This is a genomic window from uncultured Sphingomonas sp. (genome assembly GCF_964237335.1).
Lineage (GTDB): Bacteria > Pseudomonadota > Alphaproteobacteria > Sphingomonadales > Sphingomonadaceae > Sphingomonas.
On the sequence record NZ_CAXSHM010000017.1, the window covers coordinates 1 to 53,534 of the forward strand.

Genomic DNA, 53,534 nt, shown 5'->3' on the forward strand with positions numbered 1-53,534 from the left:
TCAGATACTCGCGCCCACCGCAACCCTCTCCCGCCAACCCCGTGAGCAGTTACGCTTCCGGCCGCGCGCTGGCGGGCCGTGGGGCTTGTCGTCGTGCTGGTCCTTGGCCTGTTCAACAACCTTGTCCATAGCCGCGACGCCTGGACGTCGGTGGTGCCGCAGGGGCTCATCATCTCGCTCGTCACCGTGCTGGTGCTGATCCCGACGCTGTGGCTCGGCCGCACGCTCACCTACCTTCATCGCGTGGGAGTCGCCTGATGCGCACCGTTCTTGTTGTCGGCGCCACGCTGATCGCCGGCGTGACGCTCGCCGGGTGTTCGAACAGCGACTCCTTCGATCGCGGCACGCAGTTTGGCTCGGACCCGGCCTTGCCCGCTCCGCATCAATATCTTCTTCCGCCGATGCACGTCGCCAAGGCGGTCGGCTGGTCGAACGGTGCGACGCCGACGGTGCCGGCGGGTTTCACGATCAAGCCGCTGGCAACGGGGCTGAAGCATCCGCGCCAGATCTACATCCTGCCCAACGGCGACGAGCTGGTGGTCGAGTCGACCGGACCTGGCCTGGAGCCGATCGAGCGTCCCAAGGACCTCGTGATGGGCTGGGTCCAGGGTTACGCGGGCGCGAGCGCGAAGGGCGGCAACCGCATCACGCTATTGCGGGACACCAACGGTGACGGTGTGCCGGACGTGCGGACCGTGTTCATCGATCACCTGGTCTCGCCGTTCGGCGTCGCGTTGGTCGGCAACGACCTGTATGTCGCCGACACCGACGCGGTGCTGAGGTTCCCGTACCAGAGCGGCGAAACCCAGATCACTGCCCCCGGCGTCAAGCTGCTCGATCTGCCGGGCGGCCCGATCGATCATCATTGGACCAAGAGCATGGTCGCGAGCCCGGACGGCAAGCTGCTGTACGTTGGCGTCGGGTCGAACAGCAACATCACCGAAAACGGCGCCGCGGCGGAGCGAGGGCGCGCCGCGGTGTGGGAGATCGATCGCGAGACCGGCCGCTACCGCATCTTCGCGAGCGGCATCCGCAATCCGACCGGCCTCGGTTTCGAGCCTCGGACGAAGCAATTGTGGGCGGTCGCCAACGAGCGTGACGAGCTCGGGCCGGACCTCGTCCCCGATTACCTCACGTCGGTGAAGGACGGGGCCTTCTATGGCTGGCCGTACAGCTATTACGGCCAGCACGTCGATCCGCGCATCCGTCCGCAGCGGCCGGATCTGGTCGCCAAGGCGATCCCGCCCGATTACGCTCTAAGCAGTCATGTCGCAGTGTTGGGCGTCGCTTTCTCGCAGTCGCAATTATTGCCTGGTCATGCCGCCGGTGCATTCCTCGGGGAGCATGGCAGTTGGGACCGCAATCAGTACAATGGGTATCAGGTGGTATATTTGCCGTTCAGAATGGCCGCCCGGTCGGCAAGCCGCAACCGTTCGTCACCGGCTTCATCGACGCCAAGGGTCAGGCGCAGGGCCGCCCGGTGGGCGTGGCGATCGACAAGGCAGGCGCGTTGCTGGTAGCGGACGACCTGGGCGACACGGTGTGGCGCGTTACGCCGGCGACCCGCACCGCGAGCGCGACGGGACGCCCTAGCGGCGGCTAGTCATCCGGCCGTAATAGCGTCAGCCGGGCCTTGCCGTGCTGGCGCTCGGCATCGACGGTAAAGCCCGCGACGACCACCGGCTCGTCGCGGGCCGTCTCGACCGAGACCCAGCTCGCCGGGGAGACCCAGCCGAGCCGCAGGAGACGATCGAGCGCCACGGCGCCGGCGCCGGTTCCATAGGGCGGATCGAGCAGCATCAGGTCGACGGGCCGCGTGGCGGGCGGCAACGCCATCACTGACTGGGCGCGCACGTCCCCGGTGGCACCCAGGGTCTTGAGATTGGCCCGCAACGCGTCGAGCGCCGCGCCGTCCTGCTCGACGAACAGGCAGGACGCCGCGCCGCGCGATAGCGCCTCCAGCCCCAGCGCGCCCGACCCGGCGAACAGGTCTGCCACGGCCAGCCCCTCGAACGAGCCGACCCGGCTGACAAGCATCGAGAACAGCGCCTCGCGGACGCGGTCCACCGTGGGCCGCGTCGCGTCACCCTTGGGCGTGACGATCTTACGTCCGCGCCACTGCCCGGCGATGATCCGCATAGCCTAGGAGCGCGTCCGCGGCGGACGCGGCGGAGCGCCGCGCGGGGGCTTGGCGGGGCGCGAGCCGGACGGGACGGGACGGCTAGGTGCTGGCCGGCCCGGTGAAGCAGGGCGCGTCGGGCGAGGGTGCTCCGCCGGCTCGCGCGTCTCGCGGAACTGCCGGGCGCGCGCAGCCCTGGCCGGCTTGGCGACGGATGCGGGGGCCGCGTCGGCCCGCTGGGACCTTGCCGAACGAGCGCCGCCACGACCGCCGGCTGGTCCTGCGGCGGCGGAGTTCGCCCGGCGGATGGTTGGTGGTTGGGCGTCGCGCGCCGGTTGCGGGGCGGAGACCTCTTCTCGCGGGGACCTTGTCGCGACCCTTGGCGGTCGGGAGGCGGAGCTTCGGGCCGGCCGTTCGTCGGGCCTTCGCTGACCGGCCGCGTTCGTCGGTCGATCGGCCCGGGCCGGCGCGCGGGCAGGTGCGGCGCGGCCGGCAACCGGTCGCCCGCGTGCCGCATCGTCGCGTACCGGCCGTGGCGTTCGACCGGTGGCCATTGGCGTGAACGTAGCCGTCACCGGATCCGCGCCCGCTCCCCGCTGGCGAGCGGGTTGCGGCAGATCGAGGCGGGTCGGGTTCTTGCGGAACGAGGCGATGTCGTGGCCGCGCACCTCGGCGACGGCACCGGGCATCAGGTCTCCCAGCACGAACGGGCCATAGCGCGTGCGGATCAGGCGGCTGACCCGCAGGCCCAGATAGTCCAGCACCCGGCGCACCTCGCGGTTCTTGCCCTCGGTCAGCACCATCTCGATCCAGACGTTCGCGCCCGTGCGCCGCTCCAGATTGGCGTCGATCGAGCCGTAGCGGATGCCCTCGATCTCCACGCCCTCGATCAGCGCCTCCAGCATCTGCTGCGTCACTTCGCCATAGGCACGAGCGCGGTAGGCGCGCTGGACGCCGGTGGCGGGCAGCTCCAATTGGCGCTTCAGCCCGCCGTCGGTCGTCATCAGCAACAGCCCCTCGGTGCCGAGGTCGAGCCGCCCCACCGGCACTACGCGCGGCAGTCCGGCCGGCAACCGGTCGTAGATGGTCGGCCGACCGCCCGGATCCCGCTCCGTTACCAGCAGCCCCGCTGGCTTGTGGTACAGGAACAGGCGTGCGGCGGCTGGTGCCTCCACGGGCTGGTCGTCGACGGTGACGCCGTCGAGCGAGGCGAGGATGGTGGCGGGCGTCGTCACGACCGAGCCGTTCAACGCCACGCGCCCCTCCGCGATCATCCGCTCGATCTCGCGGCGCGAGGCGACACCGGCACGCGCGAGGAGCTTGGCGATGCGCTGATCGCCATCACTTCGAACGACGGGATCGGAGGTGGTGGGGGTGCGGGGCGGCGACATGCCGCGTCCATAGCTCCTTTCGACGAAGCGGCCGCAAATAAATGCGCCCGATGCAGCCGGCGCGCGTTATCGCCGCAAGCGTAACGACACCGCGGTCGCGCGGTCTTGGTCGAGGTATCGGGTCTGGTGGCATGGTTCGGGCGTAAGAAGCGGCGGATTACTCGATTACTCGTCGTTGAGGACGAGCCGCTGGTCGCGTTCGACGCGGAGCATCTTCTGGAAGAAGCAGGCTACGTGGTGATCGGCACCGTCGACGGGGTCGCGGCGGCGGTCCGGCTGATCGGCGACGGCTCGTCGATTGATCTGGTGCTGGCGGATGTGAACCTTGCCGACGGCAACGGCCTGGAGGTCGCGCGGGCTGCTCAGGCAGTCGACGTGCCAGTGATGTTTGTGACCGGCCAGCGTCCCGCCGACGCAATGTCGGTCGCGATCGGTTGCCTCGCGAAACCCTATGCGCAGCGCGACCTGCTCGCCGCGATCGAGGCGGTGGACGCGACGCTCGACGGGCGGACGCCCAAGCGTGTGCCTGCCGGATTTTCGTTGTTCGCATGAAGCAGGCCGTCCCACGTTCCGGCTAGGCAGGGACCGGTGATCCGCTAAGCTGGCCCCATGGTCGCGGGGCGGGGATGATGGTGGTTGCTTCTCGGCCGCGTGGCTTCGGCCTGTTCGCGGCGGCATTGCGGACCCGGACATCGGCGTTGATGGTCGCGTTCGGCCTGTCGTCGGGTCTGCCCTTTTCGCTGCTGATCGGCACGCTGACCGCCTGGCTCGGGGAGGCGAAGGTCAACCTCGCCACGGTGGGCGTGCTTGCGTTCGCGGGGCTTGCCTATGCGTTCAAGTTCCTGTGGTCGCCGCTGGTCGATCGCGTGGCGCTGCCGCTCGTCGGCCGGCTCGGACGACGCAAGGGCTGGATCGTCGCCTGCCAGGTGTTGCTGATCGCCTGCCTCGCCGCGCTCGCCGCGACCGATCCAGCAACTCAGATCGGGCGGTTCGCCCTGCTGGCGGTGCTCGGCGCGCTCGCGTCGGCGACACAGGATGTGGCGATCGACGGCTGGCGGATCGACGTCGCGGACGAGGTTACGCCGGTCGAGTTGCTGTCGGCATTCTATCAGCTCGGCTACCGCACTGCTGCCATCATCGGGGGAGCCTTCGCCCTCTTCCTGGCCGCACGCATGTCCTGGCCGGCGGTATATCTGCTGATGGCCGGCATCATGGGAGTCCTTCTCGTGATCGGTTTGGCGGCGCCCGAGCGGCGTATACCCGCGGCGGATCGATCGGCAGGCCTCCTTGCGGGCGAGATCGCGCCCGGCTTGCGCCTCACGGCGCTGGCCGTCGTCGGCGGCTGTTGGCTCGGCGCGCTGGTCGCCATCGGCTGGTTCATGACGGCGATGCTGACGCCGGTATCGCCCGGCGCCAAGGCACCCTCGGCCGCGGACTTCCTCCGCTACGAGGGGCCGTGGATCGTGGTTGCGACCGTCCTGGTTCCGCTCGCGGTCGCGGCGGCGACCAATCGGCTCCGTGGTCGCGGCAAGATGGCGGAGCGACTGCCGCGGACCGGCCCGTCCCTGGCTGCCGACCATCTGTACGGCGCCCTCGTCTCACCGCTCGCGGAACTCTCCGGCCGGCTCGGCTGGGGCGTGGTGGTGGTGATCGGGCTGATCCTCACCTACGCGTTGTGCTACAATGTGTGGGCGTCGTTCGCTTACCCCTTCTACCTCGACTATCTCCATTATTCGAAGGACGAGGTCGCGTTCGCGTCCAAGATCTTCGGGATCGTCATGTCGATCCTGGGCGTGGCGGTGGGCGGCTATCTGTTCCTGCGGCTCGGTCGGTTCCCGACGCTGCTGCTCGGCGCGACGCTGCCGATCATGGGCAATTTCCTCTACGCCGATCTGGCGGAGGGTGGCGCGCACATAGACGCGGCCGCGCACCTCCTTCGCCTAAACCTGCTCGCGGGCGCGTTCGGTCAGGACGCGCGGATGACGCGACTGCTGATGACGATCTGTTACGAAAACATCTCGACCGGACTCGCCGGTGCGGCGTTCACGGCCTTCGTATCCGGTATCGTCTCCAAGCGGTTCGCCGCCGTGCAATATGCGCTGCTGTCGTCGCTCACCTTCCTCATCGGCTCGCTGGGCAAGAGCGTGGCGGGCGAGGCGATCGACGCGCATGGGTATGCGACCGTCTTCCGCTGGGTCGCGGTGGCGGGGCTGCCAGCGATCGTGCTGGTGCTGGTCGAATGGTGGCGGGCGTCGCGAGCCGGCCCCGCCGAGGAGCCTGGCCATACGGCCGAACTCGCTTAGCAGGTCGGAGGCGCTGGAAGGTCACTCGGGCGCTTCGATCGCCAACGATTCCGATGACGATCAGTCCGGATACTCATCGTTGAGCCGGAGCACTTCGCCGGCAAGGTAAAGCGAGCCGAGCACCAGCACCCGGGACCGAACCGCGGTGACGGGGCCGCTCGCGAGGATATCGAAGGCCGCCGGCACATCCGTCGCCACGCCGGTGACCGGAATGCCGAGCGAGCGGGCAAGCGTCGCGAGTTCGGCCGGCGCATGATGCTCGTGCCCGTCGATTGGCACGGCGGTCAGGCTGGCGGCGAGCGCCGCGAGCGGGGTCAGGAGCGCGTGCGCGTCCTTGTTGGCGAGCATGCCGAGCACGAGGTGGATCGGGCGACCGTCGGGCAGCGATCCGATTGATGCGGCCACCGCGTCCGCCGCTGCGGCATTGTGGCCGCCATCGAGCCACAGTTCGCAGCCGCTGGGCAACCGGTCGACCAGCGGACCTGTGCCGAGCCGCTGCATCCGCGCCGGCCAGCGCGTGTCGGTTGCCGCCGACGCGAGCGCTGCATCGGGCACGTCGATCCTGTCCTGCGCGCGCAACATTGCGGCGGCGAGCGCCAGATTGCCCGGCTGATGCGGCCCGGCGAGTGACGGTAAAGGTAGGGTCACCAGACCGGCGGCATCCTCGACATGCAGCGCGACGTCGACCCGGAACCGCCACGCGGTGTCCAGCGCCAGCACCGGCGCGCCAGCCTCCGACGCCACGGCCGCGACGCGGTCGGCCACAAACGGGGTGTAGCGCATCGTGACCAGCGGCACGCCCGGCTTGGCGATGCCCGCCTTCTCGCCCGCGATCGCCTCCGCCGTGTCGCCGAGGAACGCCTGGTGATCGATGCCGAGCTGCGCGATGCCGCAGACAACCGGCGCGACGACGTTGGTCGCATCCAGCCGTCCGCCAAGCCCCACCTCCACCACGCAGGCATCCGCCGGCGTGCGCGCGAAGGCGAGGAAGGCGGCGGCGGTGGTGACCTCGAAGAAGCTCGCGCCGAGGCCGCCCGCATGATCGAGAACTTCCGCCAGCAGAGCGGTGAGCGCCTCGTCCCCGATCAGCCGCCCGGCGAGGCGGATGCGCTCGTTGAAGCGGACGAGGTGCGGCGACGTATAGACATGGACGCGATGCCCCGCCGCCTCCAGCGCGGTGCGCAGGAAGGCGCAGGTCGATCCCTTGCCGTTGGTACCGGCGACGTGGAACACCGGCGGCATCGCCCGATGCGGGTCGCCCAGCCGCGCCAGCAGCAGCGTGATCCGGTCCAGTCCCAGGATGTCGACGCCGGGGGAGAGGCGCCCGAGACGATCGAGCTGCGCCTGGACGCCGGGATCATCCGACCGCGCGAAATCCGCCATCAGGCCCGCCGCGCGATCACGCCGCCTTCCCGTCGCGCGACAGATAGCCGATTACCGTCGCGAGCCGATCGCGCAGATCGCGGCGATGGACGACCATGTCGATCAGGCCGTGCTCGAGATAATATTCGCTGGTCTGGAAATCGTCGGGCAGCTTCTCGCGGATCGTGCTCTCGATCACGCGCCGGCCGGTAAAGGCGAGCGTCGCTTTGGGCTCGGCGATCTGCACGTCGCCCAGCATCGCATAGGCGGCCATGACGCCGCCCGACGTGGGGTCGGTCAGCACGACGATATAGGGCAGCCTCGCGTCGTGCAGCATCTGGATCGCCACCGTGCTGCGCGGCATCTGCATCAGCGACAGGATGCCCTCCTGCATCCTGGCGCCGCCGGACGCTGTGAAGATGATGTACGGGCATTGCTCGCGGATCGCGTTCTCGACGCCGCGCACGAACGCCTCGCCGACCGCCTGGCCCATCGATCCGCCCATGAAAGCGAAATCCTGCACGCCGATCACGACCGGGTGGCCGCCGATCCGCCCGCGCGCGGTCACGAGTGCGTCGGGCTCGTCGGTTTCGGTGCGGGCGGCCTTCAGCCGGTCGGTATAGCGCTTGGTGTCGCGGAAGCGGAGCGGGTCCTCGGGGACCTTGGGCGCGGGTATCTCCTCGCGGCTGCCCTCGTCGAACAGATAGTCGAAGCGGAGCGCGGGCCCGATGCGGCCGTGATGGTCGCAGTTCGGGCAGACGTGGAGGTTCTCCTCCCACTCCTTCACGAACACCATCTGCCCGCACGACTTGCACTTGTGCCACAGCGTGTCGGCCGTTTCCTTCTTCGCCGCGAAGGGGAGCGCGTTGCGGACGTTGCTGAGCCAGCTCACGTAAGGGTCTCCAGGCTAGGCTGCCGCGCGGCGACCACGGCCGCCTTCAGCGAGGCGATGTAGTCGCGCACCGGGCCGGGCGCAGCGACGCCATGTTTCGCCACCAGTTCCACCACCGCCGAGCCGACGACGACGCCGTCCGCCACGCGCGCCACGGCCGCGGCCTGGTCGGGGGTCCGGATGCCGAAGCCGACCGCGACCGGCAGGTCGGTCGCCGCCTTCAGCCGTGCGACGGCCGCGTCGATCGATCCGGCGGCGGCTTGCTGCAATCCGGTGATACCCGCGACCGAGACGTAGTAGAGGAATCCGGACGCGCCATCGAGCACGGCCGGCAGCCGGGCGGCGTCGGTAGTGGGGGTGGCAAGGCGGATCGGGTCGATGCCGGCGGCGCGAAGATGCGGGCCGAGCGCGTCGTCTTCCTCGGGCGGAATATCGACGCAGATTACGCCGTCGACTCCGGCGTCGGCTGCCGCCTGCGCGAACCACTCGGGCCCGCGACGGAGCATCGGGTTGGCATAGCCCATCAGCACCAGCGGGACGTCCGGGTGGCACTGACGGAAGCCGCGCGCGATCGCCATGATGTCGGCCGTGCGGGTGCCCGCCGCCAGCGAGCGGATGTTCGCCGCCTGGATCGCCGGCCCGTCCGCCATCGGATCGGTGAACGGCATGCCGAGCTCGATCACGTCCGCGCCACCTTCGACGAGTGCGTCGAGGATCGCAGGGGTGGCGGCGGGGGAGGGGTCTCCGGCGGTGACGAAGGCGATGAGAGCGGGTGAGCCGGTGGTGAAGGCGGCGGAAAGGCGAGTCATTCGATCGATTCCGCGCCGCCCGTCATCCCAGCGAACGCTGGGATCGCATCGTTTCGAAGAACGCGCTTTATCGGCGAGAGACCCCAGCGTTCGCTGGGGTGACGGCAAACAATGCGAGCCGTCACATCGCCGCTCCCAGCGCCGCCGCCACCGTAAATATGTCCTTGTCTCCCCGCCCGCACAGGTTCGCCAGGATGACCTGATCCTCCCGCATCGTGCGCGCGATCCGCGTCACGGCGGCGATGGCGTGGGCGGGTTCCAACGCGGGGATGATGCCCTCCGTCCGGCACAGCAATTGGAACGCGTCGAGCGCCTCCACGTCCGTCGCGCTCTCGTACCGCACGCGGCCGATGTCGCGCAGCCAGGCGTGCTCGGGGCCGATGCCGGGATAGTCGAGCCCGGCGGAGATCGAATGCCCCTCCGCGATCTGCCCGTCGTCATCCTGCAGCAGGTACGTCTTGTTGCCGTGCAGCACGCCGGGAAAGCCGCCCGCCAGGCTCGCGGCGTGCTCGCTACCCTCCAGGCCACGACCGGCCGCCTCGACGCCGACCATCGCCACGTCCGCATCGTCGAGGAACGGATGGAACAGCCCGATCGCATTCGATCCGCCGCCGATCGCCGCGCACAGCAGGTCGGGCAGGCGCCCGGTGCGCGCCAGCATCTGCGCGCGCGCCTCGGTGCCGATCACGCTCTGGAAGTCGCGCACCATCTCAGGGTACGGATGCGGGCCAGCCGCGGTGCCGATGATGTAGAAAGTGTCGTGGACGTTCGCGACCCAGTCGCGCAGCCCCTCGTTCATCGCGTCGGACAGCGTCTTGGCGCCGCTTTCGACCGGGCGCACCTCCGCGCCGAGCAGCTTCATGCGGAACACGTTGGGATGCTGCCGCTCGACGTCCTTGGCGCCCATGTAGATGACGCAGGGCAGGCCGAAGCGCGCGCAGACGGTGGCGGTGGCGACGCCGTGCTGGCCCGCGCCCGTCTCGGCGATGATCCGCGTCTTGCCCATGCGGATCGCGAGCAGGATCTGGCCGATGCAGTTGTTGATCTTGTGCGCGCCGGTATGGTTGAGCTCGTCGCGCTTGAACCAGACCTGCGCGCCCATGCCGTCGGGAGCGGAGGCACGAAGCGCCGCCGACAGCCGCTCGGCGTGGTAGAGCGGGCTTGGGCGGCCGACGTAATGCTCCAGCAGATCGTCGAACTCCGCCCGGAACGCCGGATCCGCCTTCGCCGCGCGATAGGCGTCGTCGAGCTGGAGGATCAGCGGCATCAGCGTCTCTGCGACATAGCGGCCGCCGAATTGGCCGAAATGTCCGCGGTCGTCGGGTTGCGTGCGAAAGCTGTTGGGCGCGTTCATCGCGGCCTAATGCCGTTCGTGTCGAGCGAAGTCGAGACACGCGTTGCCCGCCTGCCGCATAGACGTCTCCCGACTACGCGCGATCTGAGCGGACAGCTCGCAGAAAAGCAGTGATCCGGCTCGCGTCCTTGACGCCTGGCGCGCTCTCGACGCCGGACGACACGTCCACCAGCCGCGCGCCCGTCCGCCCGATCGCCTCGGCGACATTCCCAGCGTCGAGTCCGCCCGACAGCGCCCAAGGCATCGCATGCGCGAAGCCGTCGAGCAGCGACCAGTCGAAGCGCAACCCCATGCCGCCCGGCAGCGCCGCGCCGTCGGGCGTCTTGGCGTCGTACAGCAACCGATCCGCCGCGCCCCGGAACGCGACCGCCGCGTCGAGGTCCGCGCGCGTCCGCACCGCCACCGCCGCCCAGGTCTCCGCGCCCGTCCGCGTGCGGATCGCCGCGGCGCGGGCAGGCGTCACGCGGTGGAGCTGGACCGCGTCGAGCCGGGCCGCGGCCATCGCCTCGTCGATCAGCGCGTCGTCCGGATCGACGAACACGCCCACGCGGGCGATCGTCGCCGGCACGCGCGCGGCGAGCCACGCCGCCTCGGCTACGCCGACGTTGCGGGGCGAGGGCGCGAAGAACACGAAGCCTACGTGGCTCGCGTTGCCCGCGGTGGCGGCGTCAAGCGTGTCGGGTGTCGACAGGCCGCAGATCTTGGCGGTGGCGGGCATGAGATTCCTTTAGACCGCGTGAGCGATCAGGCTATGCCGTTTGTCGACAGCGCAACGATCGATCTGATGACCGGATCATATTCGATCCCGAAGAACACCGGAAAGCCGTCACACACGCCGAACCCGTCACGATACGACCGGGGTGCGAAATCGATGTACAGCAGCCGGCGCTTCGCCCGAACGATGCCGAAATAGTTGCGTGACCAGCGTGATTGCCAGTTCGACTCACCAAATTGCGCCGCTGATACAAGGGAGTCGGGATCGTGATGGATGCGCCAGGCTCGCAAGGTGTTCGGCAGCGATCGTTCGGCCCGCTCGATATCGCGCCATGTAGGTTGCCACTCACCCTCGATCGGAGCCGGGACCGCCCGAGAGCATAATTTGATGTGGGAAAAGCTGCCGGTCGGCCAAATCGTCGCCCCATGGGACGTGGTGACCCGCGTCGCTGCCGGGACGAACGCCAGTATGGACGCCAGCCAGATCATGGCCGGCAGCCTCACAACGTCGCGCCGATCGCGCGCGCCGCCTGATCGGGATCGTCCGCTCCGGTGATCGGTCGCCCGATCACCAGCACCGACGCGCCCGCGTCTCGCGCCGCCCGCGGCGTCACCACCCGCTTCTGGTCCCCCGCCGCGCCGTCCGCGGGACGGAGGCCCGGGACGACGAGGAAGCCCTTGGGCCACGCCCGATGCACCGCCGCGATCTCCGTCCCCGCGCACACGATCCCATCGAGCCCGGCCGTCCGGGCGAGATCGGCGAGGCGCATCACCTGATCGTGCGCGCTGCCGCCGACGCCCGTGTCGACTAGGTCGGCGGCGTCGAGGCTCGTCAGCATCGTCACGGCCACGACCCTGGTGGCGACCGGCGCGGCGGCCTTCGCGTCCTCGAGCATCGCCCGGCCGCCGGCGGCGTGGACGGTCAGGATCGACGGCGCGAGGAGCCCGAGCGCCTGGATCGCCTTGGCGACCGTGTTGGGAATGTCGTGCAGCTTCAGGTCGAGGAAGATCGGCAGTCCCAGCGTCGCCATCTCCCGAACGCCCGCCGGGCCATGCGCGGCGAAGAACTCCAACCCCAGCTTGATCCCGCCGACATGCGCGCGCACCCGGGCAGCAACATCGTGGGCACGCGCAAGGTCGGGCGTGTCGAGGGCGACGTAGATCGGGCTCGTCACAGCAACGCGTCGGGTCCGGTCGCGCTGTCGGCGTCGGCGGACACCGGCGGCACCGCGATCACCGGCGGGGGTGGGACCGCGACCGAAGCCTGCGCGACGATCGCATGGGGCTGCGCCACCACCACCGGCGCGACGGGCAGCGCGCGCAGGTCCGCCAACTGGCGTTCCACCGCCGCCAACCGCTGCCGCAAGCGCCAGCGATGGACGTGCTGGACGATCAGCGTCGGCAGCAACCCGACGAGGAAGACGATCAGCAGCAGCAGCGGCAGGTTCGTCTCCGCGATCATCCCGCCCCACAGACGGATCGGCACCGAGATCCAGTTGCCCAGCGTGAACACCGCCGCGAGGAACGCCAGCAGGCACCAGAACAGGATCTTCAGGAATTGCATCGTCCCGCTCGCTCCTGCCGACAGGCGAGGATGCTACCGCGATGGCGACGCTTTGACCAGACGCCCGGCGCCCATGCCCGTCAGACCCTACACAGGTCAGGCAAGCTCCAGCGTCGCCCAGATCGGCAGGTGGTCCGACGCCCGCCGCGCGGTCGCCGAGGAGTGGACGCCGCCGTCGACGATGCGCCAGGCCGGGGACGCCATGATGCGGTCCAGACGCGCGATCGGCCGACGCGCGTGGAAGCTCGGCCCGGTCGGCGCGAAGCGATAGTCGCGCGCGAAATCGCGCAGGCAGCCCGACGCGACGCTCCATTCGTTGAGGTCGCCCATCAGCACCGTCGGCAAGGAATGCGAACAGGTCGCGATATGGGAGATGATCGCGCGCGCCTGCTTGCGTCTCCAGAGCCCCGACAGGTCGAGGTGCATGCCGACGACCCGCAGCGGCTGGCCGTCAATATCGACGTCCACCATCGCCGCGCCGCGCGGCTCGAGCGCGGGCAGGTGCATCGCCTCGCAGTCCAGGACGGTGGCCGCCCGCCGCACCAGGAGCGCATTGCCGTGCCAGCCCATGCTGGCGGAACGATGCCCGACGGGGGCCGCCTTCCACAGGCCCTGCTCTTCGAGCAGGTGCGGATCGATCACCTGCGCCCGCTCGCCGAACCGTCGATCCGCCTCCTGAAGCGCGACGACGTCCGCATCGATTTCGGCCAAGACATCCAGGATGCGAGTGGGGTTACGGCGTCGATCGCTGCCGATGCCCTTGTGGATGTTGTAGCTGGCGACCTTGATCATGCGGGCGCAGAACGTCGCTTCCACCGTAATGGTGCCGTAACGATGCCCCAAAGTCGTACATCCTCGTCCAGATCGACGTCACAGCCGCTTGACGACGCTTGCGGCGGTGCAGCATTAAGGGACGGAGTTCATGGCGCGGGTGTCATCACCATGTTTGGTTGGTACGTCTTTGCTGTCCCTACCATCATGCTGTTCGCGTATGCGCGTCATCGCTTCGTCGGACATCGGCGAACGGTGCGGCATCGGACACGCCGGGCCCGTAACATCCAGTACCAGAGGTTCTGGGATCAGATCATGCGCCGGCCCCGTGCCAAGCGGCGGACGTTCAGGAAGCGGGAGCCCTGATCGGCGGACGGGGCGGCGGAGGAGTGGTGCCGGTTGCAGGAATCGAACCCGCGACCTTCGGTTTACAAAACCGCTGCTCTACCAGCTGAGCTAAACCGGCCTGCCGTGAGCCATGCGTCAGGGAACGCCGAAGGTCCAGCCCTCGGTCGTCGCGACGTCGTCCAGGCCCTCAGGCGACCATAGCGCGGCGTTGCCAGCCTGCGCCCGCAGCCACGCCGCCGACAGGATCGCATCGGTGGCGTGATCCGTTATCGGACCGACATGCCCGGAGGCTGCGCAGCCGAGCGCCCGGAGCGCGGCGTCGAGGCTCGCCGCGTCGCGCATCTTGGCGCGGCCGGGTGGCCGGCCCGAGCCGAGTGCCGCGATCGTCGTGTAGATCTCCACGATCACGGCGCGGCTCGTCGGTACCGGGTCGAACGGCCAGACCGCGATGCGTCCGGCGAGTGCGTGGAGCACCCGCATGCCCGTCAGGCTCGACTTGCCGACCTGCGCCGGGCCGACGAGGTTGAAGCAGCTGGACGGCGACAATCCCGGCCGCTCGCGCTGGCGCTCCTCGCACCGCCGCAACCGCCCACGTCCCGTAAAGGACAGGCGGCCGAGGTGGCGGAAATGATGCCGCAGCTCGTCATGATCGACGACGGCGCTCACGCCGAAATGCGGCTCGCCCGCCGCCAGCTCGTCGACGACCGCCCATAGCGCCTTGGCGTCACGCGGTGAGCGAGCCCAAGCCGGGAAGAACGCCCCGGCGTCTTCGAAGGGCAGGGACGGCGACAGGTCGAGCCCGATCAAGGCGGCGCTTCCCGATGCGGCCAGCGCGGTCAGCCAGTCGAACACCTCGTCGCGCGACCAGGCTCGGCCGGGTGGCGCCACCAGCGTCGGCGAGTCGTCACCCGCGCCGCACTCGGCAACGGCGATGCCGGGCTGCCATCGGCCGCGCGCGCCGGACCAGTCGATCGCGATGAACCGATCGAACCGCGTGCTCACGTCTTAGACGATTGCGCTAGTTCCTCGCGCCGCCGCTCCCACGTCGCCAGCCGCTCCGAGAGCCGCGCCTCGAACCCGCGCTCCGTAGGCTGGTAGAAACGCTGCGGCGCCAAGCCCTTCGGCCAGTAGTCCGCGCCCGAGAAGGCGTCGGGCGCGTCGTGGTCATAAGCATAGCCGCGGCCGTAGCCGAGGTCGCGCATCAACCCGCTCGGCGCGTTCAGTATCGCATCGGGCGGCTGGAGAGAGCCCGTCTCGCGCGCGCTGATCCAGGCGGCCTTTTGCGCCTTGTAGGCGGCGTTCGATTTAGGCGCGGTCGCGAGATACAGACACGCCTGCGCGATCGCCAGCTCGCCTTCCGGGCTGCCGAGGAAATCGTACGCGTCCTTGGCGGCGAGGCACTGGACCAGCGCCTGGGGGTCGGCGAGGCCGATGTCCTCCGACGCGGCGCGGACGAGGCGGCGCAACAGGAACAGCGGCTCCTCGCCCGCCGTCAGCATCCGCGCGAGATAGTAGAGCGCCGCCTGCGGGTCCGATCCCCGGATCGCCTTGTGCAGCGCGGAGATCAGATTGTAGTGCCCGTCGCGGTCCTTGTCGTAGACCGCAACGCGGCGCTGGAGAAAGCCCGACAGGCCGGCGGGGTCGAGCGGGGCGGGCAGGTCGACGGCGAACAGCGTCTCCGCCTGGTTGAGCAGGAAGCGCCCGTCGCCGTCCGCACTGGCGAGCAACGCGTCTCGCGCCTCGGGCGTGAGCGGCAGCGGCCGCTCCATCGCCGCCTCCGCGCGCGCGATCAACTGGTCGAGCGCCGCGCGGTCGAGGCGGTGGAGCACCAGCACCTGCGCGCGGCTGAGCAGCGCGGCGTTGATCTCGAAGCTGGGGTTCTCGGTCGTGGCGCCGACCAGCGTGACGGTCCCGTCCTCGACGAACGGCAGGAAGCCGTCCTGCTGCGCGCGGTTGAAGCGGTGGATCTCGTCCACGAACAGCAAGGTGCGCTTGCCGGCCCCATTTTCCTTGAGGCGGGCATGGTCGCGCGCCTCGGCAAACACGCGTTTGAGGTCCGCGACGCCCGAGAACACGGCCGAGATCGCGGCGAAGCGTAGGTGCACGGAGGCAGCGAGCAGTCGCGCGATCGTCGTCTTGCCGGTGCCGGGCGGCCCCCACAGGATCATCGACGACAGCCTTCCGGCCGCCACCATCCGCCCGATCGCGCCGTCCACGCCGGTCAGATGCTCCTGCCCCACCACCTCGGCGAGCGTGCGAGGGCGAAGCCGATCGGCGAGCGGCGCGTCCGCTGGCGTGGTCGGCTCGGGCGCGGGGGGCGGGTCGAAGGCGGCGAAGAGGTCGGCCATGTAATGAAGATAGGATGTTCCGAACCGTTGCGTCACCCTATCCGGGCAGAGGGCGCAATGCTCACCCTTCGTCACCCCGGACTTGTTCCGAGGTTCAACTCGCGGCTCGCGTGTCGCTCGCCGGAGGAAGACGATCTCGTGCCGAAAGCCGGAGCTTGGAACAAGTCCGGGGGCTGACATAAGAAATATTAGCAAGATATATCTCAATCAGCCTTGACGTAAAATCATCACGATATATCTTCGCTGCATCATGGAAGAAGGAGATCAATGATGTGGCACGGGATGCATGGGCACCGGCATGGCCGGAATTGCGGATCGCGCGGTGGTTCGAGTTGGGGTGCAGGACCCTGGGGCGGCCGGGGCGGCTTCGATTGGGATATGGGCGGAGGCGAGCGTGAGCGGGGCGGCCGCGGCGGCCGCGGGCGGGTCTTCGACGGTGGCGAGTTGCGGCTGGTGCTGCTCAAGCTGATCGCCGACGAGCCGGCTCACGGCTATGACCTGATCCGCCAGATCGAGAAACTGACGGGCGGGGCTTATGCGCCCAGTCCCGGGGTCGTCTACCCGACGCTGACGCTGCTCGATGAGATGGGGCTGATAGCCGCGCAAGCGTCCGACGACAGCAAGAAGCGTTTTGCGGCGACCGACGAGGGGCGGCGGCATCTGGAAGAAAACCGGCCGCAGGTCGACGCGCTGATCGCTCGGCTCGTCGAGATGGGTGAAGCGCGCGAACAGCATGGCGCTTCTCCCGTCTGGCGCGCGGTGCGCAACCTTGGTGTCGCGATCCGAAACCGGCAGGCGCGCGGCGGCTTCACTGATGACACGCCGCACGACATTGCGGCGCTGATCGATGAGCTCGCCCAAAAGATCGAGCGGTTGCGGTGAGCGCGCCCGCCATGCCTTCCGTCTCCGTCGCACGGGTGCCGACCCGATCGGCCAGCCGCTATCTGCAACAGCTCGCCAAGCATTGGAGCCACAGGATGACGGTGGCATCCGATGCCGAGGAGGGGACGATCGATTTCCCCAACGGCGCCCGGCTGGAGATGCGCGCCGAAGGCGACACGCTCGACGTGCTGCTGCGGGTGCCGGAAGGCGAGGACATGGGTCGGATGCGTGAGGTCGTCTCGAGCCACCTTGACCGGTTCGCGTTCCGCGAGGCGCCGCTCAGCTTCGACTGGCGGGTGCCCGAGCCGCGAGGGGACGCGCCCGCATGACGCCGAGATAGGCCCGCAGCACCGCCTCGCTCGCGCCCTCCCAGCTCCAGCCGGCGGCGCGGGCGTGGCCGGCCGCACTCATCGACTGCGCGAGCGCCGGGTCGGCGACGATCCGCCCGATCGCATCGGCATAGGCCGGGATGTCGCGGGGCTCCGCGAGGAAGCCGGTGACGCCGTGCTGCACCAGATCGATCGCGCCGGTCGCGCGCGCGGCGACGACGGGGACGCCCGCCGCCATCGCCTCCGACGTCACCTGCCCCCAGGTCTCGGTGACGCTGGGGTTGAACAGCATGTCCATCGACGCGACCGCACGGCCGAGATCGTCGCCGCGCTGAAAGCCCGCGAACGCCGCCTGCGGCACGCGCCCCGCGAACCAGTCGCGCGCGGGTCCTTCGCCGACGATCAGGACGCGGTGCGCGATCCCGCGCCGGCGAAGCTCGGTCACGACGTCGGCGAAAACGTCCAGTCCCTTTTCGAGCACCAGCCGGCCGAGGAAGCCGATCGCCACCTCGTCGTCGCCAATGCCCAGCGATCGGCGCCAGTCGAGGCTGCGCGCTTCGGGCGAGAACCGCCGATGGTCCACCCCGCGCGGCCATTGCGACGTCGGAGTCGTCACGCCCCAGCCGCGGATCACCTCCGCCGTCGACGCCGTCGGGGTCAGCACGCGGTCCGCGCGGTTGTAGAAGCGCTTCAGGATCGCCCGGACGCCCGGCTCGACGAAGCCGACGCCGTAATAGCGGAAATACGTCTCGAACCGGGTATGGAGCGACGCGACGACCGGTATGTCCCGCCTGCGCGCCCAGGTGATTGCGCGATGGCCCAGGAACTCGGGCGCGGACACGTGGACCAGATTGGGCGCAAAGGCTTTGAGGTCGCGCCGCGTGGTCCATGGCAGGCCGCGTCCGAGCTTGTATTCCTCCCGACCGCCCGGGAAGGCGAAGGCGGGGACCTTAACCAGGTCGCCGGTCGGGGGAAAGGCGGGCGTCTCGGTCGTCGGCGAATAGACGCGTACCGTGGCGCCGCGCGCCATCAGATGCCCGACGAGCAGGTTGAGCGCCTGGTTCGCACCATCGCGGATATAGTTGTAATTGCCGCTGAAGAGGGCGACGCGAAGGTCGGGCGGCTGCATGTCGGCTGGGGCGATAGCCGGGCAGTGATCGTAACGCCACCGTCGCCGCTCGCGGGCGACCGGCGCGGGATTGTCGTTCCCGTCCTGTTCCGGTAAACGCGGGCGATGGCAAAGAACCAGAAGCGCTTCGTCTGTCAGGCCTGCGGCTCGGTCAGCTCGCGGTGGGCGGGGCAGTGCGGCGACTGTTCCGAATGGAACACGATGGTGGAGGAGGCAGGGGCGACGATCACCCCGTTCAGGGCGAAGCACGACCTGCAGGGCGGTGGTCGCGCGGTGACCTTGGTGTCGCTGGATGCCGAGGTCGCGCTGCCCGACCGGATGGCGACCGGCATCGTCGAGTTCGATCGCGCGCTCGGCGGCGGGTTCGTCGAGGCGTCGGCGACGCTGATCGGTGGCGATCCCGGGATCGGGAAGTCGACGCTCCTGCTCCAGGCCGCGGCGCGGATGGCTGTCGCTGGTCGCTATGTCGCCTATGTGTCCGGCGAGGAAGCCGCCGATCAGGTTCGGTTGCGCGCGCGACGGCTGGGGCTGGGCGACGCACCGGTCCGGCTCGCCAGCGCGACGTCGGTGCGCGATATCCTGACGACGCTGTCCGCCGGGCCGCCGCCCGCGTTGCTGGTGATCGACTCGATCCAGACAATGCACTCGGACCTGATCGAGGGTGCGCCCGGCACAGTCAGCCAGGTGCGCGCGTCGTCGCAGGAGCTGATCCGCTTCGCCAAGGAACGCGGCACAGCGCTGGTGCTGGTCGGCCACGTCACCAAGGACGGCAGCATCGCCGGGCCCCGCGTGCTGGAGCACATGGTCGACACGGTCCTGTCGTTCGAGGGCGAGCGCAGCCACCAGTACCGTATCCTGCGCGCGATCAAGAACCGCTTCGGCGGCACGGACGAGATCGGCGTCTTCGCGATGGTGGAGGAGGGGTTGACGGAGGTGTCCAACCCTTCCGCGCTGTTCCTGACCCAGCGCAGCGAGGGGGTGACGGGCACGACGGTGTTCCCGGCGCTGGAGGGCACGCGCCCGGTGCTGGTCGAGGTGCAGGCGCTGACCGTCCGACTGGCTTCCGGCGCGACGCCCAGGCGCGCGGTGGTCGGCTGGGATGCCGGGCGGCTGGCGATGATCCTGGCGGTACTGGAGGCACGCTGCGGGCTCTCCTTCTCGTCGGCGGAAGTCTATCTCAACATCGCCGGTGGGTATCGCGTGCAGGATCCCGCCGCCGACATGGCGGTCGCCGCGGCGCTGGTGTCGGCGATGAGCGAGCGGCCGGTGCCCGCCGACGCGGTCGCGTTCGGCGAGGTGGCGCTGTCGGGCGAGGTGCGCCCGGTCGCGCACGGGCCGCTGCGGCTGAAGGAGGCGGCCAAGCTCGGCTTCGAGCGCGCGCTGGTGCCCGCCTCGATGACCGGCGACAGAAGCGGGCTCCGGCTCAATGGCTTTGCGACGTTGCAGCGGCTCGTCGATCACCTGCTCGGGCGGGGCTGAGGGGCGGCGGGAGTCAGGCGCCGGCTCGACAGGCCGGGCGCCTCCGGCCTAAGCGGGCGTGATGGGTCTGACCGCGCTCGATATACTGGTGCTCGTCGGTGTCGCCGGCGCGGCCGTGCTGGGCGCGGCGCGTGGGTTCGTGACGGAGGTGCTGTCGCTGTTCGCCTGGGTCGCGGTGGTGTTCGCGATGACGTTCTTCCACGCCCCGCTCACCGCCGCACTGGTCCGGTCGGTGGGCACCGCGTCGGGCGCGGCGGTGCTGGCGTTCGCGCTGATCGTCGGCGTCACCTATTTTGGCGGGCGGCTGGTCGCGACCGCGCTCGGGCGGCGGACGCGCAACTCGGTGCTCGGACCCGTCGACCGTGCGCTCGGCTTCGGTTTCGGTGCGCTCAAGGGGCTCATCCTCGCGAGCCTCGCCTTCCTGCCGCTGCTGATGCTGGTCGACATCCGCGACGGCGGGCCGACCGGCCGGCCCGACTGGATGGTCCGATCGCGGACCTATCCGCTGCTCAGCGCGACGAGCGCCAGCATGGCCGACATGATCGACCGCCGCCGCCACGGTCGGCCGATGTTCGACCGGTCGGGCGACAACGCGACCGCTACCGGTTCGGCGAGGGACCATCATGAGCGCTGACACTGTGTACAACAACGAGATCCTGCGGCTCGCCGCATCGATCCCGCGCCACGAGCGGCTGGTCGACCCTATGGGCACCGCCGAGCGCCGGTCGCCGATCTGCGGCAGCCGGGTGACCGTCGACGTCAACCTCGACGCGGACGGACGGGTAAACGAGATGGGCCTGCTCGTCCGCGCCTGCGCGCTCGGCCAGGCGTCGTCCGCATTGCTTGCGGCCGAGGTGCTGGGCCGTACGCCCGCAGACCTCGCGATCGCGCGTGATGCGATGACGGCGTGGCTCGCCGCGGGCGAGGGCTCGCCGCCCGACTGGCCGGGCCTCGCCGCGCTGTCGCCGGCGCTCGGCTATACCGCGCGCCATGCCTCGATCAGGCTGGCGTTCGAGGCGGCGGCGGAGGCGGCGGAGAAGGCCGCGCTGGCCCGGACGGACCCGGCGTGACGGAGCGTCGGCGCTGATGGCGGGCGCCGGGCCGGGGTCGTTGCTGCGCGACGGGGTCGTGATGCTCGGCTTCGCGCTGGCGTTCGTGCTGCTGTTCCGGCGGCTGGGGCTGGGCGCGACGCTGGGCTATCTTGTCGCGGGCGCGGTCGTCGGGCCCGAGATGCTGCACCTCGTCGGCGACGCCGAAGGCAAGATGGGTTTCGCGCAGCTCGGCATCACGCTGCTACTCTTCCTCGTCGGCCTGGAGCTGAACCCCACCCGCCTGTGGCAGCTCAAGTCCGACATCTTCGGATTCGGCTTGGCGCAGGTGATCGCGTGCGGTGTGGCAATCGCGGCGGTCGTGTGGCTGATCGCCGGCTTCTCGCCGTCCGCCGCGCTGGCGCTGGGGTTGCCGCTGGCGCTCTCGTCCACCGCGCAGGTGCTGCCGATGCTGCAGTCGGCCGGTCGCCTGAGGACCCCGTTCGGGGAGCGCGCCTTCTCGATCCTGCTGCTGCAGGACCTCTCGATCGTGCCGCTCATCACCATCGTCGCCGCGCTCAGCCGCGCGCCGGCGGACCCGCACGCGCCGCCCGCGTGGCTGATGGTCGTCTACACGGTCGCCGCCGTTGCCGGACTGGTGATCGTGGGCCGCTATGGCCTGCGCCCGCTCTTCCGGGTGATCGGCGGCATGGGCGAGCGCGAGATGTTCGTCTTCGCCGGGCTGTTCACCGTCATCGCCAGCGCCGCGGTCATGGAAGCGCTCGGGCTGTCGACGGCGCTGGGGGCATTCGTGGCGGGGGTAATGCTCGCCGACTCGCCGTATCGACACGAGTTGGAGGCGGACGTCGAGCCGTTCCGCTCGATCCTGCTGGGGCTGTTCTTCCTCGCGATCGGCATGACGCTGGACCTCCACGCCATCGGCGAGCGGCCCTTCTTCGTGGTGGGCATGGCGTTGGCGCTGATCGCGACCAAGGCGGCGATTATCTTCCTGCTCGGCCTCGCGTTCCGGATGAACTGGCGTGGCGCCCTGGCGCTGGGCCTGCTGCTCAGTCAGGGCGGCGAGTTCGGATTCGTGCTGTTCGCGCAGGCGCAGGACGCGCTGCTGATCGCGCCGGAAGCGGCCAGCCTGTTCGGCGCGATCGTGACGTTGTCGATGGCGACGACGCCGTTCCTGATGATGGCGACCCGCCGGTTCCGCGCGGAGACGAAGACGCGCGGCACGCGGGAAGCGCCGCACGCCGACGGCGCGAGCGCGCTGGTGATCGGTTACGGCCGGTTCGGACAGACAGTGGCGCAGATGCTGCTGGCGCAGGGCGTCACCGTTACGCTGATCGACCAGGATACGGAGATGATCGACGTCGCGGGCAGCTTCGGCGCCAAAGTCTATTACGGCGACGGCACCCGGCTGGACCTGTTGCGACAGGCCGGCGGGGCAGACGCGCAGTTGATCCTGTTCTGCATCGACGGCGACGTGATCGATGCCAACATCCTGCACGGCGTCAATGCAGCCTTTCCCGAGGCGAGCGTGTTCGTGCGCGCCTATGATCGTCGCAGCCTCATGAAGATGGACGGCGCGCGGATCGCCGGCACGATGCGCGAGGTTTTCGAATCGGCGGTCTGCATGGCGCGGCTGGCGATGGTGGACATCGGCGTAGACGGCGCGGAGATCGACCGTACCGAACATGAGTACCGCCACGGTGACGGCGAACGGCTGCGCGCGCAGATGGCGAGTGGAGACCTGCGCGCCGGGATTGATCGCATGGTGGTCGAACCGTTCCAGACGCCGCCGGACGAGGCGCACGCGTGAAGGGTCGTCCGTTGCATGAACGGCTGGGGTTCGCGGCGGCGGGCATCGCGGCGGCGTTCCGGCGTGAGCACAGCTTTCGCGTCCATGTCGGGCTCGCGTCGGCGGCGCTGGTCGTGTTGCTCGTCGTCCGCCCTCCGGCGGTCTGGTGGGCGTTGTTCGGCATCGTCGCGGCGCTTGTCACCGCGCTCGAACTCGTCAACGCGGCGCTCGAAGCGCTGATCGATCTGCTCCATCCCGAGATCCATCCCGAGATCAAGGCGGTGAAGGACATGCTGTCGGGCGCGGTGATGCTCGCCGGTGCCGCCGCTTTGGCCGTCGCACTGGCCTTCCTGATCGCCTATGCGCCGGTCTGGTGGGCAGGATGGCACGGAGTGCGGGCATGAACTGGTTGCTGGTCGTCGCGGCGCTTTCGGGCGCCTTGGCGGTAGGGGCGGGGGCGTTCGGCGCGCACGGCGCGCATGGCGAGGCGGCGGAATGGCTGAAGACGGGCGGGCATTATCAACTCATCCATGCCGTCGCCGCTCTCGTCGCGATGCGGCTGGACGCGCGCGGGGCGGGGTGGCTGTTCGTCGCCGGCGGGGCGCTGTTCGCCGGCACCCTCTACCTGATGGCGCTGGGGGCGCCACGCTGGTTCGGCGCGATCACGCCGTTAGGTGGCGCCCTGCTGATCGCTGGTTGGCTGTGGCTGGCCTGGATCGGGACGCGGGGATGACGCCCGATCACCGATTCTTCCGGCACGCGTCCGAGCAATAGATGACCTGATCCCAGTCCCGCGCCCACTTCTTGCGCCAGGTGAACGGGCGTTGGCAGGCGGGGCAGATTTTGGTCGGCAAATTGGCCTTCTTCACGCCGTTGGGCATCAGCGCGGCTGACGATCGAGGAACGCCGCCACGTCTTCAAGATCGACGTCCCGGTCGAGATACGTCTCGCCGATCCTGCGCGCGAGCAGGAAGGGTATCCGGCCGCCGCTGCCCTTCTTGTCGTGGCGCATATGCTCGATCAGTTGCTGCGACGACGCCTTCACCTTGGCGGCGGCCAGTCCGTCGGGCAGGCCGCTCGCCCGCCAATGCGCCTTCAGCCGCGCCGGGTCCTGCCCGAGACACAGGCCACGCTCGACCGAATAGTCGAACGCCAGCGCACATCCCGCCGCCACCGCCTCGCCATGGAGAAGGCTACCGTCAAAGCCCGCCGCGGCTTCTAGCGCGTGGCCGAACGTGTGACCGAGGTTCAGCAGCGCGCGTCGCCCGGTCGTCTCATGCTCGTCCTCGGCCACGATCCGCGCCTTGGCGGCCACAGAGTGGGCGATGGCCTGCTCGCGCGCGTCCGGGTCCCCGGCCAGCAGCGCGGCGCCGTTCGCCTCGCACCATTGGAAGAAGGCAAAGTCGTCGATCAGGCCGTATTTCACGACCTCGGCGTAGCCCGCGCGCAGCTCGCGGGCGGGCAGCGTGTCCAGCACGTCGGGATCGATCAGCACCAGCGCCGGCTGGTGGAACGCGCCGATCAGGTTCTTGCCCGCGCGCGTGTTGATCGCCGTCTTGCCACCGACCGAGCTGTCGACCTGCGCCAGCAGCGTCGTGGGGATCTGGACCAGCCGGCAACCGCGTTTCAGGATCGCGCTCGCGAACCCGACCAAGTCGCCGACGACCCCGCCGCCCAGCGCGATCACGGGATCGCTCCGCTCGATCTCGAACGCCAGCAGCCGGTCGCAGACATGTTCGAGCTGGCCCCAGCTCTTCGCCGCCTCGCCGGCCGGGACGGTGATCGCCTGCCAGCCAAGGCCGGCGGCGTCGAGCGAGGCCGTGAGCGTCGCCAGGTGCTGGCCGATCGTCTCGTCCGCCACGATTGCCACTGCGCGGCGCGGCGCGAACGGAGCGATGTGGTCGCCGGCGCGGGCGAGCAGGCCGGCCTCGATCAGCACGTCGTAGCTGCGATCGCCCAGCGACATGGGGACGACCTTCATCGCCCGATCGCCTTCAGGATCGCGCCGACGGTGGCGTCGTGCGGCGCGCGGTGGCTGGCGACGTGGATCGGTGCCTGCGCATAGATCGGGTTGCGCGCCGCCGCGAGGTCCGCCAGCACCTGGAGCGGATCGCGCCCGCGCAGCAGCGGCCGGGTGTCGCGCCGCCGTACCCGATCGGCGAGGACCGTGGGATCGGCGTGCAGCCATATCGCTACCGCCTGATCGAGGATCAGCGAGCGGGTGTCACCATCCAGGAATGCGCCGCCGCCGGTCGCGATCACCTTTGGCAATCCATCGATCAGGCGCCGGATGACCCGACGCTCCCCGTCGCGGAAATAGGGTTCGCCAAATTGCGTGAAGATGTCCGTCACGGTCATGCCGGCCGCCGTCTCGATCTCGCTGTCGGCGTCCGCGAAGGGCAGGCCCAGCCGGACGGCGAGCCGGCGACCGACGGTGGATTTGCCTACGCCCATCAGCCCGATCAGCACGATCGGCTTCCCGGTCCACAAGGGTTTGAGCGCGTGGCTTGGCAACATGGTCCCGCCGGCTATACAGCGCCGACGGGCGGGGGCAAAAGGCCGCACTCGCCCGCGTGTCGAGGTTTTCCATGTCCCGTTCCCTCACATTGTTGATCGTCGCCTTGATCGTCATCGTCGGCGGCCTGGTGCTGCTCGCCGGCCGCGCGCGCGAGAAGCCGGTCGTGCGGGTCGAAAAGGCGGTCAGTCTTGCCAATCTCGCGGGCTAGGCTTCTGGCCGGCGCTGCCGGCCTGGTGATTGTCGCTGCCGCTATAGGGTTGGCGGCCGCCGGAGCGCAGGAAAGACCGGAGTCCATCCTGCCGCCGGGATTCGGCGAGCCGGCGCAGCCGAGCCCGACGCCAACGGCATCCTCGACGCCGCGGACAGGCTCTCTGGGCGCGACCGTTCAGCCGTTGCCGGCGACGCCGGCCACCGGTCTGCCTGGCGATCCCGCCGGCCCTGCGCTGTCACCCACGCCGACCCCAACCGCCGACCCCGAGACGGTCGCTCAATATGCGTTGCCTGACTTCGCGCGTCGGCCGCTATCGCTGGTCGGCGCTTCTGGGCCGGTGCAGGGCGGCGTGCAGGCGGATGCGTTCGGCGATGCCGATGGGCGCTGGATCGAGGCGCTGATGCGCGGGCTGAACGGCCCGATCGCGTCGCGATGGATGGCGATCACGTTGCGGCGCGCGCTGGTGTCGCCGCTCGATACGCCCGCGAACGTCAACGGTGCGGACTTCGCCGCCGAGCGCGCCTGGCTGCTGCTCCGCATGGGGGAGGCGGTCGCGGCGCGTGCCGTGGTGCAGGGCGTCGACGACGACAATTATACGCCCAAGCTCTATCAGGTCGCGATGCAGGTGGCGCTGGCCACCGGCGACCCGGCGGCGCTCTGCCCGCTGGTCGACACAGCTGCGCAGCGCGATCCCGAACGGGCGTGGAAGCTGGCCAAGCCCATCTGCGTGTCGCTGTCCGGCACGCCGGCGGCGGCGCTTCCGCTGCTGGCCGCCGCGCGCCGCCAGCATGTCGCGAATGGCATCGACTATCAGCTCGCGCAGAAGGTCGTCGGTGCTGGCGGCCAAGGTCGGCAGGCGGTGACGATCGAGTGGGACTTGGTGAGCCAGCTTACCGCCTGGCGTTACGGTTTGGCGACCGCGACCGGGGTCGCGATCCCAGACACGCTCTATGCGACCGCGGGGCCGCAGGTCGCCGGCTGGCGGGCGCTTTCGCCCAGCATCCCCGCGTCGAGCCGGGCGGCGCCTGCCGATATCGCCGCGACCACGGGCGTCTTGTCGAGTGCCGCCCTCGTCGACCTCTATGCCTCGCTCAACGAGGCGCAGGACGAGGCGGCGGGCGCTTCCGAGATCTCGGACGACCTGCGGGCTTCGTACGAGGATCCGACGCCGGAGGCGCGGCGCGCGGCACTCGGGCGGTTGTGGGGCGCGGTAGGTACAAGCACGGCCTATGCCCGCCTGATCCTGACCGCGCAGGCCGCCGCTCGAGTGATGCCGGGGAAGACCGAGCCTGACGCCGACCGGCTGATCGCCTCGATGCTCAGCGCCGGGCTCGATCGCACGGCGGGTCGCTGGCGAGATCATGTCGCGGAGGGAAGCGACGCCTGGGCGATGCTGATGCTCGCCGATCCCGACACGGCCGGGTCGGTTTCCTATGGCGTCTTGAGCCGCTATTCCGGCACTGGCGACGCAGCGCTGAAGCAGCGGCTGTTGTTCGCCGGCCTCGCGGGACTTGGCCGGCTGAACCCGGACGATGTCGAACGCGGCGCGAAGACCCTGGAGGTACGGATCGGGGCGGAGAACAGCTGGACCCGCGCGCTCGATCGCGCGGTTCGCCGGGGGCAGCCCGGCATGGTGGTCCTCCTGGCGGCGATCGGGATGCAGTCGCCGGCCTGGCGCGGCGTGCCGCCCGAGGCATTGTATCGCATCGTCGACGCACTGCGTGCCGCCGGCCTCGACGGCGAGGCCCGGATGATCGCGGCCGAGGCCATCGCCCGCGCGTGAGCCACAGTCGAGTTCTCGACGATCGGGCGCTGGTGGAGCGTTTCCTCGAGATGATGGCGGCCGAAGCGGGCGCGGCGCGCAACACGCTGGCGGCGTACCGCAGCGACCTGACGCTTGCCTCCGCAGCGCTCGACGGCGGTTTAGCGGAGGCGGACGCGGGCGCCCTCGGCCGGCTGTCGACGGAGTGGCAGGGGCTATCCAAGGCGACGGTCGCGCGGAAGGCGGCCGCCACGCGGCGGTTCTTCGCGTTCCTTCATGAGGAAGGTCACCGCGCCGACGATCCGGGCGGCGCGCTGCCGCGCCCGGGTGCGCATCGAGGGTTGCCGCGCACGCTGGACCACGACGAGGTCGCCCGGCTGTTCGCGGGCATCGCCGCGCGGTTGGCGCGGGACCCGCCGGATCCCCGCGACCGGCGACTCGCCGCCCTGCTCGAGTTGCTCTACGGCTCTGGGCTTCGCGCGACCGAATTGGTGTCGCTGCCCCGCAACGCGGTGGCGCCCGATCGCCCGTACATGATCGTCCGTGGCAAGGGAGGGCGCGAGCGGCTGGTGCCGCTGTCGGACCGCTCGCGCGCCGCGGTTACGGCGTGGCGAAACCATGTTCCCGCCGCAAGCTCGTTCCTGTTCCCCTCCGGTACCACCTATCTGTCGCGTGTGCGCCTGTTCCAACTGGTCCGGACGCTCGCCGCGGAAGTCGGCATCCCGCCCGAGCGGATCAGTCCGCACGTGCTGCGGCACGCGTTCGCGACCCATTTGCTGGAAGGCGGAGCGGACTTGCGTGCGCTGCAGTCGATGCTCGGTCATGCCGACATCGCCACCACCGAGATCTACACGCATGTGGAGACCTCTCGGCTGGTGGACCTGGTGACGACCCGGCACCCTCTCTCGGATCGCGCTCCGGTTCCCGCTATCGTTGACCGGGACCCTGGAGCGCCTTAATCCGCGCCATCTCGCGTGCATCCTGCACGGCGCTAGAACGATGGCGGGCGACGACCGGCCCTGCCCGGACGGGACCAGATCATTCCATGCCGACCTTTCTGGAGTTCGAGAAACCGATCGCCGAACTGCAGGGCCGGATCGACGACCTGCGCGATAGTGCCGCTGATGGCGAGGTCGACATCAAGCCGGAGATGCGCAAGCTACAAGCGAAGTCCGACAAATTGCTGCGCGACACCTTCGCGAAGCTGACGCCGTGGCAGAAGACGCAGGTCGCCCGCCACCCGGAGCGGCCGCACTTCCACGACTATGTCGACGGGCTGTTCGAAGAGTTCCTGCCGCTTGCCGGCGATCGCGCCTTCGCGGACGATCAGGCCATCCTGGGCGGTTTTGCCCGGTTCCGTGGTCGGCGCGTGATGGTGCTGGGGCATGAGAAGGGCGCGGATACCGCGAGCAGGCTGCGGCACAACTTCGGCATGGGCAAGCCGGAGGGCTATCGCAAGGCGATCCGGCTGATGCAATTAGCCGACCGATTCGGGCTGCCGGTCGTGACGCTGGTCGATACCTCCGGCGCCTTCCCCGGCGTGCAGGCCGAGGAGCGCGGCCAGGCGGAGGCGATCGCCCGCTCGACGGCGGCGGCATTGGCGCTCGGCGTCCCGATGGTCGCGGCGGTGGTGGGGGAAGGCGGCTCGGGCGGAGCGGTCGCGCTGGCGGCCGGAAACCGCGTGCTGATGTTCGAGCACGCCGTATATTCGGTCATTAGCCCGGAAGGGTGCGCGTCCATCCTGTGGCGAACCGCCGACAAGGCGCCGGAGGCGGCCGAAGCGATGAAGGTCACGGCGCAGGACCTCAAGACCCTCGGCGTGATCGATGCGATCATCCCTGAACCGTTGGGCGGCGCGCATCGTGGTCCGGCCGAGGCGATCGCCAGTCTGGCCGACGCGCTCGCCTCCGCGCTGCTGGACCTGTCCGACCAATCCTCCGAGCAACTGCGGCTCGGTCGCCGGGACAAGTTCCTGGCGATGGGCCGAACGGAAACCCGGTCAGCCTGAAACGAGAAGGGCGGCGGACCTGAAGTCCACCGCCCCTCCAGACTAGCTGGCAGCCAGATCAGCTGACCTTCATGTTCGTCGTGACGTTACCGAACGTCTTGCTCAGCTGGTTGCCCAGGCCCTGCATGGCGGCAATGGCGGCCACGGCGATCAGTGCGGCGATGAGGCCGTATTCGATGGCGGTCGCGCCCTTGCTGTTCTTGATGAACTTGCGAATCGTCTGCATTGTGGTCTCCAATGTTCGAAGCTTCATAACACCCGGCTGAGCCGGTTCCCCCGGAGCAGCACCGTCGTAACTAGTGAGGGCAGGTTGACAAACGTTTAAGCCCGCCTGAGTAATTTCACATGGACGCGGGGTCATTGCGCGTTGGTTACTTTGGTGTTGATGTTATTCCACATCGAGCTTGTGACATTTCCGACGTCGGTCAGCGCACCGATCATCGCCAAGACGATCAACGCGAGAATGAAGCCATATTCGACTGCGGTTGCACCACGCCGGTCGCGCAACAGCCTGTCGACCGGCACACGATAGGATCGGCGGGCGGCTGACTTGTCGCAGGTCGGGGGCGCGTCCATCGTGGAAGACTACGATAACGAAGGTTAAGCTATGACAAAGGGCCTGCCGTTTCTCGTCGTCGCCGCCGCCCTTGTCGACGCAAGCGGTCGTGTGCTGGTGCAACAACGGGACGCTGGTCGCCTGGCAGGTCTTTGGGAGTTCCCGGGCGGCAAGGTCGAAGCGGGTGAGACGCCCGAGGCCGCGCTGGTACGCGAATTGCGCGAGGAGCTCGACATCAAAGTCGGCGACGACGCGATGCACCCGATGCTCTTCACTTCGGCACCGCTGGACGAGCGCCACCTTGTGTTGCTGCTCTACACCGTCCGACGCTGGTCGGGCGAGCCGCGCCCCTTGTCCGCTTCCGCACTTGCTTGGCATCGTCCGTCCGAGCTGGCGGACCTTCCGATGCCCGCTCCAGACCGGCCGCTGGTCGACGCGCTAATCGCGGCGACGCCAGAACGCTAGTGCGCCGGCTGCCGCCAACAGGATGAGGCCCTGGCGGCCCTTGCCGCGCCGACGAAGGCGCGCCAGTCCGACCGTCGCGAGCGCCGTCGTGGCCGGCCCGACCTTGCCGACCCGGACCACGCGGACGAGATGCGCTCCCGCTCGTGCGGTCGCATAGTCCGCCGTTGCCGATCCGTCCGACAGCGCGGGGACGGCCTGCCCCTGAGCCGGAAGCGCCTTCTGCCCGGCGTCCGCGACATGGTCGGCGACGAACGCGCCGCGCCGGCCGAGCTCGAGCGAGCGACCCGTGGTCGTGTCATGGTCCGTCTGATGCTCCAGTTCGGCGTTGAGTTCGGCTCCGAATAGAAGCACATAGCTCGACAGATAGAGCCAGGTCAGCATCACGACGATTGCGCCGAGGGATCCATAAGTCGCGTTGTAGTTGCCGAAGTTGGTGACGTAGATGCCGAACAGGAACGTCAGCGTGATCCACAAGACGCTGGCGAACAGCGATCCCGGCGTCAGCCATACCCAGCGTGCCTGCGCGCGGGACGGGCCGTAACGGTACAGGGCGCCGATCGTTACCGCGCCGACCGACGCGAGTATCAGGTATGAGAGGATCTTTCCGGCGACCAGTCCAACCCCTGAGGCGTTCGGGATCAGCGCCTCCAGCTTGGCCATCGAGGTGATCGCGAGTCCGGTGAATACCGCCAGAACCACCGCCGCCACGGTGATGAGCAACGCCAGTGCGTTGAGCCAGATGATCCCGCGCTTCTCCGTCTCCTGATAGGCGATGTTGAGCGCCGTGATGACCGAGGCGGCGCCGTTCCGCGCGCTGAACAGCGCCAGCATCAACGCGACCAGGAGCCCCAGGCCCTTCTTGCTGTTGGGCGTGTCCACCATCTGCAACAGCTGGTCGCCGATCAGCTTCGCCGCTTCCGCCGGCATGACCGCGAGCATCGAGTGGAAGTTAGCAACCACCGTCGCCTTGTCCGCCACCAGTCCATAAGTGAGCACGGTGGCCGCAAGCAGCGGCACGATCGCAAGGAAGCCGTAGAAGCCGACCCCCGCCGCGACGAGGCCGATGTTGTCCTTGCCGGACTCGTTCCACACGCGGACGAACACCTGTTTCCATCCGCTTAGCGGGATCGCCCAAGGCGTTGTTGCGTGTCGGCCGGTATTGTCCATACGTGGGCGAGCTCCTGGTTCGTTTTTCCGACAACAACCGGCCTAACCGGGAGTTGCGCGGGATGGATGGATGAGGCCGCGTCACCGCCGCCTGCTCGTAAGTCGCGGCGCTGCACGCCAGCCTTGTCTATGAAATCTCGTTGCCGCGCCGGATAGGGCGAGGGATACCAGAGCTCTGCTCCGGGCACGATCGTCACCGATCGACGGCCTAGATAAAGGATGGTCAGCGACACGTCACGGCCTCCGCTGCCTCGCGCGTCGCCGCACGCCAGCGCGCGCCGGTCATCGCCCAGCCGAACTCGTCGTACAAGACGGCCTCTCCCGGCGGCGGTTGCGTGAAATCGTAGCGCGGCGCGGCGCGCCAGCGCTCCACCGTCGGGCGCCACGACCCGAACACGGAGGCCTGGCTGGCGTGCGCCCGCAACGCGCGCTCGATGCGCTCCCGGTCGCCATCGTTCAACGAGCGGACATGCTCCGGGCAACGTGCGTCGGGCACGAAGCGTGCGAACACGCGCGACCTATCGAAGCGGGCGTAACAGGCGAACTCGACCACCGGCACGCCGAGTCGGTCGGCGGCGAGACGTACGGCCAGCGCGACGGCGTCATGATCGGGGTGACCTCCTTCATATGGGTGGGTCAGGAACGCCATGACATCGGGGCAGTTCTCGATCAATCGGCTTGCGATGTCGGCGACGCAGGTGGTGGCGCCTTGGTCAGGCACCTCGTATCGTTGAAGGCTTAGCGATCCTTCGAGCGCTGCAATAGCCGTTTGCAGTTCTTCCGCCCGCGTGGCGGCATAGTCCGCCCGCGTGGCGAAGCCGAGCCGTCTTGCATCGGCCATGTCTTCGGGCGCGCCGTCGGTGACGAGCACCAGCGTCGCCGACCGCAGTCGCCCCAGCGCGGCGCCCGCCCACAACGTCTCGTCGTCGGGATGCGCAACGACCAGTGCGACCGGTTCCTCGATCGGCCGGCCGGATGCGAGCAGCCGCGCCCAGTCGTCGGCGCTCCTCACGCCGCCGGTCCGGCAAGCAGCGCGATGGCGGAACGGTATCCCCCGAGCGTCCCCACATCCACGTAGCTGTCGCCGGCACGAATCCCCAGCGCGCCGTTGCCGCGCGCGAGCCATGCGTTGACGAGCGTGCCGAAATATTCGTCCTCGCGTCCGGGCTCCCGCCATATCGCCGCGAGCTCGTGCAGAACCCGACCCGGCATCTTGAAGGCGCCCCATATCCAATTTGTCTGCGGGGCAGGGGCCTTCACCTCGATCGCCTGCACCCGTCCATCCGCATCGATGACGACAGCGTCGAACAGCTCCGGGCGCTCGACCGGGAACAGCAGGAAGGACAACCGGTCGTCCGGCAGGTGCCGCAACGCGTCCGCCGGGAACCAGATGGTGTCGGGCAGCCCGACCAGCACCGGCTCGTCCCGCCCAACCACCGCGCAGGCGCGAAAGATCGCATCGCACAGCCCGGCGGGCTGGGGCTGGACGACGAACGCCGTCTCGACCTGTCCTATACCGCCGCCGAAATAGCGCACGATGTCGGATTTAGTGGGCGAGATCACGAAGCAGATGCGGGTCGCGCCACCTGCCACCATTCGCTCTACCAGATACTCGCTCACCGCTTTGGGCCGTTCACTGCCGTCCGCCTCGATCCGGCTGCCGACGGGCAGGAGTTCCTTGGAAAAGGCGAGCGGCTGGATCCGTGTGCCGTTGCCGGCGGCCGGGATGATGCCCCACATCAGGCATCGACCGATCGCGACGCGGACGAGGTGACGCCCTCGATCAGGCGCACGAGCTCCGCCGCGCGCGCTGCCGAGCTGTGCTGCGCCAGCACCCGGTCGCGAGCGCGGGCCGCGATCCGGGCCACCTCGTCCCGATCCATCGTTAGCGCCGACAGAACGTCCGCCCGATCCCTCGCGATCAGTATACCCTCGCCGGGCGTGAAGAACGCGTCGAGCCCGTCCCACCAGTCCGAGACGATCGCGGTGCCGCATGCCGCCGCTTCGAACAGCCGCCCCGACGGGCACCAGCCCATCGCGGCCATGTCCGTCCGAGTGACGTTGAGCGTCAGCCGCGACGAGGCGAAGAACGCCGGGTGGTCGGGGGGCGCGACATGATCCATGAACCAGATGTTCGGCCGCCAGGGGAACTCAGCCGGATAGCGCGAGCCGCCCAGCACGAACCGCGCGTCGGGCATCGCCGCGGCGGGCGCGACGAACAGCTCGGCCAGCGCGGGCTGGCGATCGGCGGCGTAGGTGCCGAGATACGACAGGTCGCCCGCGAACAGTCTGTCGGCGACCACCGGCCGGTGAGCATCAGGATCGACATGGCCGTACAGCGGCGCCGTGGCGCGGGCGCCGAGCTGCTGTTCGAGCGCGGCGAGGGCAGGGCCACCGGTATAGCTCAAGACAAGATCAAAACCACCGAGTCCCTCGGGCGGCAGGTAATCAATGATCTCGCCGGCCGCGAGCCGCGCCAGCGTCACCGGCGTGTCGAGATCGTAGAACAACCGGAGCGCTTGGCTGTCCTGCTCGGCAAGGCGCGTGGCGGCCACCGCATCGGGGCAATAGGAGGTGACGATCACCACGTCCGCATCGAGCAGCCGACGTCGCTCGGTAAGTACCTGTTGCCAGTCGGTGTAGAGGAACAGATCTCCACCTGGCAGCTGTGTCACGTCGCGGTGTTCGGCGTACCAGGGAACGTCGCGCTCGACGAACGTAACGGCATGACCTTGAGCGGCGAGCGCGCGTGTAAGGCCGCGCCACAAGGTGGCATGGCCGTTTCCCCACGAGGAGCTGACGGTCAGCCCGAAGATCGTGATCCGCAATCGCGCTCGCCGAAACAGGGGAAGGGTGGAGGCCCGAGCCGGAATCGAACCGGCGTGCAAGGATTTGCAGTCCTCTGCGTAACCACTCCGCCATCGGGCCACGGCGCGGCTGATGATCGGTTTTGCCTTGGTGGTCAACCATCGACCCTCGGTCGCCGGCTCGATGGCTCAACCCTGGCGATCGTTTACGAGGAATGAACCAAGTGAATGATATTGCGTTCTCATGACAGCCACCACCAAGGTTGGATGAACGCGCCGTAGAGCGCCTGCTGGAGAGGTCCGACGATGCCGCGTTCCCTTGCGCCGAGCGTTTCGTTTCCCAAGCTGTTGACGCCCATCGGCGGCATGATCGCGTCGATCTTCGTGGGCAGTACCTTGTGGGGAGGGCTTCTTATCGGGATGCACGCAGCCGGCATGTTCTGATCGACCCGCTTGCATGATCCGAGCGCAGCTATACAACCGAAGCATAAGTGTGTTGCTTCGGTAAGACAGCTGTGCGAACGGGGGCTATGAACGGATCGATCGAAAGCGCGGGCGTCGGCACCGCGGCCTATTTTTTTACCATGCGGCAGGCGATGGTGACGAGCCAGTTGCGCACGACAGCCGTTGACGATGCCCGCCTTGTCGCGGCGATGGCGACGGTCGAGCGGGAGCGGTTCGTGCCGTCGGCCTCTCGGGACTTGGCCTATCGCGATACTGCCATTCCGCTCGGGCGCGGGCGAGCGCTGAACCTGCCGATGGCGACCGGCAGGCTCCTCAACGAAGCGTATCTGCGGCCGGAAGATCACGTTCTTTTGATCGGGGCCGCCACCGGCTATTCGGCTGCCATCCTTGCGCTCCTGGTACGGAACGTGATCGCCGTCGAAGCTGACGCTACGCTGGCGCAGATGGCTCGGACGGCACTCGCGACGACGGCGGATGTCCAGGTCGTCGAGGGCGCGCTCGCCGCCGGCCATCCGGCTGCGGCACCTTATGATGTGATCGTCATCGATGGCGCGGTCGAGGAAGTGCCCACGTCACTGCTCGATCAGCTTGGCGTCGGCGGCCGGATCGTCACCGGTCTCGCCGATCGCGGCGTGACCCGGCTCGCGAGCGGGCGTCGCGGGGAGCGTGGGTTCGGGCTCGCCGCCTTCGCCGATGCGGATTGCGTGATGTTGCCCGGCTTCAACCGGCCTCGCGCCTTCACCTTCTGAATGCGATGAACCGTTTTTCGCGTCTTAGAGCGCTGCTCCTGGTCGGCGCGCTTTCCGGGATGTCGCCCGTCACCGCCGACACGCTGCGCGAGGCGTTCGTCAAGGCGTACCGGACCAGTCCGACGTTGACCGCTGCGCAGGCGGCACAGCGCGCGGCGGACGAGGGCGTGCCGATCGCCCGCGCGGCGGGCCTGCCGTCGGTGGGGGTCAACGCGGGCTATGTCGAGAACGCGTTCGGCACGACCAACACGCTCGCCTCGCCTCAGCGCCAGACGACGGGGCAGGCGACCGTCACCGTGCCCGTCTATACCGGCGGCCTGGTCCGCAGCACCGTGCGCGCCGCGGAGACGCGGGTGACGGAGGGGCAGTTCGGGTTGCGCGGCACCGAGTCGACGTTGTTCACCGCCGTCGTCGCCGCCTATATGGACGCGATCCGCGACGACGCGATCGTCGGATTGAACCAGCAGAACGTCCACGTCCTCGACGTCAACCTGCAGGCGACGCGGGACCGGTTCCAGGTCGGCGACCTGACCCGCACAGACGTCGCGCAATCCGACGCCCGGCTTAGCCTGTCGCGGGCGCAGCTCCAGTCGGCGCAGGCGAACCTGATCTCCAGCCGCGAGAATTACATCCGCGTCATCGGCACACCGCCGGGCGTCCTCGAACAGCCGCCCGCCTTGCCGCACCTGCCCGACACGCCCGATGCGGCAGTCGAGGTGGCGCTCAAGAACAACCCGACGCTGCTCGCCTATCAGAAGGAGCGCGAGGCGACGAATTACGACGTCGCGGCCGCCCGTGCGCGACGGCTGCCGCAGCTGAATGCGGTGCTCGGCGGTAACTACTACAACTACCTCGGTTCGTTGGGCGCGGGAACCGGGGTGCGCGTCGGCCAGGACGCGCTGTCGGGTACTGTCGGCGCGACCGTCAACCTGCCGATCTTTTCGGGCGGCGCGATCTCCGCCACGATCCGGCGCGCGCAGGCGCAGCGCAATGCCGCGATCGAACAGGCTTTGGACGCCGAGCGCAGCGTGATCGCGACGACGCGCGCGGCCTATGCGGTCTGGCGCTCATCCGAACAGGTCATTCAGTCGTCGCAGCAGGCGGTGAACGCCAACAAGCTGTCGCTGGAGGGCGTCCGGGCGGAGAACAGCGTCGGCAGCCGCACGATCCTCGACATTCTCAACGCCGAACAGGAACTGCTCAACAGCCAGGTTACGCTCGTGACCGCGCAACGCGACGCCTATGTCGCCGGCTTCGCGCTGCTGGCCGCGATGGGCCAGGCGCAGGCGAACACGCTCGGGCTGGACGGCGGCGCGCTCTACGATCCGATCGCGCATTACGCGACCGTCCGGCACCGCGTGTTCGGCGTCGGCGACGACGCGACCTATCCCGTCGGCACCAGCACGGCCGCGACGCCGGCGCAGAACGCGGAACTCAGCCGTCCGCTCGACCCCTCGCTCGATACCCCCGTTGACACCAGCCAGCATCTGACGACAGGTGAGCACGCGCCAAGTCGCTGACATGCGTCTGGCGGATCGATGAGCATGGGGGCGACGATGGGGGATCTGAGTAGCGAGCCGTCGATGGAGGAAATCCTGTCGTCGATCAAACGCATCATCGCCGAGGAGGGCGAGGCCGTACCTGGCCGTGGCCGTCGTGCCGGTCGCGCCGCACCGCCGCCGGCGGTGGAGGACGAGGTGCTGGAGCTCAGCGATCCGATGCCGCAGGAACGGCCCGTCGATGCGATCCGCGCCGAGCCAATGCGCTCCGTGGAGCGCACTCAGGACCCTGCGCCCGTGGCCACGCCGGCCGTCGAGAAGCGTGCCGCCCAAACGCCCGAGCCGTCAGCGACGCCAACGCCCCACCGGCAGCCCGAGCCGGCGATCGACGCCACGCCGATCGTCTCTTCCGTTACCGTCGAGGCGACACGCGGCGCGCTCGACCAGCTGTCGCGCATGCTGATCAAGCCCGAACCGGGCGCCGACGGCACGTTGGAGGGGCTGGTCCGCGACATGCTCCGCCCGATGTTGCGGGACTGGCTAGATGCCAACCTGCCGGCACTCGTCGAAGACCTGGTGGCGCGCGAAATCCAGAAGATCATCTCCAGCCGGCGCTGAAGGCCGGACCGGGCCCGCACCTTGTGCGGCGCGGGCGCAGCGTGTAGGGCCGCGCGATCCTCGGGCTGGTCGGGAACCAGCCGCCATCAGGAGCCGAACGTCGTGAAGAAAGACCTGCACCCCGACTATCACACCATTAAGGTGCAGATGACGGACGGAACCGTGTTCGAGACCCGCTCCACCTGGGGTAAGGAAGGCGACACGATGCAGCTCGACATCGATCCGCTGGCGCATCCGGCCTGGACCGGCGGCAACTCGCGCCTGCTCGATGCCGGTGGTCAGGTAGCGCGCTTCAACAAGCGGTTCGGCGGCTTGACGCTAAAGCGCTGAGCTTTTCCATAGGGATGGCGGTGTAGTTTACCCGCCGTTTACGATCGGGCCGTAGGCGTGTTCCAAGAGGAGCCGTCCCGATGTTCGCCGCCGAGTTCGAACCTGCCCCGTCGGACCGTCGCCGCCGTAGCCCGCGCGCGCCGATCTCGCTCGATGCGCGCATCGGCCTTGGCGGGTTTGGGCGCGCGCTGTGCAAGGTAGTCGACGTGTCGATCCATGGCGCGCGGCTGCAGACCTACACCGCGCTCAAGAAGGGCAGCACGATATGGCTGACGCTTCCGGAGGCAGGGCAGGTGGCCGCGGACGTGATGTGGGCGGACGACTACACGGCCGGTTGTCAGTTCCATGCGCCGCTTGAACCGGCGCTGCTGCAGGCGTTGCTCTCGCGCTGATCCTGCCGCCAGTCTTCAGCGATCCGGTTGCCAGGCATAGCCGGATGCCGTCTTCACGATCTTCCCCGTGCCCGGGAACGGAAAATGGGGAGCGAAGACATGGTCGCCGTGCGCGGCCAGCATGGCGAGCGTCGTCTCGCGTCGGACACGGCCACCGGTCGCGTCGGTGTCGTAGCCGTTGATCCATGCCGGCTTCTCCAGCGACACGACCGCGCTGTGCGCGACATCGCCTATGTCGATCAGCCGCTGGCCTTCGGATTTGATCTGATAGCCGACATGACCGGGCGTGTGGCCCGCCAGCGGCACCGAGCGGATGCCCGGCGCGACGACGCCGCCGGGTGAGAAGGTCCGCACCTTGAACGCTATCGCCGCTGCGAGTTCGGCATTGCTTGGCTTGCCCTGCATCCACGCCCACTCCGTCGCGGACAGGCGGATGGTCGCATTGGGGAAGGCCAAGGCGCCGGTCGCGGTGACAAGCCCGCCGACATGGTCGCCATGGGAATGGGTGATGAGCACGTCGGTCACCGCGGCCGGATCGATGCCCGCGAGCGCGAGGCTGCGGGGTAGGGCGCCGCCTACCTTGGGTCCGAGGCCGGTATCGATCAGGATCGTGCGCCCCGGCTCCTGCACCAGCAATGCGTCGACGCCGAGTTGCAGCGTCGTGTCGTCGAGGTGATCGGCATCGAGCAGCGTCTTGACCGCGGCCGGCCCGACATCCTTGCCGAAAACGCTGCCGTCGTTGGGCACCGCGTTGACCATGTCTCGCAGCGCCGTCACGCGAAACGCGCCGAGCCGGAAGGATTTGGCGGCGGGGCCGACCGGCACCGGAGCCGCCACCGCGATGGCGCTCGCCACGCCTGCGGAGACGACAAATAGAAAACGGGATTTCATGGCCAGGGCCTCCGGGACGTACGGGGAAAGTCGACGCGTGGTTTAGCCATTCCGGGAAGGCGGCGACGACCGCAAACGGTGCCGACCGGATGACGACGTCGCTTGCGGTCTGTCAAACGAACGATCGGATCAAGGCCCTTTAGTCGCGACGAAACAGGCGATGCGAGAACGCCGCCTCCGTCCTGATTTGGTGTTGCCACTTCATCTTCTTACCGTCATGCTTGCCGGCATAGTGATCGCCAAAAAGGCGGCGCGGCATTAGGAGATTGGGATGACTGCACAGGCAGTTCTGCGGGGTACGTTGGCGACTGCCGTTCTGGCGATCGCGATACAGTCGCTGCCGGCATCGGCACAATCGGCGGCATCGCCGGCGGCCGGAGACGGTCAGATTGGCCCGACGCCGACCCCCCCCACCAGCACATCGGCATCGCGGTCCCAGGCACCCCTGGCCGGCCCGTCTACCGGTCCAACGGTTCCCGGTGCTACCCCGGCCAGCGTCGATGACATCATCGTGACGGCGCAGAAGCGCAACGAAAGCCTGCAGAATGTGCCGATCGTCGTCACGACGGTGAACCGGCAGCTGCTGCAGGATACCGGCGTCAAGGACATCAAGGATCTGGCGTTGCTGGCGCCCGGCCTGCTGGTCACCTCGACGAGCAGCGAGGCCTCGACGACCGCGCGCATCCGCGGCATCGGCACCGTCGGCGACAATCCCGGCCTGGAATCGTCAGTCGGCATCGTCATCGACGGCGTCTATCGCTCGCGCAACGGCGTCGGCTTCGGCGACATCGGCGACATCGACCGGATCGAGGTGCTGAAGGGGCCGCAGGGCACGCTGTTCGGCAAGTCGGCGACCGCCGGCGTCATCAACATCCTGACGGCGCTTCCGCAGTTCAGTTTCCACGCCAGCGCCGACTTCACGGCCGGCAATTACGGCGCGATCGGCGGCGCGGCCGAGGTAACCGGTCCTGTTGCCGACAAGCTCGCCGTCAGCCTGTACTTCGCGGACCGTCAGCGCGACGGCTATTTCCGGGTCAACGACGGCGCCGGGCCGAACACGGCGACACGCGACACCGATCGCAACTTCTACACCGTGCGCGGTCAGCTCCTGTGGAAGCCGACCCCCACGCTGACCGCGCGGTTGATCGCCGACTACTCGTATCGCGACGAGCATTGCTGCATTGCGGTGATCACCCGCGCCAGCCAGGCGCCTGTGCCAAATCTGGCCAATGGCGTCGTCGCGGCGCTGGGCGGCAACGACGGCGATCCCAGCAACCCTTACGCGCGCACCGCGTACGCGAACCGTCCCGATGAGCAGCGGACGCGGGACGGCGGTATATCGCTCCAACTCGACGGAGAGATCGGGCCGGGAACGCTCACCTCGATCACCGCATATCGCAATTGGAAGGTGTCGGGCGGGTTCGATACGGACTTCTCGACGCTCGATCTGCTCTATCTGCCGGACGACAATAGCAACTCGTCCAAGTTCCGCACGATGAGCCAGGAACTGCGTTACGCAGGCTCGTCCACGGGCCTGGATTACCTGGTCGGCGCCTTCTACTCGTATGAGAACCTGCACGAGAACTCGAGCATCCTGACGGGCAATGCGTTCACGCCGTACCTCAGCCTCGCCCTGTCGCCGCTTGTCGAGGGACGTGCCGACCCGACGTTCCTGCAGAGCGGCTTGACCTTCCCATTTGTGAGCAGCAACGGCGCGCGCGGCGTCAACTACGCGCCGAACTCCGGATCGCTCGACCAATATCGCCAAGATGACGACACGGTCGCGCTGTTCACCAACGATACGCTGCATCTGACGAGCAAGCTCAACCTCAACGTCGGGCTCCGCTACACGATCGACAGCAAGTCGTTGAACAGCTACAGCAGTAACATCGGTGGTGGCACCGGCTGTGGCGCGGCGAACACGGCCTTCGGCATCCTCAGCGCCGTCAACCCTGCGGCCGCAACGGCCCTGTCCGCAGTCAACGAGACGCTCTGCCTTCCGTTTCTGAGCCCGGGCTACAACAACTTCTTCGATCATCAGCAGGAGACGGAGCACAATCTGTCCGGCACCGCGAAACTTGCGTATAAGATTAATCGCGATCTGCTGCTTTATGCGTCCTACGCGCGCGGCTACAAGGCAGGCGGCTTCAACGTCGACCGTGTCGAATGCGCGGTCGGCACCACCGGATGCGCGTCGGGCAGCGCGGCCGTGATAACCCCGATCACCAACACTGCGTTTGCGCAGGAGACCAACAACGCATTCGAGGTCGGCGAGAAGGCGACGCTGTTCGATCGCAAGCTGCTCTTCAACGTCACCGGCTTTTACCAGCGCTACACGGGGTTCCAGCTCAACACCTTCAACGGCCTGGTGTTCGTGGTCGACTCGGTCCCGCATGTCGTCAGCAAGGGCGCCGACGTCGATTTCGTGTGGTTCACCTCGTCGCGGCTCACCTTCCAGGGCGGTGCGACCTATGCCGACACCCGCTACGACCTCACCCCCGCGCAACTGGCCGACCTGGTCGCACGGACCGGTTTCCAGGGCCAGCGAAAGTCGCGGCTGTCCCTCGCGCCGCTGTGGTCGGCGTCGCTGTCCGGCACCTATACGCAGCCGCTCGGCGACAGCTACAAGGCGCGGCTGAACGTCGGCGCGAAGTACAGTTCGGACTACAACACCGGCTCGGACCTCGATCCAGGCAAGCTTCAGAAGGCGTACACGCTGATGAACGCCCGTCTGGCCTTCGGTCCGAAGAACGATCGATGGGCGATCGAGGCCTGGGTCGAGAACATGCTGGACACAAACTACAAGCAGGTCGCGTTCGACTCCGGCTTCCAGAACGTACCGTCCAATGCGACGGGTGTGCTCGACGCGTTTCTGGGCGCGCCGCGCACGTTCGGTGGCACGCTCCGGTTTCGATACTGAGCATCATCGGGAAGGCCTGACCCTTACGACCCCGCGAGGTCGACGCGAAACCGTCGTCATCCTCGCGGGGCCGTCTTGTCTGGATGCACCTTCGACGACATAGCCGGCCCGCTGTCGCCAAGGAGCGTGCGTCGCAATGGCATCTTCGCTGCCGCACGTGGCCGGCCTCGACTTCGGTACGACCAACACCGTGGCGGCGATCGGCGTCCCTGATGGCCCGCCGCGGCTGCTGTCGTTCGCCGGGCCCGACGGCGCGCTCGACGTCTTCAGGTCTGCCCTGTGCTTCTGGCATGACGACGATCGCGGTGGCGGCATGGCCGTGGAAGGCGGACCGGCGGCGATCCGCGAGTATCTCGACTGCCCCGAAGACAGCAGGTTCCTCCAGTCCTTCAAGTCCGTCGCCGCGAGCCATGCGTTCGAGACCGCGTCCGTCTTCGATCGACGCTACCGGTTCGAGGAGCTTGGCCGGTTGTTCCTCGAACGCCTCGTCGCCCAGGCTGGTGGTTCGCTGAGCCGGCTCGACCGGGTGGTGATCGGGCGCCCGATCGAATATGCCGGAAGCCGGCCCGACCCGATCCTCGCCCGCCAGCGGTACGACGCGATGTTCGCCGGCTTCGCCGATGAGATACATTATGTGTATGAGCCGTTGGCCGCGGCGTTCGGCCATGCCGAAAGCCTGACCGAGCCCGCGACGCTGTTGGTGGCCGACTTCGGCGGTGGCACCAGCGACTTCTCCGTCGTGCGGGTGGCCGGGCCGGGCGTCGAACCTCGCTGCACGCCGCTGGGTCATGCCGGGATCGGTTTGGCGGGCGACCGGTTCGACTATCGGATCGTCGATCGCCTCATCCTCCCGTTGTTGGGCAAAGGCGGCCGCTATCGGTCGTTCGATCGGGCGCTGGAGATCCCGGACGGCTATTTCGCAGACTTCGCCGACTGGTCTAAACTCGCGCTGATGCGCAACCGGCGCACGCTGGGGGAACTCGATCGGCTGCGTCGCAGCGCCATCGATCCAGATGCGATCGCGCGAATGATCGCCGTCATCGAAAACGAGCTCGGGTTCCCGCTGTACGACGCCGTCGGTCGCTTGAAGCGCGCTTTGTCCGAAGGTGCGGAGGCAACGTTCTCCTTCTCGGGTGCCGGTCTCGATATCGAAGCCACGGTGACGCGCGCCGACTTCGAAGCCTGGATCGCCGACGATCTCGCCAGGATTGCGGGAACGGTCGATCGAGCGCTCGCGAACGCCGGGCTGGATACGGCGGCGGTCGACCGGGTGTTCCTGACCGGGGGAACGTCGCTGGTACCTGCCGTGCGATCGATCTTCGAGAAGCGGTTCGGCGCCGACCGGATCGCGGCCGGGGGCGAACTCACCTCGATCGCGCACGGCCTGGCACTGATCGCGACGCAACCGGACCCGAGCGCCTTGACGAGCTGAAGGCGGCTGTTCGCCGGGTTCGAGGACCCAAGCGGCCAGAGTTGCGTTCGTGCCGTGGGCTAGGTGGAGAAACATCGTGGACGTTCTCAAATTGCCGCTTGGCGAGCCAGCACCGATCGACGTCGATTGCTTGCGGATCGAGCAGCAATCGCCAACATCCTGGCGTCTCAGCACATCCGCCTTGTGCAAGACCGACGAGGAGGAAGAGTCCGTTTCGATCGTCGGCGGCTCGGACTTTGCGACAAGTGCCGAGGCGGAGGAGGCCGGGGTGCGCTGGGCAGCCGATATCGGCGTCGAGACGCTTTACGTCTGCGTCGGTACTCTCGACAAGCCGTTGCGACTGCTCGAGTCCGACCTCCCGGGCTAACTCATCAGCCGGCCTGTGTGGTGAACCGCAAGGACCTACTTGCGTCGTCGCCCTTTTGTCATTGAGTCGGGTTTCTTAGGCGGCGTCCAACCAGGCGGCGGGGTCACATGCTGCCGGTTCGACCCCAGCCCCATCGCGCCGGACCGCTGGCGGGCGATCCCGGCCGTGTCGATACCGGTCGCCTGCTCGACGTCGGCACCGCCCCGGATGATGTTCATCTGATCGCGCAGCCGCCGCGCCTCCTCGAAATCCAGCGCGGCGGCGGCCGCTTCCATTTGCTCGCGAAGGTGATGGAGAGTCTGACTCATGGCTCGGCGCTTCGATCAGGCGCCGGAGCTCGCAGTCGGCTCGTGGATCGAGACGCCGTTGGCGTGGGCGCGATAGTCCCGCGCGGCGGCGTAGGCGGGCCGACGCGCGCGCATGATCGAGCCGAGCGGCCGATGCGCGGCAAGGCCGACCCAGGGACTGAAGGCCAGCCGATCCTCGACCAACTCCCGAAGCTCGTCGGACCAGCTCTCCTGGGGCAGGGCGGTGATGCGCGCGACGGGCTGGTAGGAGCTCTCCGTCTCGGGCCAGTCGGTCGCGGCATCCTCGACCGGCATCTTGTCGATGTCGGTCGCGAGCTGGACGCGCAGCTCCCAGACGGCGGGGCAGGCGCGGAAATAGGCCTCGACGGACTCGCGGATCGCGTCGGGATGACCCGATAGTTTGATCGACTGCCCCGAAAGCGCGGTGAGTTCGGTGGAAACGGGCACGACCGCCACTTTGCCGAAATAGTCGCCATGGAGGAGCGGCGCCTGGGAATAGAAGCTGTCACCCAGCAACTCCGTCGGCGCCTGCCCGGCAAGCGTGGTCAGCGTCGCCGACTTCTGGCCTACCGTCTCAAGTGCCGCGTTGGCATTGCGGGACAGCACCGAGAAGACCTGCTTGGCCGGTTCGGCATGGCCGGTGGCCTTGGCCAGCACCTTCAGCTGCTTCAGGAACCCCTCAGCGGTCGCGACCTGGAACGACGGCGAGTTGCCGAGGACATAGTTCTGCGTGCTGTCCGCCTCGCTGCCGGGCAGCCGAGCGCCGGGCACACCCAGCACCTTCAGCGCCACCCCGCGCGGGGTGGAGACGTTGTCGTCCAATATGTCGCCCGGAGTCGTGCTAAAGCGCATGATGGCGTCGTAGCTGCCGGTCGTCGCGAACAGGCCTTGCGCCAGCGACGCTGGAAGTCCGGGCAGAACATCGAACCGGGCCCGCACATATCCATGCGCCTTTGCATGGACGGCGCGATAGGCGTGACCTTCGTCGGAATGGGTTTTCCGCTGGATGGACAACATGGCTTCGGTCAGGCCGCGTTGAGTACCGTCCTCGTCCGGACTGATGACCTCGAACGAGGGATCGAAGCGGAGCGGAGCGAGGTTCTGCAGCATTTTTGGTAAACGTCGGGCGAGTTACGGCGGTTGCACGGTTTGCCGACATGAAGCGATCGTCATCGCGAGGACAGTCCGACGATCGACAATGCGCACCGCGCTCAGGTCGGCGAGACCGGCGGATCAGCGCTGTTTCTTCGTCATGGTCGCGGTGAAGTCGGGATCCTTTTTCGACACCCAATCGACGAACTTGCGCACCGCGGGGTCGGCCAGTAGGCCCTCGACGTCCATCCCGTGTCGCTGCAATTCCGAGTTGGTGAAACTGGCGATCAGCGTCTGCTGGCAGATGGGGTGCATGGGGACGACGTCCCGGCCGCCGCGGCTCTTGGGCACCGGATGATGCCAGACGATCGTCTTGCCGGTCGGTCGGCCGCAGAGCCAGCAGGCGACGATCGTCGGCGGAGCTTCCTCCGTGCGATGCGCATCGCCGTAGGGATCGAGTTTCGAATGTTTGCGGGCCATATGTCCACCTGGATGATCGATGCGCTTGCGCTCCATCAGCGCACCATCATTGATGCCGCAACGTGTTTGCGAACCCATCATTCGTCTTTGTCATCCTGGCAAGTTTCCTGAGGTTCGCGCGGACATGCTGTTCCACGCGTCGATCGTCGTAGACGCCCGTGATGTGAAACTCGTCCTGCCCAAGCAGTTCTTTCAGGCGCGTGGCGAACGCAGCCTGGGCGTCGGTGCACCCGGCAGTCTTGAGGCTTGCACAGACCCATTCCTCGGCGGCGGCCTTGTCATAGTCGTCGCGTGCCTCGTATCCCCGCCTGTCCGCCGCCGCCTGATCGAGCCTGGCAGCCCCGACACGGCTTTCGAGCCATTTGCGGACCAACTCGCCATCCCAAGCCTTCGACGTTTCGCTCACCATGCGCTCCGATCCCGATCTGCCCACCTTGATACCCCAATCCGACGCGGTCGGGCACGCTCGAACCCGATCTGGAAGAGTGGCCATCAAGCAAGCAGCATCTCGACCCTGATCGGCAGATCCCGCACGCGCACGCCTGTCGCGTTGAAGACGGCGTTGGCAACCGCGGCGGCGACGCCGATGATGCCGATCTCGCCCCGCCCCTTTACGCCCTCCTTGTTCACCATCGGGTCCGGGTCAGCCACCATGACCACCACCTGCTCGGCAATGTCGGCCGCCGTGGGGACGAGATAGTCCGCAAGGTCGCGGTTGACGTAGACGCCGGTGCGGGCATCCACCTCGGTCCTCTCCAGCAGCGCCGAACTCACTCCCCAGGCCATGCCGCCCAGATACTGGCTGCGCGCGGTCAGCGGGTTGAGGATGCGTCCCGCCGCGAACGCGCCCACATGGCGCACGACGCGAACCTCGCCCGTCGCGGCATGGACGTGCGCCTCGATCATGTGCGCGCCAAACGCCCATGCCAGTCTGTCCTTGGGCAGGGTCAGCAGCTTGATGTGCCCAGCCCGCAGCTCGTCGAAGGCCTCGCCGCTTGCACCCGGTGGCGCATAGTCGAACGACACCTCCCGCACGCCGTGGGGTTGCTGCAGCAACGCGGTACACGCATCGCCCAATGCGTTCGCCAGCGTGGTCGTGGTGGACGAGCCGCCGGATATTCCGGCTGGCGGCAGACCCGTGTCGCCCAGCGCCACGGTGACCCGGTCGAGCGGGACATTCAGTTGCTCCGAGGCGATCGTCGCCAACAGCGTGTACAGCCCGTTCCCGATCTCGTGATGCGCGGTCTCGATCCGCACGTCGCCCGCGGCGTCCTGGACGATCCGCAGCGTCGCCGGCGCGATCTTCACCGGCCGCGCCGCCGCCGCGCAGCCGTGGCCGATCCACCAACCGTCACGCAGCCGGGCACGCGGTCGCGGAGAGCGGGCGGACCAGCCGAACGCCTCCGCCGCCGCATCGAAGCATCGCATCAGCGGGCGGGTCGTGAAGGGCTTGTTCGTCACCGGATCGGCGGCCACGTCGTTGCGCCGCCTGAGGTCGATCGGGTCGATGTCAAGCGCGTGAGCCAGTTCGTCCATCGCGCTCTCCATGGCGAAGAGGAACGGCATTTCCGGCGGTGCTCGCATCGGGCCCGGCGTGTTGCGGTCCACCCGCCCGAGCCGTTCCTCTCCCGCGACCGCCTCGGCGGCGTACAGCGCGGTGGAAACGTCGGTGCCCTCCATGGCGAAACGGTCGAAGCGCGACGTCACGGTCGCGGCATCGTGACCGACCGCCAGCAGCCTGCCGTCGCGGGCAGCCCCCAGGCGGACGCGATGCCGGGTCTCCGTACGGTGGTTCGCGACGGTGAACTGATCGCGGCGGCTGACCTCCAGCCTGACCGGACGGCCGAGCCGGCGTGCCGCCAGCGCGCAGATCGCGGTGTGCTGCGACAGGGCGAGCTTGGAGCCGAAATGGCCGCCGATGAAGTGGGCGATCACGCGGACCTGTCCGGGCTGGAGACCGAGCTGGGCCGCGAGGCCATGCTGGGCCGCGACGATGTAGCGGGTCGGCTCGAACACGGTCAGTCGATCGTCCTCCCAGACGCAGGTCGTGCTCGGCAGCTCGATCGGGTTGTGATGCTGTATGGGCGTCGTGTATTGCCCGTCAATCCGCACTGCCGCGCGGGCGAGTGCGGCGTCGAAGTCGCCCTTGCGTCGATCGTGGTGCTCGGCATCCACTTCCGCCAGCGGCTGTGTGGCGCAGCGCGGATCGTCGAGCGACGCGACCGGAGACTGGCCAGCATAGCTGAAGCGCAGCGTGGCCGCGGCGGCCGCAGCCGTCTCGGACGTCTCGGCGACCACCAGCGCGACGATCTGACCGGCATAGCGCACGTCGGGCGAGGCGAGCGGTCGCCAGCTGCTATTCGCCCAACCGCCCTCCATAAGGTGGCCGACTGGGCCGATCGCGTCGCCAACCTCTTCGTGCGTCAGGATCAGCAGGACGCCCGGCATCGACTGCGCGGCGTCACGGTAGGTGGCGGTGATCCGTCCCTTGGCGATCGCGCTGACCGCCAGCGCCGCATGCGCCATGCCCGGCAGGATCATGTCGCCGGGAAAGTCCGCGATGCCGCAGACCTTCAGCGGACCGTCGATCCGCTCCTGCGGCGTGCCGGTGCTCGCGACCCGTCCGGCCTTTGACGCCCGGACGCCCTCACGGGCCGGATCAGGGATCGCGCTCATCCGATCATCCTCACGCTCACAGACTATCGTTGCGGGACGAACGTACGGGCCGGCGTCCTCGCTCCGTCATCTGAGGTGCGCCGGATTAACTGGTCAGCGCCCGCGACCGTCGCGTGCGCTTCAGCCCGTGCTTAGCCCGGTCATCGACAGCCGCTCGCCTGACCACCGCAGCCAGCCGGCCAGCAACAGCGCGTACAGGCCGAGCCCCGCCGCCAGCAACGCCGCGTCGGCCAGGGTGAAGCGGATCGTCGCCACCGGCCCGCGCAGGACCAGCGTCATGCCGAGAGCGGCGAGGCCGGCAAGCACCGGCGGCGCGCCGAACGCGACCGGCATGCGGTGGGCGAGCCGGGCAGACAAGGTCCGTCGTCGCAGGGCGGCTTGCAAAACCGTCGCGACCAGCATCGCCGCCGCCGCGCCCGCGATGCCGAGCAGCGGCGTCAGCAGCAGCACGAGCGCGATGCCCGCCGAGAAGGCGATCGCCGCCATCCGCAGCCCCGCGCCCGGCAGGAGATAGGTGAACAGCAGGTCGCCCAATCCCAGGCTCCCCTGCAGCGCCTCCGCCGCGGCGAGCAGCGCCAGCGCGGCGTAGCCCCGCTCGAACCCCGTGCCGAACGCGCCGAGCAACGGTCGACCGAAGGCGACGATCGCGAGGAGGAACGGCATCTGCACCGCGAGCAGGAAGCGAACCGCCGCCGCGATCGCCCGCGCCGTCGCCGCCGGCCCGCGCTCCGCGAGCGTGCGGGCGACCAAAGGCACCAGCAGCCCGTCGAAACTCTGCCGCACCTGACGTAGCGGCGTGCGTACCTGCTGCGCCATGCTGTAGATGCCGGCCCACCGTGCGCCGAGCAATGCTCCCACGATGTAGAGGTCGGCGCGCGTGTAGATGCCGCTCAACAGGTCGGTCGCGGTGTTCGGGATCAGGCTCCGCGCGATGGCGAGCAGTCGGCGCGGCTCCGGCCGGTAGCTCGCGAGCTGGAGCGGCCCAAAACACCGCCTCAGCCCCGCCAGGGCATAGGCGTTGACGCCGAAATTGCCCGCCCAATAGCCGGCGATCAACGCCCAGCCCGGAACGCCCGCCCACCAACCGGCAGCCGCCACGGCAAGCTGCGTATAAGGCTCGACGATGCTGCGACCCACCACTTCGTAGCGGATGGCGTGCCGCCAGCGGCTTGCGGCGAGCATCACGTCGACGAGCGTCTGCCCCGCGATCATCGGCGCGAGCCAGAACAGCGCGGCGGGTGCGCCCTCGAACGGGATGTGCCCGGCCGCCAGCGCCGTCACCGTCATGATCGTGGCTGCCAGCGCTGTGCTCGCCAGGAGCACCAGCATGGCCGCATCCGCGACGACATGCGTCGCCGGGGTTTCCCCCGCGGCGACGTTGGCGTCGAGAAGCTGGAAGATCACCTTCTTGAGGGACAGCCCGGCAAGCCCGACGCCGCTTTCGACCGCCGCGACGCCGATGCTGTAGGCGCCGAACGTCGCCGCACCGAACAGGCGCCCGGCGATGAGAAGGAAGCCGAGGCGCGCGCCCAGCTTGACGAGGAACCCGGCTCCCGTCGCCAGTGCCCCGCGCACGACCATCCGGTGCGCGTCGTCTTCATTCTCGGGATCGCTGCGGCTCATCGTCCAAGAACCTCGCGATAGATGGCGACGTTGGCGGCGGCGAAGGCGTGCCATGACAGTTCCGCGGCACGGCGCAGCCCGCGTTCGCGTAACATGGCCGCGAGCCGGGGCTCGTCGGCGACCCGTCGTAGCGCCGCGGCGATGGCCGGCACGTCGCACGGGCCGGCGAGCAGCGCCGCACCGCCGGTCACCTCGGGCATCGCCGATACGTCGCTGGTCACGACCGGGCAGCCGCACGCCATCGCCTCCGCGAGCGGGTTGCCGAAGCCCTCGATCAGCGAAGGGTGGCAGAGCGCGAGCGCATGCCCGTAGAGCGCGATCAGTTCGTCGCGTCCGACCGCCGTCATCACTTGCACCCGCCCCGTTAATCCGAGCGCCGCCGCCTGCGCGAGCAACGCGGCCGCGCCCGCGCCCTGACGCTGGACGAAGACATGATCCACGTCGTTCCGGTCGGCGAAAGCTACAGCGAACGCGTCCAGCGCCGCCCGGTGGTTCTTGTACGGAGCCGCTTGACCGACGGTAAGGACGTAACGGCGTTCTCCCCTGGGCGAGACGACGCCGGCAGCGGGCGGATGGAAGGCCGGAGCCACACCGGATCGCGTGATCCGCATCCGGTCTGCCGCTCGCGGGTCGATCGTCGCGATCGCATCGCGCGTGGCCGCGCTCACCGTCGCGATCCGGGGCGATGCCCGCAACGCGCGCCGGATGCCGTGAGCGTAGAAGGCCCGGTCCACGCGGCCGCGCCACCCTGGCCGCGCCGCCCAGTGCGGATGGGTAAGCCACATCACGTCGTGGATCGTCGTCACGACCGGCATCGCCAGGCCGGCGGGCTGGATGTTGGCGGGGGCATGGAACAGATCGACCCCGGTCAGGTCCGTCGCACGCGCGAGCCACCACATCGTCGCCGGCCCGTTCGCCGCCGCCCGGACGACCCGCTCGGTGACGTTGGGCGCGGCGGAAAGGCGCGCCTGCGTGTCGGGATGTTTGAGGAGCAGGAAGCGCACGTCGGGCGCCAGAGCCGGCGCGTGATCGATCAGTGCGCGGACGACCTCGCCGATCCCGCTAGGGCGCCGACGAACGTAACGCGAGTCGATACAGATCAGCGGTGCCGCCAATTAGGCCATCCTTCAGCCCGAATCCGGCGGGTCCGCGCACCCGCTTGTAGTGCCCGCATGCAAGGCCGAGCAAGGTCATGTCGTACGACTGACGTTTTGGCCCTCGTCTTTGCCCGTTCTTTCGTCTTTAAGCGCGGCATGGAATGGAGAGTACGCGGCGTGGCCGCCGGCACGCTGCTGTTGGTCAGCTTCCCCGACGTGGTGGAGGCGGAACATCGCGTCGCGGGCATGTCGGCGGCGGGGCGCTGGGCAGCGGTGGCGCGCGCGGCGGGCGGGCGCGATCCAGCCTTCCTGATCGGCGGCGTGACGTCGGGCTGGGGGCGGGCAACGCTTGACGATTTCGAGCGCGCCGGCGTCAGCGGCATGGCCCTGCAGATCGACGCCACGGCGGTCGATACGTTCCTTGCCAGTCAGCCGCTCGGGCCGTTGCTTCTTGCCGATGGGCGTTACCTCCCCGACGCCGAAGCGCTCGGCGCGTTGCTCGCCGAGCCTCGCATAGCCGCCACGTCGGACGGCGCGCCCGTGATCGCGTCAGGCACCACGACCATGTCGCTGCCTACGCTCACCGCCACCCACTCCGCCTCCGCGGTCGCCGTACCCGTCACCGACCTCGCCTGTCCCGCCGATGCCGTCCGGCGGTTGGTCCGTGCAACCGCGAAGCCGAGCGACGGCGTGGTGTCGCGCTGGATCAACCGCCCGATCTCGCAGCGGATTTCGGCACCGCTGCTTATCCATGTTCCGGGCGTCCGCCCGTCCCATGTCACGCTTATGGTCGGCGCCGTCGGCGTCGTGATGGTGGCGGCGCTGCTGTTCGGCGGCTGGACCGGACTGATCGTGGGAGGAGTGCTGTTCCAAGTCGCCTCCGTCCTCGACGGCGTCGACGGAGAGATCGCGCGCGCCAGTTATCGCGCCAGCGTCGCCGGCGCGACGCTCGACACGCGTGTCGATGTCGGGACGAACCTTGGCTATTTTGTCGGCATAGCGGTGTCGCTGACGCGCCTCTACGGTGCCCGGCAGGCGCTGGTTGGCGGGATCGTGGTGCTGTTCGCCTCGGTAGGCATGCTGCTCCTTAGTTGGCTCGCGCGTCGTGCCGGGCAGCCGGGCAGCCTCGACGTGCTCAAGCATTACTATCGCCGGCGGTTCCCGACCGGGTGGCAGCGTCGGGTAACCGAAACACTGGTCGCGATGACGAGTCGCGATTTCTTCGCATTCCTCTTCGGTGTCGTCATCGTCGCGGGCGCCGGCTGGACGGTGTCATGGCTGCTCGCCGGTTTCAGCACGATCTGGCTGTTCCTGATCCTGGCCGCGATACCCGGATTGCTGCACGGCAGCGTGCCGAAATCGGCTGGGATCGAGACCTTAGCCAGCGCCGAATAGTAATCGTCCGGCCGTGATCGCAGCCGAATGGGCGCCGCGTCAGGGGTATTTCAGCCTCACGCTCGTCTGTGCGCCCGAATGGGGCACCACCATTCGCACCGAGGTGAACGACGGCATCCCAAGAAACGTCGAGGGATTGTTCGAGAAGCCGTAACCCTCTGCCGGCAGCCCGATCGTGGTGCGGTTGAACTTCCGGTTGGCGTCCTCGTCGTGATAGACCGCGAGCGCATAGACGCCATCCGCGGGTACATAGATGCACATCCGCGTCGTCGGCGCGACGGCCGGCACCCGGCCCACGTAGAGCGATCCGTGATGGGCGAGAAACTTGTGGCGGTCGTCGGCGTACAGCGTGACGGCGACCAAGCCCTTCGCCGCGCGCACGTTGGTGATCGTGACGAACAGCCGCACGTCGCTGGCCGGCCCGGTACAGCCATCGGCATCCGCAACGGGCGCCGACGCAAAGGCGGGCACCGCGACAATCCCAATCCCGACCGTTGTCATCAGGCTGGCGGCCAGCGTCATGGCCGCGAGCGCGCCGCCAAGCCTAGTCGTCATCGTCATTCGCCATGATCCTCGCACTGACACCGCTGGTGTCCGATGCCCGGTCATGACGCTCGGTCACCCGCAACACCCATCAATCGAGCCGGACACCTAGTGCAGGCGGCGCCCAAAGAACAGCGGGCGACCCGCAACACCCGAACGAAGCCGGCACGGCTGCGCCTTGGGCAACGTCCGGGAGCAGGGAAGGCGTTTGCGAGCCCTCCTACATCGTCGCCAGCTTGATCTGCGCCAGCATCGACAGCTCGTCATACACCGCCCACTCGTCGATGATCTTGCCATCCCGGATGTGGAAGTGCGTCACGCCCATGACGAACCGAGGCTTACCGAAAGAGACGACCCGTTAGGACCCCGGCTCATGGCTTGGCCAGGATCGCATCCGTGATGATCATGAAGATATGGTCGGAGCGCTGGGTCAGCACGGGCTGATCGGTGACCCACGCGAGCGCTCCCACCAGCGCGAACAGGTCGGCGCCGTCGAGATCGGAGCGCACCGTTCCTTCGGCTTGGGCGCGGAGC

59 protein-coding genes, 2 tRNA genes and 1 pseudogene (1 of these 62 running past the window's edge) are annotated in these 53,534 nt (G+C 68.5%); 26 read left to right on the forward strand and 36 right to left on the reverse strand.

The genetic code is table 11. The annotated features are described in order from the left end of the window. The first annotated feature begins 78 nt into the window (after positions 1–78). Together ACFE65_RS09925 and ACFE65_RS09930 are read left to right on the forward strand one after the other, a co-directional pair. Entirely contained in the window at positions 79–258 is a 180-nt protein-coding gene (locus ACFE65_RS09925) for a DUF2231 domain-containing protein (protein ID WP_375382205.1), read from the forward strand. After that, positions 258–1,603: pseudogene (locus tag ACFE65_RS09930) on the forward strand (PQQ-dependent sugar dehydrogenase). The gene ACFE65_RS09925 and the pseudogene ACFE65_RS09930 overlap by 1 nt, the downstream one beginning before the upstream one ends. Here the strand turns inward: ACFE65_RS09930 and rsmD are convergent. Further along, positions 1,600–2,139, reverse strand: a complete 540-nt coding sequence (gene rsmD / locus ACFE65_RS09935) for a 16S rRNA (guanine(966)-N(2))-methyltransferase RsmD (protein WP_375382206.1) — start codon at positions 2,137–2,139, stop codon at positions 1,600–1,602. The pseudogene ACFE65_RS09930 and the gene rsmD overlap by 4 nt on opposite strands. A 3-nt stretch (positions 2,140–2,142) precedes the next feature. After that, the gene (locus tag ACFE65_RS09940) at positions 2,143–3,510 is read right to left on the reverse strand and encodes a pseudouridine synthase (protein WP_375382207.1); all 1,368 of its coding nucleotides are present in this window, start codon (positions 3,508–3,510) and stop codon (positions 2,143–2,145) included. A gap of 105 nt (positions 3,511–3,615) precedes the next feature. Between ACFE65_RS09940 and ACFE65_RS09945 the strand changes: the two genes are divergently transcribed. Beyond that, on the forward strand, positions 3,616–4,062 hold the full coding sequence (locus ACFE65_RS09945; protein ID WP_375382208.1) for a response regulator: 447 nt from the start codon (positions 3,616–3,618) through the stop codon (positions 4,060–4,062). A 77-nt stretch (positions 4,063–4,139) separates the two neighbouring features. Next, complete coding sequence (locus tag ACFE65_RS09950; protein WP_375382209.1) at positions 4,140–5,813, forward strand: MFS transporter; 1,674 nt, start codon at positions 4,140–4,142, stop codon at positions 5,811–5,813. 60 nt (positions 5,814–5,873) lie between these two features. Here the strand turns inward: ACFE65_RS09950 and ACFE65_RS09955 are convergent, their stop codons facing one another. From ACFE65_RS09955 to ACFE65_RS10010, 12 genes are all read right to left on the reverse strand, one after another. Beyond that, positions 5,874–7,196 carry a bifunctional folylpolyglutamate synthase/dihydrofolate synthase gene (locus ACFE65_RS09955; protein WP_375382210.1) on the reverse strand — a complete coding sequence of 441 codons (1,323 nt, stop codon included), beginning with the start codon at positions 7,194–7,196 and terminating at the stop codon, positions 5,874–5,876. A gap of 16 nt (positions 7,197–7,212) precedes the next feature. Then, positions 7,213–8,067 carry an acetyl-CoA carboxylase, carboxyltransferase subunit beta gene (accD, locus tag ACFE65_RS09960; RefSeq protein ID WP_375382211.1) on the reverse strand — a complete coding sequence of 285 codons (855 nt, stop codon included), beginning with the start codon at positions 8,065–8,067 and terminating at the stop codon, positions 7,213–7,215. Next, entirely contained in the window at positions 8,064–8,876 is an 813-nt protein-coding gene (trpA, locus tag ACFE65_RS09965; RefSeq protein ID WP_375382212.1) for a tryptophan synthase subunit alpha, read from the reverse strand. The genes accD and trpA overlap by 4 nt, the downstream gene beginning before the upstream one ends. Positions 8,877–8,997: 121 nt before the next feature. Beyond that, a complete protein-coding gene (gene trpB / locus ACFE65_RS09970) occupies positions 8,998–10,230 on the reverse strand; it encodes a tryptophan synthase subunit beta (RefSeq protein WP_375382213.1) in 1,233 nt (410 codons plus the stop codon). A 73-nt stretch (positions 10,231–10,303) separates the two neighbouring features. Continuing rightward, complete coding sequence (locus tag ACFE65_RS09975; RefSeq protein WP_375382214.1) at positions 10,304–10,948, reverse strand: phosphoribosylanthranilate isomerase; 645 nt, start codon at positions 10,946–10,948, stop codon at positions 10,304–10,306. 26 nt (positions 10,949–10,974) lie between these two features. Continuing rightward, positions 10,975–11,433: a hypothetical protein gene (locus ACFE65_RS09980; RefSeq protein ID WP_375382215.1), complete on the reverse strand. Its 459-nt coding sequence runs from the start codon at positions 11,431–11,433 to the stop codon at positions 10,975–10,977. Between the two features lie 11 nt (positions 11,434–11,444). Beyond that, entirely contained in the window at positions 11,445–12,119 is a 675-nt protein-coding gene (gene pyrF / locus ACFE65_RS09985; protein ID WP_375382216.1) for an orotidine-5'-phosphate decarboxylase, read from the reverse strand. After that, positions 12,116–12,508, reverse strand: a complete 393-nt coding sequence (locus ACFE65_RS09990) for a lipopolysaccharide assembly protein LapA domain-containing protein (protein WP_375382217.1) — start codon at positions 12,506–12,508, stop codon at positions 12,116–12,118. The genes pyrF and ACFE65_RS09990 overlap by 4 nt, the downstream gene beginning before the upstream one ends. Before the next feature lie 96 nt (positions 12,509–12,604). Beyond that, a complete protein-coding gene (locus ACFE65_RS09995) occupies positions 12,605–13,300 on the reverse strand; it encodes an endonuclease/exonuclease/phosphatase family protein (protein WP_375382218.1) in 696 nt (231 codons plus the stop codon). A 369-nt stretch (positions 13,301–13,669) separates the two neighbouring features. Next, positions 13,670–13,745, reverse strand: a tRNA-Thr gene (locus ACFE65_RS10000). A gap of 17 nt (positions 13,746–13,762) precedes the next feature. Continuing rightward, complete coding sequence (locus tag ACFE65_RS10005) at positions 13,763–14,629, reverse strand: hypothetical protein (protein WP_375382219.1); 867 nt, start codon at positions 14,627–14,629, stop codon at positions 13,763–13,765. Next, entirely contained in the window at positions 14,626–15,975 is a 1,350-nt protein-coding gene (locus tag ACFE65_RS10010) for a replication-associated recombination protein A (RefSeq protein ID WP_375382220.1), read from the reverse strand. The genes ACFE65_RS10005 and ACFE65_RS10010 overlap by 4 nt, the downstream gene beginning before the upstream one ends. 453 nt (positions 15,976–16,428) lie before the next feature. Here ACFE65_RS10010 and ACFE65_RS10015 point away from each other — a divergent pair, with 453 nt between their 5' ends. Then, a complete protein-coding gene (locus tag ACFE65_RS10015; RefSeq protein ID WP_375382293.1) occupies positions 16,429–16,857 on the forward strand; it encodes a PadR family transcriptional regulator in 429 nt (142 codons plus the stop codon). An 11-nt stretch (positions 16,858–16,868) separates the two neighbouring features. Beyond that, positions 16,869–17,186 (forward strand): DUF2218 domain-containing protein, encoded by a 318-nt coding sequence (locus ACFE65_RS10020; RefSeq protein WP_375382294.1) that lies wholly within the window; start codon positions 16,869–16,871, stop codon positions 17,184–17,186. Here ACFE65_RS10020 and ACFE65_RS10025 read toward each other — a convergent pair. Continuing rightward, a complete protein-coding gene (locus tag ACFE65_RS10025) occupies positions 17,137–18,315 on the reverse strand; it encodes a glycosyltransferase family 4 protein (RefSeq protein ID WP_375382221.1) in 1,179 nt (392 codons plus the stop codon). The genes ACFE65_RS10020 and ACFE65_RS10025 overlap by 50 nt on opposite strands. A 105-nt stretch (positions 18,316–18,420) precedes the next feature. On the opposite strand from ACFE65_RS10025, the gene radA reads away from it, so the two are divergent. From radA to ACFE65_RS10055, 6 genes are all read left to right on the forward strand, one after another. Next, complete coding sequence (gene radA / locus ACFE65_RS10030; RefSeq protein ID WP_375382222.1) at positions 18,421–19,794, forward strand: DNA repair protein RadA; 1,374 nt, start codon at positions 18,421–18,423, stop codon at positions 19,792–19,794. Between the two features lie 61 nt (positions 19,795–19,855). Next, positions 19,856–20,428, forward strand: a complete 573-nt coding sequence (locus ACFE65_RS10035; protein WP_375382223.1) for a CvpA family protein — start codon at positions 19,856–19,858, stop codon at positions 20,426–20,428. Next, the gene (locus tag ACFE65_RS10040; RefSeq protein WP_375382224.1) at positions 20,418–20,864 is read left to right on the forward strand and encodes an iron-sulfur cluster assembly scaffold protein; all 447 of its coding nucleotides are present in this window, start codon (positions 20,418–20,420) and stop codon (positions 20,862–20,864) included. The genes ACFE65_RS10035 and ACFE65_RS10040 overlap by 11 nt, the downstream gene beginning before the upstream one ends. A 16-nt stretch (positions 20,865–20,880) precedes the next feature. After that, a complete protein-coding gene (locus tag ACFE65_RS10045) occupies positions 20,881–22,650 on the forward strand; it encodes a cation:proton antiporter (RefSeq protein WP_375382225.1) in 1,770 nt (589 codons plus the stop codon). An 11-nt stretch (positions 22,651–22,661) separates the two neighbouring features. After that, positions 22,662–23,033 carry a diacylglycerol kinase gene (locus ACFE65_RS10050; protein ID WP_375382226.1) on the forward strand — a complete coding sequence of 124 codons (372 nt, stop codon included), beginning with the start codon at positions 22,662–22,664 and terminating at the stop codon, positions 23,031–23,033. Next, on the forward strand, positions 23,030–23,362 hold the full coding sequence (locus tag ACFE65_RS10055; RefSeq protein WP_375382227.1) for a DUF423 domain-containing protein: 333 nt from the start codon (positions 23,030–23,032) through the stop codon (positions 23,360–23,362). The genes ACFE65_RS10050 and ACFE65_RS10055 overlap by 4 nt, the downstream gene beginning before the upstream one ends. A gap of 7 nt (positions 23,363–23,369) precedes the next feature. Here the strand turns inward: ACFE65_RS10055 and ACFE65_RS10060 are convergent, their stop codons facing one another. From ACFE65_RS10060 to ACFE65_RS10070, 3 genes are read right to left on the reverse strand one after another with little or no spacing between them, the layout of a single operon-like run. Next, positions 23,370–23,510, reverse strand: coding sequence for a DUF2256 domain-containing protein (locus ACFE65_RS10060; RefSeq protein WP_375382228.1), 141 nt, complete (start codon positions 23,508–23,510; stop codon positions 23,370–23,372). Beyond that, the gene (aroB, locus tag ACFE65_RS10065; protein ID WP_375382229.1) at positions 23,510–24,610 is read right to left on the reverse strand and encodes a 3-dehydroquinate synthase; all 1,101 of its coding nucleotides are present in this window, start codon (positions 24,608–24,610) and stop codon (positions 23,510–23,512) included. Before aroB ends, ACFE65_RS10060 begins: the two co-directional genes overlap by 1 nt. Next, positions 24,607–25,146, reverse strand: a complete 540-nt coding sequence (locus tag ACFE65_RS10070) for a shikimate kinase (RefSeq protein ID WP_375382230.1) — start codon at positions 25,144–25,146, stop codon at positions 24,607–24,609. Before ACFE65_RS10070 ends, aroB begins: the two co-directional genes overlap by 4 nt. A 71-nt stretch (positions 25,147–25,217) precedes the next feature. Here ACFE65_RS10070 and ACFE65_RS10075 point away from each other — a divergent pair, with 71 nt between their 5' ends. The 4 genes from ACFE65_RS10075 to ACFE65_RS10090 all read left to right on the forward strand — a co-directional run bounded on the left by ACFE65_RS10075 (position 25,218) and on the right by ACFE65_RS10090 (position 29,128). Beyond that, the gene (locus ACFE65_RS10075) at positions 25,218–25,355 is read left to right on the forward strand and encodes a hypothetical protein (protein ID WP_375382231.1); all 138 of its coding nucleotides are present in this window, start codon (positions 25,218–25,220) and stop codon (positions 25,353–25,355) included. Positions 25,356–25,404: 49 nt separating this feature from the next. Next, positions 25,405–27,141: a hypothetical protein gene (locus ACFE65_RS10080; protein WP_375382232.1), complete on the forward strand. Its 1,737-nt coding sequence runs from the start codon at positions 25,405–25,407 to the stop codon at positions 27,139–27,141. After that, positions 27,138–28,079 carry a tyrosine-type recombinase/integrase gene (locus tag ACFE65_RS10085; RefSeq protein WP_375382233.1) on the forward strand — a complete coding sequence of 314 codons (942 nt, stop codon included), beginning with the start codon at positions 27,138–27,140 and terminating at the stop codon, positions 28,077–28,079. Before ACFE65_RS10080 ends, ACFE65_RS10085 begins: the two co-directional genes overlap by 4 nt. An 86-nt stretch (positions 28,080–28,165) precedes the next feature. Further along, positions 28,166–29,128 (forward strand): acetyl-CoA carboxylase carboxyltransferase subunit alpha, encoded by a 963-nt coding sequence (locus ACFE65_RS10090; protein ID WP_375382234.1) that lies wholly within the window; start codon positions 28,166–28,168, stop codon positions 29,126–29,128. Positions 29,129–29,186: 58 nt separating this feature from the next. Here the strand turns inward: ACFE65_RS10090 and ACFE65_RS10095 are convergent, their stop codons facing one another. Together ACFE65_RS10095 and ACFE65_RS10100 are read right to left on the reverse strand one after the other, a co-directional pair. Next, positions 29,187–29,354, reverse strand: a complete 168-nt coding sequence (locus ACFE65_RS10095) for a Flp family type IVb pilin (protein WP_375382235.1) — start codon at positions 29,352–29,354, stop codon at positions 29,187–29,189. A gap of 131 nt (positions 29,355–29,485) precedes the next feature. Further along, positions 29,486–29,704: a Flp family type IVb pilin gene (locus ACFE65_RS10100; protein WP_375382236.1), complete on the reverse strand. Its 219-nt coding sequence runs from the start codon at positions 29,702–29,704 to the stop codon at positions 29,486–29,488. Positions 29,705–29,735: 31 nt separating this feature from the next. Between ACFE65_RS10100 and ACFE65_RS10105 the strand changes: the two genes are divergently transcribed. Continuing rightward, positions 29,736–30,149, forward strand: coding sequence for a (deoxy)nucleoside triphosphate pyrophosphohydrolase (locus tag ACFE65_RS10105; RefSeq protein WP_375382237.1), 414 nt, complete (start codon positions 29,736–29,738; stop codon positions 30,147–30,149). On the opposite strand, the gene ACFE65_RS10110 is transcribed toward ACFE65_RS10105, so the two are convergent. The 6 genes from ACFE65_RS10110 to ACFE65_RS10135 all read right to left on the reverse strand — a co-directional run bounded on the left by ACFE65_RS10110 (position 30,123) and on the right by ACFE65_RS10135 (position 34,491). Next, positions 30,123–31,316: a YihY/virulence factor BrkB family protein gene (locus ACFE65_RS10110; RefSeq protein ID WP_375382238.1), complete on the reverse strand. Its 1,194-nt coding sequence runs from the start codon at positions 31,314–31,316 to the stop codon at positions 30,123–30,125. The genes ACFE65_RS10105 and ACFE65_RS10110 overlap by 27 nt on opposite strands. A gap of 223 nt (positions 31,317–31,539) precedes the next feature. Next, on the reverse strand, positions 31,540–32,328 hold the full coding sequence (locus ACFE65_RS10115) for a PIG-L deacetylase family protein (RefSeq protein WP_375382239.1): 789 nt from the start codon (positions 32,326–32,328) through the stop codon (positions 31,540–31,542). Beyond that, positions 32,325–33,056 carry a sugar phosphate nucleotidyltransferase gene (locus ACFE65_RS10120; RefSeq protein WP_375382240.1) on the reverse strand — a complete coding sequence of 244 codons (732 nt, stop codon included), beginning with the start codon at positions 33,054–33,056 and terminating at the stop codon, positions 32,325–32,327. Before ACFE65_RS10120 ends, ACFE65_RS10115 begins: the two co-directional genes overlap by 4 nt. Next, positions 33,056–34,144, reverse strand: a complete 1,089-nt coding sequence (locus ACFE65_RS10125; protein ID WP_375382241.1) for a glycosyltransferase — start codon at positions 34,142–34,144, stop codon at positions 33,056–33,058. The genes ACFE65_RS10120 and ACFE65_RS10125 overlap by 1 nt, the downstream gene beginning before the upstream one ends. 26 nt (positions 34,145–34,170) lie before the next feature. Continuing rightward, a tRNA-Cys gene (locus ACFE65_RS10130) sits at positions 34,171–34,244 on the reverse strand. 121 nt (positions 34,245–34,365) lie between these two features. Beyond that, complete coding sequence (locus tag ACFE65_RS10135; protein WP_375382242.1) at positions 34,366–34,491, reverse strand: hypothetical protein; 126 nt, start codon at positions 34,489–34,491, stop codon at positions 34,366–34,368. 162 nt (positions 34,492–34,653) lie between these two features. On the opposite strand from ACFE65_RS10135, the gene ACFE65_RS10140 reads away from it, so the two are divergent. The 5 genes from ACFE65_RS10140 (at position 34,654) to ACFE65_RS10160 (ending at position 38,176) form a co-directional block, all read left to right on the forward strand. Beyond that, positions 34,654–35,337: a protein-L-isoaspartate O-methyltransferase gene (locus tag ACFE65_RS10140; RefSeq protein WP_375382243.1), complete on the forward strand. Its 684-nt coding sequence runs from the start codon at positions 34,654–34,656 to the stop codon at positions 35,335–35,337. Positions 35,338–35,342: 5 nt separating this feature from the next. Next, complete coding sequence (locus tag ACFE65_RS10145) at positions 35,343–36,857, forward strand: TolC family outer membrane protein (protein ID WP_375382244.1); 1,515 nt, start codon at positions 35,343–35,345, stop codon at positions 36,855–36,857. A 36-nt stretch (positions 36,858–36,893) separates the two neighbouring features. After that, positions 36,894–37,454, forward strand: a complete 561-nt coding sequence (locus ACFE65_RS10150; protein ID WP_375382295.1) for a DUF2497 domain-containing protein — start codon at positions 36,894–36,896, stop codon at positions 37,452–37,454. Between the two features lie 102 nt (positions 37,455–37,556). Then, positions 37,557–37,784, forward strand: coding sequence for a 50S ribosomal protein L31 (gene rpmE / locus ACFE65_RS10155; protein ID WP_375382245.1), 228 nt, complete (start codon positions 37,557–37,559; stop codon positions 37,782–37,784). Between the two features lie 80 nt (positions 37,785–37,864). Next, on the forward strand, positions 37,865–38,176 hold the full coding sequence (locus tag ACFE65_RS10160; RefSeq protein ID WP_375382246.1) for a PilZ domain-containing protein: 312 nt from the start codon (positions 37,865–37,867) through the stop codon (positions 38,174–38,176). Positions 38,177–38,191: 15 nt separating this feature from the next. Here the strand turns inward: ACFE65_RS10160 and ACFE65_RS10165 are convergent, their stop codons facing one another. Continuing rightward, a complete protein-coding gene (locus ACFE65_RS10165) occupies positions 38,192–39,067 on the reverse strand; it encodes an MBL fold metallo-hydrolase (RefSeq protein ID WP_375382247.1) in 876 nt (291 codons plus the stop codon). A gap of 511 nt (positions 39,068–39,578) precedes the next feature. On the opposite strand from ACFE65_RS10165, the gene ACFE65_RS10170 reads away from it, so the two are divergent. From ACFE65_RS10170 to ACFE65_RS10180, 3 genes are all read left to right on the forward strand, one after another. Continuing rightward, complete coding sequence (locus ACFE65_RS10170; protein ID WP_375382248.1) at positions 39,579–41,987, forward strand: TonB-dependent receptor; 2,409 nt, start codon at positions 39,579–39,581, stop codon at positions 41,985–41,987. Between the two features lie 136 nt (positions 41,988–42,123). Next, on the forward strand, positions 42,124–43,419 hold the full coding sequence (locus ACFE65_RS10175) for an Hsp70 family protein (protein WP_375382249.1): 1,296 nt from the start codon (positions 42,124–42,126) through the stop codon (positions 43,417–43,419). A 130-nt stretch (positions 43,420–43,549) separates the two neighbouring features. Next, positions 43,550–43,786, forward strand: a complete 237-nt coding sequence (locus ACFE65_RS10180) for a hypothetical protein (RefSeq protein ID WP_375382250.1) — start codon at positions 43,550–43,552, stop codon at positions 43,784–43,786. Between the two features lie 35 nt (positions 43,787–43,821). Here the strand turns inward: ACFE65_RS10180 and ACFE65_RS10185 are convergent, their stop codons facing one another. From ACFE65_RS10185 to ACFE65_RS10215, 7 genes are all read right to left on the reverse strand, one after another. Continuing rightward, on the reverse strand, positions 43,822–44,094 hold the full coding sequence (locus ACFE65_RS10185) for a UvrB/UvrC motif-containing protein (protein ID WP_375382251.1): 273 nt from the start codon (positions 44,092–44,094) through the stop codon (positions 43,822–43,824). A gap of 15 nt (positions 44,095–44,109) precedes the next feature. Beyond that, complete coding sequence (locus ACFE65_RS10190) at positions 44,110–45,204, reverse strand: catalase family protein (protein WP_375382252.1); 1,095 nt, start codon at positions 45,202–45,204, stop codon at positions 44,110–44,112. A gap of 123 nt (positions 45,205–45,327) precedes the next feature. Next, on the reverse strand, positions 45,328–45,666 hold the full coding sequence (locus ACFE65_RS10195) for a hypothetical protein (protein ID WP_375382296.1): 339 nt from the start codon (positions 45,664–45,666) through the stop codon (positions 45,328–45,330). 46 nt (positions 45,667–45,712) lie between these two features. Beyond that, a complete protein-coding gene (locus tag ACFE65_RS10200) occupies positions 45,713–46,075 on the reverse strand; it encodes a hypothetical protein (RefSeq protein WP_375382253.1) in 363 nt (120 codons plus the stop codon). Between the two features lie 83 nt (positions 46,076–46,158). Then, positions 46,159–48,342: a xanthine dehydrogenase family protein molybdopterin-binding subunit gene (locus tag ACFE65_RS10205; RefSeq protein WP_375382254.1), complete on the reverse strand. Its 2,184-nt coding sequence runs from the start codon at positions 48,340–48,342 to the stop codon at positions 46,159–46,161. 120 nt (positions 48,343–48,462) lie between these two features. Further along, positions 48,463–49,965, reverse strand: coding sequence for a lipopolysaccharide biosynthesis protein (locus ACFE65_RS10210; protein WP_375382255.1), 1,503 nt, complete (start codon positions 49,963–49,965; stop codon positions 48,463–48,465). Further along, positions 49,962–51,080, reverse strand: a complete 1,119-nt coding sequence (locus tag ACFE65_RS10215; protein ID WP_375382256.1) for a glycosyltransferase family 4 protein — start codon at positions 51,078–51,080, stop codon at positions 49,962–49,964. The genes ACFE65_RS10210 and ACFE65_RS10215 overlap by 4 nt, the downstream gene beginning before the upstream one ends. A 138-nt stretch (positions 51,081–51,218) precedes the next feature. Here ACFE65_RS10215 and ACFE65_RS10220 point away from each other — a divergent pair, with 138 nt between their 5' ends. Then, positions 51,219–52,457 carry a CDP-alcohol phosphatidyltransferase family protein gene (locus ACFE65_RS10220; RefSeq protein WP_375382257.1) on the forward strand — a complete coding sequence of 413 codons (1,239 nt, stop codon included), beginning with the start codon at positions 51,219–51,221 and terminating at the stop codon, positions 52,455–52,457. 39 nt (positions 52,458–52,496) lie between these two features. On the opposite strand, the gene ACFE65_RS10225 is transcribed toward ACFE65_RS10220, so the two are convergent. Next, positions 52,497–53,018 carry a DUF2141 domain-containing protein gene (locus ACFE65_RS10225; protein ID WP_375382258.1) on the reverse strand — a complete coding sequence of 174 codons (522 nt, stop codon included), beginning with the start codon at positions 53,016–53,018 and terminating at the stop codon, positions 52,497–52,499. 353 nt (positions 53,019–53,371) lie between these two features. Beyond that, positions 53,372–53,534: the 3' end of a TetR/AcrR family transcriptional regulator gene (locus ACFE65_RS10230; RefSeq protein WP_375382259.1), read on the reverse strand. 386 nt of this gene lie beyond the right edge of the window; only the last 163 of its 549 coding nucleotides appear in the window; the start codon falls outside the window, past its right edge — the gene reads right to left on this strand; the stop codon is at positions 53,372–53,374.

Coding starts and splice junctions, on each gene's coding strand:
- ACFE65_RS10145 (WP_375382244.1), top strand. CDS start 35,343: ATGAACCGTTTTTCGCGTCTTAGAGCGCTGCTCCTGGTCGGCGCGCTT.
- ACFE65_RS10200 (WP_375382253.1), bottom strand. CDS start 46,075: ATGGTGAGCGAAACGTCGAAGGCTTGGGATGGCGAGTTGGTCCGCAAA.
- ACFE65_RS10150 (WP_375382295.1), top strand. CDS start 36,894: ATGGGGGATCTGAGTAGCGAGCCGTCGATGGAGGAAATCCTGTCGTCG.
- ACFE65_RS10165 (WP_375382247.1), bottom strand. CDS start 39,067: ATGAAATCCCGTTTTCTATTTGTCGTCTCCGCAGGCGTGGCGAGCGCC.
- ACFE65_RS09975 (WP_375382214.1), bottom strand. CDS start 10,948: ATGCCCGCCACCGCCAAGATCTGCGGCCTGTCGACACCCGACACGCTT.
- ACFE65_RS10095 (WP_375382235.1), bottom strand. CDS start 29,354: ATGCAGACGATTCGCAAGTTCATCAAGAACAGCAAGGGCGCGACCGCC.
- ACFE65_RS10020 (WP_375382294.1), top strand. CDS start 16,869: ATGCCTTCCGTCTCCGTCGCACGGGTGCCGACCCGATCGGCCAGCCGC.
- ACFE65_RS09995 (WP_375382218.1), bottom strand. CDS start 13,300: ATGATCAAGGTCGCCAGCTACAACATCCACAAGGGCATCGGCAGCGAT.
- trpB (WP_375382213.1), bottom strand. CDS start 10,230: ATGAACGCGCCCAACAGCTTTCGCACGCAACCCGACGACCGCGGACAT.
- ACFE65_RS10025 (WP_375382221.1), bottom strand. CDS start 18,315: ATGCAGCCGCCCGACCTTCGCGTCGCCCTCTTCAGCGGCAATTACAAC.
- ACFE65_RS10105 (WP_375382237.1), top strand. CDS start 29,736: ATGACAAAGGGCCTGCCGTTTCTCGTCGTCGCCGCCGCCCTTGTCGAC.
- ACFE65_RS09940 (WP_375382207.1), bottom strand. CDS start 3,510: ATGTCGCCGCCCCGCACCCCCACCACCTCCGATCCCGTCGTTCGAAGT.
- ACFE65_RS10135 (WP_375382242.1), bottom strand. CDS start 34,491: ATGCCGCCGATGGGCGTCAACAGCTTGGGAAACGAAACGCTCGGCGCA.
- ACFE65_RS10090 (WP_375382234.1), top strand. CDS start 28,166: ATGCCGACCTTTCTGGAGTTCGAGAAACCGATCGCCGAACTGCAGGGC.
- trpA (WP_375382212.1), bottom strand. CDS start 8,876: ATGACTCGCCTTTCCGCCGCCTTCACCACCGGCTCACCCGCTCTCATC.
- ACFE65_RS10205 (WP_375382254.1), bottom strand. CDS start 48,342: ATGAGCGCGATCCCTGATCCGGCCCGTGAGGGCGTCCGGGCGTCAAAG.
- ACFE65_RS10210 (WP_375382255.1), bottom strand. CDS start 49,965: ATGAGCCGCAGCGATCCCGAGAATGAAGACGACGCGCACCGGATGGTC.
- ACFE65_RS10035 (WP_375382223.1), top strand. CDS start 19,856: ATGGGTCTGACCGCGCTCGATATACTGGTGCTCGTCGGTGTCGCCGGC.
- ACFE65_RS09990 (WP_375382217.1), bottom strand. CDS start 12,508: ATGCAATTCCTGAAGATCCTGTTCTGGTGCCTGCTGGCGTTCCTCGCG.
- ACFE65_RS10100 (WP_375382236.1), bottom strand. CDS start 29,704: ATGGACGCGCCCCCGACCTGCGACAAGTCAGCCGCCCGCCGATCCTAT.
- ACFE65_RS10010 (WP_375382220.1), bottom strand. CDS start 15,975: ATGGCCGACCTCTTCGCCGCCTTCGACCCGCCCCCCGCGCCCGAGCCG.
- aroB (WP_375382229.1), bottom strand. CDS start 24,610: ATGAAGGTCGTCCCCATGTCGCTGGGCGATCGCAGCTACGACGTGCTG.
- ACFE65_RS09955 (WP_375382210.1), bottom strand. CDS start 7,196: ATGGCGGATTTCGCGCGGTCGGATGATCCCGGCGTCCAGGCGCAGCTC.
- ACFE65_RS09980 (WP_375382215.1), bottom strand. CDS start 11,433: ATGATCTGGCTGGCGTCCATACTGGCGTTCGTCCCGGCAGCGACGCGG.
- ACFE65_RS10110 (WP_375382238.1), bottom strand. CDS start 31,316: ATGGACAATACCGGCCGACACGCAACAACGCCTTGGGCGATCCCGCTA.
- ACFE65_RS10060 (WP_375382228.1), bottom strand. CDS start 23,510: ATGCCCAACGGCGTGAAGAAGGCCAATTTGCCGACCAAAATCTGCCCC.
- rsmD (WP_375382206.1), bottom strand. CDS start 2,139: ATGCGGATCATCGCCGGGCAGTGGCGCGGACGTAAGATCGTCACGCCC.
- ACFE65_RS10160 (WP_375382246.1), top strand. CDS start 37,865: ATGTTCGCCGCCGAGTTCGAACCTGCCCCGTCGGACCGTCGCCGCCGT.
- ACFE65_RS09950 (WP_375382209.1), top strand. CDS start 4,140: ATGGTGGTTGCTTCTCGGCCGCGTGGCTTCGGCCTGTTCGCGGCGGCA.
- ACFE65_RS10175 (WP_375382249.1), top strand. CDS start 42,124: ATGGCATCTTCGCTGCCGCACGTGGCCGGCCTCGACTTCGGTACGACC.
- ACFE65_RS10070 (WP_375382230.1), bottom strand. CDS start 25,146: ATGTTGCCAAGCCACGCGCTCAAACCCTTGTGGACCGGGAAGCCGATC.
- ACFE65_RS10120 (WP_375382240.1), bottom strand. CDS start 33,056: ATGTGGGGCATCATCCCGGCCGCCGGCAACGGCACACGGATCCAGCCG.
- ACFE65_RS10225 (WP_375382258.1), bottom strand. CDS start 53,018: ATGACGATGACGACTAGGCTTGGCGGCGCGCTCGCGGCCATGACGCTG.
- ACFE65_RS10045 (WP_375382225.1), top strand. CDS start 20,881: ATGGCGGGCGCCGGGCCGGGGTCGTTGCTGCGCGACGGGGTCGTGATG.
- ACFE65_RS10055 (WP_375382227.1), top strand. CDS start 23,030: ATGAACTGGTTGCTGGTCGTCGCGGCGCTTTCGGGCGCCTTGGCGGTA.
- ACFE65_RS10140 (WP_375382243.1), top strand. CDS start 34,654: ATGAACGGATCGATCGAAAGCGCGGGCGTCGGCACCGCGGCCTATTTT.
- ACFE65_RS10040 (WP_375382224.1), top strand. CDS start 20,418: ATGAGCGCTGACACTGTGTACAACAACGAGATCCTGCGGCTCGCCGCA.
- radA (WP_375382222.1), top strand. CDS start 18,421: ATGGCAAAGAACCAGAAGCGCTTCGTCTGTCAGGCCTGCGGCTCGGTC.
- ACFE65_RS10195 (WP_375382296.1), bottom strand. CDS start 45,666: ATGGCCCGCAAACATTCGAAACTCGATCCCTACGGCGATGCGCATCGC.
- ACFE65_RS10220 (WP_375382257.1), top strand. CDS start 51,219: ATGGAATGGAGAGTACGCGGCGTGGCCGCCGGCACGCTGCTGTTGGTC.
- ACFE65_RS10190 (WP_375382252.1), bottom strand. CDS start 45,204: ATGCTGCAGAACCTCGCTCCGCTCCGCTTCGATCCCTCGTTCGAGGTC.
- ACFE65_RS10075 (WP_375382231.1), top strand. CDS start 25,218: ATGTCCCGTTCCCTCACATTGTTGATCGTCGCCTTGATCGTCATCGTC.
- ACFE65_RS10185 (WP_375382251.1), bottom strand. CDS start 44,094: ATGAGTCAGACTCTCCATCACCTTCGCGAGCAAATGGAAGCGGCCGCC.